This window comes from Maribacter sp. C-4077, assembly GCF_055378385.1.
On the sequence record NZ_AP038807.1, the window covers coordinates 749,299 to 806,969 of the forward strand.

General features: G+C 43.0%; 51 protein-coding genes and 2 riboswitches (2 of these 53 only partly in view). Of the genes, 10 read left to right on the top strand and 41 right to left on the bottom strand.

Annotation, left to right across the window (positions count from 1 at the left end):
• On the bottom strand, positions 1–744 hold the start of the coding sequence (gene dnaG, locus ACZ41C_RS03345) for a DNA primase (RefSeq protein WP_464564317.1). It extends 1,236 nt beyond the left edge of the window; only the first 744 of its 1,980 coding nucleotides appear in the window; it begins with the start codon at positions 742–744; its stop codon lies off the left edge, out of view.
• A 174-nt stretch (positions 745–918) separates the two neighbouring features.
• Here dnaG and ACZ41C_RS03350 point away from each other — a divergent pair, with 174 nt between their 5' ends.
• A complete protein-coding gene (locus ACZ41C_RS03350) occupies positions 919–1,524 on the top strand; it encodes an SIMPL domain-containing protein (RefSeq protein ID WP_138259327.1) in 606 nt (201 codons plus the stop codon).
• Positions 1,525–1,535: 11 nt separating this feature from the next.
• Positions 1,536–1,775 (top strand): zinc-ribbon domain-containing protein, encoded by a 240-nt coding sequence (locus ACZ41C_RS03355; protein ID WP_464564319.1) that lies wholly within the window; start codon positions 1,536–1,538, stop codon positions 1,773–1,775.
• 52 nt (positions 1,776–1,827) lie between these two features.
• Here the strand turns inward: ACZ41C_RS03355 and ACZ41C_RS03360 are convergent, their stop codons facing one another.
• The 10 genes from ACZ41C_RS03360 to rsgA all read right to left on the bottom strand — a co-directional run bounded on the left by ACZ41C_RS03360 (position 1,828) and on the right by rsgA (position 11,098).
• Positions 1,828–2,907, bottom strand: a complete 1,080-nt coding sequence (locus tag ACZ41C_RS03360) for a coiled-coil domain-containing protein (protein WP_138259325.1) — start codon at positions 2,905–2,907, stop codon at positions 1,828–1,830.
• 95 nt (positions 2,908–3,002) lie between these two features.
• Positions 3,003–3,758: a hypothetical protein gene (locus tag ACZ41C_RS03365; RefSeq protein WP_464564321.1), complete on the bottom strand. Its 756-nt coding sequence runs from the start codon at positions 3,756–3,758 to the stop codon at positions 3,003–3,005.
• The gene (locus ACZ41C_RS03370) at positions 3,745–4,308 is read right to left on the bottom strand and encodes an RNA polymerase sigma factor (RefSeq protein ID WP_138259323.1); all 564 of its coding nucleotides are present in this window, start codon (positions 4,306–4,308) and stop codon (positions 3,745–3,747) included. The genes ACZ41C_RS03365 and ACZ41C_RS03370 overlap by 14 nt, the downstream gene beginning before the upstream one ends.
• 338 nt (positions 4,309–4,646) lie before the next feature.
• Complete coding sequence (locus ACZ41C_RS03375) at positions 4,647–5,624, bottom strand: polyprenyl synthetase family protein (protein WP_154920603.1); 978 nt, start codon at positions 5,622–5,624, stop codon at positions 4,647–4,649.
• A 116-nt stretch (positions 5,625–5,740) separates the two neighbouring features.
• A complete protein-coding gene (gene rlmN, locus ACZ41C_RS03380; RefSeq protein WP_464564323.1) occupies positions 5,741–6,787 on the bottom strand; it encodes a dual-specificity RNA methyltransferase RlmN in 1,047 nt (348 codons plus the stop codon).
• Positions 6,788–6,880: 93 nt separating this feature from the next.
• Positions 6,881–7,933: a tRNA preQ1(34) S-adenosylmethionine ribosyltransferase-isomerase QueA gene (queA, locus tag ACZ41C_RS03385; RefSeq protein ID WP_138259320.1), complete on the bottom strand. Its 1,053-nt coding sequence runs from the start codon at positions 7,931–7,933 to the stop codon at positions 6,881–6,883.
• Between the two features lie 170 nt (positions 7,934–8,103).
• Complete coding sequence (locus tag ACZ41C_RS03390; RefSeq protein WP_464564325.1) at positions 8,104–9,333, bottom strand: 3-phosphoshikimate 1-carboxyvinyltransferase; 1,230 nt, start codon at positions 9,331–9,333, stop codon at positions 8,104–8,106.
• Between the two features lie 36 nt (positions 9,334–9,369).
• Positions 9,370–9,696, bottom strand: coding sequence for a nucleotide pyrophosphohydrolase (locus ACZ41C_RS03395; protein WP_464564327.1), 327 nt, complete (start codon positions 9,694–9,696; stop codon positions 9,370–9,372).
• Complete coding sequence (dtd, locus tag ACZ41C_RS03400; protein ID WP_464564329.1) at positions 9,696–10,148, bottom strand: D-aminoacyl-tRNA deacylase; 453 nt, start codon at positions 10,146–10,148, stop codon at positions 9,696–9,698. Before dtd ends, ACZ41C_RS03395 begins: the two co-directional genes overlap by 1 nt.
• On the bottom strand, positions 10,145–11,098 hold the full coding sequence (gene rsgA / locus ACZ41C_RS03405) for a ribosome small subunit-dependent GTPase A (protein ID WP_464564331.1): 954 nt from the start codon (positions 11,096–11,098) through the stop codon (positions 10,145–10,147). Before rsgA ends, dtd begins: the two co-directional genes overlap by 4 nt.
• A 162-nt stretch (positions 11,099–11,260) precedes the next feature.
• Between rsgA and ACZ41C_RS03410 the strand changes: the two genes are divergently transcribed.
• Entirely contained in the window at positions 11,261–11,707 is a 447-nt protein-coding gene (locus ACZ41C_RS03410; protein ID WP_464564333.1) for a hypothetical protein, read from the top strand.
• Positions 11,708–11,820: 113 nt separating this feature from the next.
• Here ACZ41C_RS03410 and ACZ41C_RS03415 read toward each other — a convergent pair whose 3' ends face one another.
• The 18 genes from ACZ41C_RS03415 to ACZ41C_RS03500 all read right to left on the bottom strand — a co-directional run bounded on the left by ACZ41C_RS03415 (position 11,821) and on the right by ACZ41C_RS03500 (position 31,891).
• Entirely contained in the window at positions 11,821–12,903 is a 1,083-nt protein-coding gene (locus ACZ41C_RS03415; RefSeq protein WP_138259314.1) for a bifunctional 3-deoxy-7-phosphoheptulonate synthase/chorismate mutase type II, read from the bottom strand.
• Entirely contained in the window at positions 12,903–13,763 is an 861-nt protein-coding gene (locus ACZ41C_RS03420; RefSeq protein WP_464564336.1) for a prephenate dehydrogenase, read from the bottom strand. Before ACZ41C_RS03420 ends, ACZ41C_RS03415 begins: the two co-directional genes overlap by 1 nt.
• Positions 13,764–13,838: 75 nt before the next feature.
• Positions 13,839–14,987, bottom strand: a complete 1,149-nt coding sequence (locus tag ACZ41C_RS03425; protein WP_464564338.1) for a pyridoxal phosphate-dependent aminotransferase — start codon at positions 14,985–14,987, stop codon at positions 13,839–13,841.
• The gene (locus tag ACZ41C_RS03430; RefSeq protein ID WP_464564340.1) at positions 14,984–15,811 is read right to left on the bottom strand and encodes a prephenate dehydratase; all 828 of its coding nucleotides are present in this window, start codon (positions 15,809–15,811) and stop codon (positions 14,984–14,986) included. The genes ACZ41C_RS03425 and ACZ41C_RS03430 overlap by 4 nt, the downstream gene beginning before the upstream one ends.
• A 239-nt stretch (positions 15,812–16,050) precedes the next feature.
• Complete coding sequence (locus ACZ41C_RS03435) at positions 16,051–16,515, bottom strand: hypothetical protein (RefSeq protein WP_464564343.1); 465 nt, start codon at positions 16,513–16,515, stop codon at positions 16,051–16,053.
• Positions 16,516–16,628: 113 nt separating this feature from the next.
• Positions 16,629–17,348, bottom strand: coding sequence for a head GIN domain-containing protein (locus ACZ41C_RS03440; RefSeq protein WP_464564345.1), 720 nt, complete (start codon positions 17,346–17,348; stop codon positions 16,629–16,631).
• A gap of 84 nt (positions 17,349–17,432) precedes the next feature.
• Positions 17,433–18,530 (bottom strand): acyloxyacyl hydrolase, encoded by a 1,098-nt coding sequence (locus ACZ41C_RS03445; RefSeq protein ID WP_138259308.1) that lies wholly within the window; start codon positions 18,528–18,530, stop codon positions 17,433–17,435.
• 163 nt (positions 18,531–18,693) lie between these two features.
• On the bottom strand, positions 18,694–19,647 hold the full coding sequence (metF, locus tag ACZ41C_RS03450; protein WP_464564347.1) for a methylenetetrahydrofolate reductase [NAD(P)H]: 954 nt from the start codon (positions 19,645–19,647) through the stop codon (positions 18,694–18,696).
• Positions 19,648–19,866: 219 nt separating this feature from the next.
• A complete protein-coding gene (gene metH / locus ACZ41C_RS03455) occupies positions 19,867–22,563 on the bottom strand; it encodes a methionine synthase (RefSeq protein WP_464564349.1) in 2,697 nt (898 codons plus the stop codon).
• Positions 22,564–22,565: 2 nt separating this feature from the next.
• Positions 22,566–23,570, bottom strand: a complete 1,005-nt coding sequence (locus tag ACZ41C_RS03460; protein ID WP_464564351.1) for a homocysteine S-methyltransferase family protein — start codon at positions 23,568–23,570, stop codon at positions 22,566–22,568.
• A gap of 93 nt (positions 23,571–23,663) precedes the next feature.
• A riboswitch (SAM riboswitch) is annotated at positions 23,664–23,789 on the bottom strand.
• A gap of 139 nt (positions 23,790–23,928) precedes the next feature.
• The gene (locus ACZ41C_RS03465) at positions 23,929–24,990 is read right to left on the bottom strand and encodes an NAD(P)/FAD-dependent oxidoreductase (RefSeq protein ID WP_464564353.1); all 1,062 of its coding nucleotides are present in this window, start codon (positions 24,988–24,990) and stop codon (positions 23,929–23,931) included.
• A gap of 59 nt (positions 24,991–25,049) precedes the next feature.
• On the bottom strand, positions 25,050–25,886 hold the full coding sequence (gene cobA / locus ACZ41C_RS03470; protein WP_464564355.1) for a uroporphyrinogen-III C-methyltransferase: 837 nt from the start codon (positions 25,884–25,886) through the stop codon (positions 25,050–25,052).
• 1 nt (position 25,887) lies between these two features.
• Positions 25,888–27,978, bottom strand: a complete 2,091-nt coding sequence (locus ACZ41C_RS03475) for a nitrite reductase (protein WP_464564357.1) — start codon at positions 27,976–27,978, stop codon at positions 25,888–25,890.
• Positions 27,979–28,087: 109 nt separating this feature from the next.
• On the bottom strand, positions 28,088–29,335 hold the full coding sequence (locus ACZ41C_RS03480; RefSeq protein WP_138259301.1) for a sulfate adenylyltransferase subunit 1: 1,248 nt from the start codon (positions 29,333–29,335) through the stop codon (positions 28,088–28,090).
• A 102-nt stretch (positions 29,336–29,437) separates the two neighbouring features.
• A complete protein-coding gene (gene cysD, locus ACZ41C_RS03485; protein WP_138259300.1) occupies positions 29,438–30,376 on the bottom strand; it encodes a sulfate adenylyltransferase subunit CysD in 939 nt (312 codons plus the stop codon).
• A 9-nt stretch (positions 30,377–30,385) separates the two neighbouring features.
• Entirely contained in the window at positions 30,386–31,009 is a 624-nt protein-coding gene (locus ACZ41C_RS03490; protein ID WP_138259299.1) for a phosphoadenosine phosphosulfate reductase domain-containing protein, read from the bottom strand.
• 7 nt (positions 31,010–31,016) lie between these two features.
• On the bottom strand, positions 31,017–31,280 hold the full coding sequence (locus ACZ41C_RS03495; RefSeq protein WP_094997718.1) for a DUF2061 domain-containing protein: 264 nt from the start codon (positions 31,278–31,280) through the stop codon (positions 31,017–31,019).
• Positions 31,281–31,459: 179 nt separating this feature from the next.
• Positions 31,460–31,891 (bottom strand): RrF2 family transcriptional regulator, encoded by a 432-nt coding sequence (locus ACZ41C_RS03500; RefSeq protein ID WP_138259298.1) that lies wholly within the window; start codon positions 31,889–31,891, stop codon positions 31,460–31,462.
• Positions 31,892–32,115: 224 nt separating this feature from the next.
• On the opposite strand from ACZ41C_RS03500, the gene ACZ41C_RS03505 reads away from it, so the two are divergent.
• The 5 genes from ACZ41C_RS03505 to ACZ41C_RS03525 all read left to right on the top strand — a co-directional run bounded on the left by ACZ41C_RS03505 (position 32,116) and on the right by ACZ41C_RS03525 (position 40,095).
• Entirely contained in the window at positions 32,116–32,583 is a 468-nt protein-coding gene (locus ACZ41C_RS03505; RefSeq protein WP_272637550.1) for a (2Fe-2S)-binding protein, read from the top strand.
• A 31-nt stretch (positions 32,584–32,614) separates the two neighbouring features.
• On the top strand, positions 32,615–34,846 hold the full coding sequence (locus ACZ41C_RS03510; RefSeq protein ID WP_464564360.1) for a xanthine dehydrogenase family protein molybdopterin-binding subunit: 2,232 nt from the start codon (positions 32,615–32,617) through the stop codon (positions 34,844–34,846).
• Positions 34,847–35,068: 222 nt separating this feature from the next.
• Positions 35,069–35,536, top strand: coding sequence for a (2Fe-2S)-binding protein (locus tag ACZ41C_RS03515; protein ID WP_464564362.1), 468 nt, complete (start codon positions 35,069–35,071; stop codon positions 35,534–35,536).
• A gap of 4 nt (positions 35,537–35,540) precedes the next feature.
• Positions 35,541–37,817 (top strand): xanthine dehydrogenase family protein molybdopterin-binding subunit, encoded by a 2,277-nt coding sequence (locus ACZ41C_RS03520; protein WP_464564364.1) that lies wholly within the window; start codon positions 35,541–35,543, stop codon positions 37,815–37,817.
• A gap of 31 nt (positions 37,818–37,848) precedes the next feature.
• Positions 37,849–40,095, top strand: a complete 2,247-nt coding sequence (locus tag ACZ41C_RS03525; protein ID WP_464564366.1) for a xanthine dehydrogenase family protein molybdopterin-binding subunit — start codon at positions 37,849–37,851, stop codon at positions 40,093–40,095.
• A 15-nt stretch (positions 40,096–40,110) separates the two neighbouring features.
• Here ACZ41C_RS03525 and ACZ41C_RS03530 read toward each other — a convergent pair whose 3' ends face one another.
• The 11 genes from ACZ41C_RS03530 to metK form a co-directional block, all read right to left on the bottom strand.
• The gene (locus tag ACZ41C_RS03530) at positions 40,111–40,617 is read right to left on the bottom strand and encodes a GNAT family N-acetyltransferase (RefSeq protein WP_464564368.1); all 507 of its coding nucleotides are present in this window, start codon (positions 40,615–40,617) and stop codon (positions 40,111–40,113) included.
• A gap of 5 nt (positions 40,618–40,622) precedes the next feature.
• A complete protein-coding gene (locus ACZ41C_RS03535; protein ID WP_464564370.1) occupies positions 40,623–41,891 on the bottom strand; it encodes an acetyl-CoA hydrolase/transferase family protein in 1,269 nt (422 codons plus the stop codon).
• A 107-nt stretch (positions 41,892–41,998) separates the two neighbouring features.
• Positions 41,999–42,478: an META domain-containing protein gene (locus ACZ41C_RS03540; protein ID WP_464564372.1), complete on the bottom strand. Its 480-nt coding sequence runs from the start codon at positions 42,476–42,478 to the stop codon at positions 41,999–42,001.
• Between the two features lie 91 nt (positions 42,479–42,569).
• Positions 42,570–42,986: a YybH family protein gene (locus ACZ41C_RS03545; RefSeq protein WP_464564374.1), complete on the bottom strand. Its 417-nt coding sequence runs from the start codon at positions 42,984–42,986 to the stop codon at positions 42,570–42,572.
• A gap of 217 nt (positions 42,987–43,203) precedes the next feature.
• Positions 43,204–43,890 carry a uracil-DNA glycosylase family protein gene (locus ACZ41C_RS03550; RefSeq protein WP_464564376.1) on the bottom strand — a complete coding sequence of 229 codons (687 nt, stop codon included), beginning with the start codon at positions 43,888–43,890 and terminating at the stop codon, positions 43,204–43,206.
• Between the two features lie 216 nt (positions 43,891–44,106).
• On the bottom strand, positions 44,107–44,640 hold the full coding sequence (locus tag ACZ41C_RS03555) for a YybH family protein (RefSeq protein ID WP_138259287.1): 534 nt from the start codon (positions 44,638–44,640) through the stop codon (positions 44,107–44,109).
• Between the two features lie 402 nt (positions 44,641–45,042).
• Positions 45,043–46,206, bottom strand: coding sequence for a trans-sulfuration enzyme family protein (locus ACZ41C_RS03560; RefSeq protein ID WP_464564378.1), 1,164 nt, complete (start codon positions 46,204–46,206; stop codon positions 45,043–45,045).
• Positions 46,207–46,472: 266 nt separating this feature from the next.
• A complete protein-coding gene (thrA, locus tag ACZ41C_RS03565; protein WP_464564380.1) occupies positions 46,473–49,859 on the bottom strand; it encodes a bifunctional aspartate kinase/homoserine dehydrogenase I in 3,387 nt (1,128 codons plus the stop codon).
• 61 nt (positions 49,860–49,920) lie between these two features.
• Entirely contained in the window at positions 49,921–51,201 is a 1,281-nt protein-coding gene (locus ACZ41C_RS03570; RefSeq protein ID WP_138259623.1) for an O-acetylhomoserine aminocarboxypropyltransferase/cysteine synthase family protein, read from the bottom strand.
• Positions 51,202–51,343: 142 nt separating this feature from the next.
• Positions 51,344–51,459: riboswitch (SAM riboswitch) on the bottom strand.
• Positions 51,460–51,834: 375 nt separating this feature from the next.
• A complete protein-coding gene (locus ACZ41C_RS03575; protein WP_464564382.1) occupies positions 51,835–53,775 on the bottom strand; it encodes a CocE/NonD family hydrolase in 1,941 nt (646 codons plus the stop codon).
• 103 nt (positions 53,776–53,878) lie between these two features.
• Complete coding sequence (gene metK / locus ACZ41C_RS03580) at positions 53,879–55,135, bottom strand: methionine adenosyltransferase (protein ID WP_138259620.1); 1,257 nt, start codon at positions 55,133–55,135, stop codon at positions 53,879–53,881.
• A 332-nt stretch (positions 55,136–55,467) separates the two neighbouring features.
• Here metK and ACZ41C_RS03585 point away from each other — a divergent pair, with 332 nt between their 5' ends.
• On the top strand, positions 55,468–56,082 hold the full coding sequence (locus ACZ41C_RS03585; protein WP_138259619.1) for a deoxynucleoside kinase: 615 nt from the start codon (positions 55,468–55,470) through the stop codon (positions 56,080–56,082).
• Between the two features lie 107 nt (positions 56,083–56,189).
• Here the strand turns inward: ACZ41C_RS03585 and ACZ41C_RS03590 are convergent, their stop codons facing one another.
• Positions 56,190–57,215: an App1 family protein gene (locus tag ACZ41C_RS03590; protein ID WP_464564384.1), complete on the bottom strand. Its 1,026-nt coding sequence runs from the start codon at positions 57,213–57,215 to the stop codon at positions 56,190–56,192.
• A 170-nt stretch (positions 57,216–57,385) separates the two neighbouring features.
• Between ACZ41C_RS03590 and ACZ41C_RS03595 the strand changes: the two genes are divergently transcribed.
• A protein-coding gene (locus ACZ41C_RS03595; RefSeq protein ID WP_464564386.1) for an energy transducer TonB crosses the window boundary here: on the top strand, positions 57,386–57,671 show its 5' portion. It continues 416 nt past the right edge of the window; only the first 286 of its 702 coding nucleotides appear in the window; it begins with the start codon at positions 57,386–57,388; the stop codon falls past the right edge of the window.

A 57,671-nucleotide genomic window follows, 5' to 3' on the forward strand; every position in this document is an offset into this window, starting at 1 on the left:
TTTGTGATAGATATCGCTCTCCGGCGAATTAAGATATTTGGCCGCTTTTTTGTCATTGGTCAGGATACGTCCGCCAAAACCCAAGACCCGGCCACTTAGGGAATGAATGGGAAACATGACCCTTCCTTTGAACCGATCGAACTTTTTGGGGTTGTTTGGGTTATTGGTATCCTCTTTGACTATGGTAAGTCCCGTTTTTTCCAGGTATTCCAATTTGTAACCTTGATCGAGTGCCGCCGTGGTAAATCCGTCCCATTGGTCCAGACAGTATCCCAAACCGAATTTTTTAATGGTTTCCTCCGTAAAGCCTCGCTCCTTGAAATAGCTAAGTCCTATGGCCTTTCCCAATTCCGACTCCCAAAGTATGTTCTGGAAGTAGGTACTTGCATATTCTGAAACCAAATACATACTCTCACGTTCATTCGCCTGCTCCTTCTCCTCGTTGGACTGTTCCGTCTCCTCAACCTCTATATTGTATTTTTTTGCCAGATATTTTATAGCTTCCGGATAGGTAAAATGTTCGTGTTCCATTAAAAAGGCCACCACGTTACCTCCCTTTCCGCTACTGAAATCCTTCCATATCTGTTTGACCGGGGAAACCATGAAACTCGGGGTACGTTCATCGGTAAATGGGCTGAGTCCCTTAAAATTGGAACCGGATTTTTTCAATTGCACAAAATCTCCGATCACTTCCTCCAAACGGGCCGTCTCATAAACTTGATCAATCGTGGTTTTGGAAATCATCTAGAATCAGTGTTTTTGCTCCTTGAGTTTAAATGGGAATATCAAATGTATCAAAATGAAGTGAATATTCTTCCCTTCGAGGGTAATGGGAACTACTACAATTTTAAAAATTACGCCTATTCCAAAAAATGGAAACTAGTAGTACCTTAGTACTATCTCTGAAAATAAAAAAACATGAAAAAATCATTTTTGCTTCTTCTGTCCTTTTGCTTTATTAACACAATTCTAGCACAGGAAACCCCAAACTCCATTAACGTCAATGGAGCCTTCGAATACGAAATTGAACCTACCTATACCAGTAGCATGATCGTAAGCCTCAATAACGTCTACTACGACACACAAACGGTTAGCCTTGAAGAGTTAATAAAAACTTATAAGGACAAACTGGGGCAGGCAGGTTTGGACGTGTCAAAACTGAAAAATGACCCTTTGTCCTACGCATTGATGGGATATGAAAAAGATGGAGTAATCTTGACCTTCACTACGGATTCTTTGGAAGAGATGCAGAATTTTCTTCAAGTTAGGGCCTTGGGCGTATCCCGTTCCGAAACGTCCATGAAAGCGACTTTGACCGATAGCCAAATGGCCGACTATGCACAGAGAGCCTATGAGAACGCAAAACAGAAAGCAGAGGCCATCGCCAAAAAGATAGGACGATCCATAGGAAAGGCTGTCTATATAAGCGACGGAAACAATCAGGAAATAAACGAATCGCTTTATTACGGCAACACGCTGAAGAAACGCACGTACTTTCTTCATGCCTCTTTTGAACTGCTTTAGATACCTTTGACATGATTCTTTTCTTTGGTACACGGCCCGGAAAAACAGAAATCAAAAACCTGGATAACCTAACCTGCCCTTATTGCAATCAAATAGGGACCTTAACCGCTTATATTTCAGGAAATTACTTTCATGTTTTTTGGATAAAACTTTTCAAGATTTCGGCATCGAAAATGGTGGAATGTAGCCATTGCAAACGAGTGTACTACCCAGATGAATTTTCAGAGGAAATGAAAAGGCTCACAAATTAAAAAAGGGCATACCGTACAGGTATGCCCTCACCAATTCAAATAATCATATAATTTAGAGATCGAAACGCAGACCCAAGGACACGTTTCTTTGTTCAATGGCCGCATTCTTGAAAATTGGATTAAGGTCATATTTGAGATATAGCAACACACCGTCAAAGCCCGCGTAGGCACTTATACCATAAATAAGGTTGTTGGTATTGTAATCCCTTTTCAATTTATCTTTCACACTGCTGCCATCTTGGTCGTATTTTAGTTTTTGCCTTGTACCGATGTTAAAACCTCCATAACCCCCTATTCCCAAACGAAACTGATTGCGAAGGGAATATCTTATGGTTTTCTCCGTTTGTTTTAATTTTGAGGGACCGAATTCAAAATGAACGGGAAATACAAGGTTGTCCATCCTAAATTTGGATTTGTCAAGATCAAACTGAAACGGTTGAAGCTCGGCAACACCTTGGTCGTTTAGAACAAGATACTGATTGTCCTTCATCTTAAGACCGTTGAACTGGAATGAAAACCCATAGTTCAACCTTAGAAAATTGGTATTGTCAAACACCCTGGTCCGCCACTGCCAACCCATTTCAAAAAACCGACTCCCTCCTAACTGATATGGAGAATCGTTCAGGGATTGACCGTCGATAATGGCATTGTTAAAGCCTGCTGCAAGAACAAAATCAGAATACGTACGTCTATCATATCTCAAATCCCGTTTCCAATAATTGGTGTTAAAAACGTAGCTTTCCGCAGGCTTTCCCCCAATATCAATACCTATTCGTATTTGACCCTCGGGTACGGAATCTACTTGGATATCGTTGAACAAAATCCCTTCATTACGTTGCAGTAAGGAAATCTGATTATCGATAATCGCGAGCCTGTTTTCTATATTCAAAGCACGCTTTTCTGCCGCTTCCTCTTTTAGTTTTTGGGCATCCTCCTCAGAAATTATTCCATCCTCAAGTCGCTTGTTTATTTCCGAAACCTCTACTTTCAAGGCCTCCTTTTCCTGTTCGGTTACTTTTTCTTTTTGACTCTTCAGGGCTTTGACCTTTTTTTCATAATCTTCCTGTGCGGAGATTGATTGAACCACAAACAAGGTGATACATAGCAAGACAAATGTTGTAATTGTTCTCATTTCTTTTTTCGATTTTGATTTTGATTGTTGATGAATAAAACTCCAGTCCCTGTAGTAAAATACAGAGCTCAATAAATAATAAATGATTAAATGATTTAGTCGTTCCTGTCGGCCACGGCCGTTCTAACCTTCAGAAAACCGGCCTTTAAGGTTTCAAATAGTTGATCTCGGAAGGATTGATCAAGTTCTTCCTCCACCTCGGTCAACAAGGCTATTGCATTGACCGTAGTATTGTTTTCAACTAATTTTTGTCTCAGGATTTCCTTTTGTGCGTTCATTAAAAGAGAATCTACTTCCGCATCTGTTATATTTCCATTTAGTTCCATGATGTTTACTTGAGCGATGACCTCAGCGATTTTTGCATCCAGAATTTCTACGGGGACCGTTGGAACAGTTTCATCCTCCAAAGGTGCCTTAGACGTATTTGAAACTAGCATCTCCATATCTTTAGCCGATTCCTGTTGGCTTTTAGACGTTGACCGTAGGATTTCATCCTGATTCCCTTTTGTTTCCTCATTTTTAGTTACTACAATGGCTTCGGGCGGTGTAACTTCAAAAACAGTGGAGTCCTTGAATTCCGAGTTTTGTTCAATGATTTTGGGCTGTTCTACATCGACCACTATATTCGGGGATATCCCTTCAATTTCTTCAGATCGGGTAAAGAAAAAAAGCGAGGCTCCTAAAAGTAGGATAAAACTTGCCGCTATTCCCATCCAGAAATAACCGTTTTTTGGTTGCTCCTTTGAGCTTTCCAATTGACCTGAAATCCTTTCCCAAGCCCCATCCGAAGGAGCGATTCTCCTTTCTTCCAACTTGCTTTTAATATACTTTTCAAATTTATCTGGTTCCATATCCAATGATATTTTGTTCCTGTAATTGCTCTTGGAGCATTTTCCGGGCCTTAAAAAGTTGGGATTTGGAGGTGCTTTCCGTAATATCCAACATTTTGGCAATCTCTTGATGTTTGTATCCTTCTATGGTATACAGTACAAAGACCATTTTATAGCCTTGTGGAAGGGCGTCTATAAGTCTTTGGATGTGTTCCGTATCCAAATCGGAAACGAGTTCGGACGAATTGGATTGATTCTCCACATACACTTCATCGTCATAAACTACGAATTGCTGTTTTCTAAGGAAGGAAATACTCTCCCGAATCATAATCCTCCGCACCCAACCTTCAAAGCTTCCCTCAAATTTAAAGGTGTCCAATTGTTTGAACATCTTTACAAAACCTTGAATCATCACATCCTCAGCAAAATGTATATCCTTTATATATTGTCTACAGACACTAAGCATCTTTGGGGCATGATGGGTATACAAAACCTTTTGGGCTTCCCTATTCCCATTAATGGCCTTTTGTATCAGTTGCCGTTCGTTTCTATAAAAGGGTATAATTTTCAAATCCTTTATGGTCTTCTATTTACATAGACGCTTACCAAGTCTATTTGGTTGCCCAGAAATCAAAAAAAAATTAAATAAATCGATAACTATCGTTTAAAATAAACCTTGATGGGCTATCACACCTTTGTTGTCTAAACCTGACAGGTTTTCATTCTCAATGGAGCATGCCAACCATTATAATTCTTATTAAGTAGTACTAAAATTAAAATAGGATCTCAACTACCTGTCCAAAAGAAAATTTGATTCATGTAGAGGTACGGTACTTTAATGGTTCATTAATTTGTACGGGAGTCTTGTTGTTAATGGATATCCAGATTACAAAGTAGCCAAAATAGAAATTACTTTTTACGCTCTACCACATAATTTACCATCAGTTCCAAGGAATCCCGGTAATCTGATTTTGGATATTGATGCAGCAAGGAAAGGGCTTCGTCTTTAAATTGGAGCATTTTGGCAACCGCATATTCCAAGCCGCCCACTTGTTTGACAAAGGCGATGACCTCCTTTACCCGCTTTTTGTTTTTATTGTGGTTCTTGACCGAATTTATCAACCAGCCCTTTTCCTTTTTAGAACAGTTGTTCAAGGCATAGATCAACGGAAGGGTCATTTTTTGCTCCTTGATATCGATTCCGGTCGGTTTCCCTATTTTCTCCTCCCCGTAGTCAAAAAGGTCATCTTTTATCTGAAAAGCCATACCACATAATTCTCCAAATTTCCTGAAAGTTTCCACATCGGGACTATCGGGTTTTACGGAACAAGCGCCAAGGCTGCAACAGGCTGCGATCAAAGTTGCGGTTTTTTGCCGTATGATATCGTAATATACATCTTCGGTAATATCCAATCTTCTGGCCTTTTCTATTTGTAGCAGTTCTCCTTCGCTCATTTCCCTTACGGCAACGGAAATAATTCTGAGTAGATCAAAATCACCGTTATCAATGGAAAGCAACAGTCCTTTAGACAAGAGGTAATCTCCCACCAAAACGGCAATTTTGTTTTTCCAAAGGGCATTGATAGAGAAAAAACCGCGACGCTTGTCGCTTTCGTCCACCACGTCATCGTGGACCAAAGTAGCCGTGTGTATCAATTCGATAACGGAAGCCCCTCTATACGTCCGCTCGTTTACCTCCCCTTGGTTCAATAATTTGGCCGTGAGAAAAACGAACATGGGTCGCATCTGTTTGCCTTTCCTGTTGACGATGTAATACGTAATTCTATTGAGGAGGGCAACCTTAGAGGTCATGGAATCCCGGAATTTGGTTTCAAAGAGATCCATTTCCCGGGTGATCGGTTCCTTTATTTGAGATACGATTTTCAAGCAGTCTGGCTTAGAATGTCAAAATTAGGGAAAAGAGGGGATTAAGCAGTAATTAGGGAATAGGAATTAGGGGTTAGCTGTTTGCAAAAAGACTTTTCATTTCTCACTTTTAACTTTTAACCTCCCGACTTATTGGCCAACTGTCCGCAGGCCGCATCAATATCCTTACCCCGGGACCTTCTAACCGTCACCGTGATTCCGTTTTTCTCCAAAGTTTCTACGTACATCTCAATGGCTTTATTGGAGGCCTGTTGAAAATCACCGTCATCAATGGGGTTATACTCGATCAGGTTGACTTTGGACGGGGCAAATCGGCAAAATTCGACTAGGGCATCCACATCCTTTCGCTGGTCGTTAATACCTTCCCAGACAACATATTCATAAGTAATCCTGCTTTTGGTCTTTTGGTACCAATATACCAGTGCCTCCCTTAGGTCGGCCAATGTAAACGTCGCATTAAAGGGCATTATGGACGTTCTGGTTTCGTCAATGGCGGAATGCAGAGAAACAGCCAATTTAAACTTCACGGCATCATCGGCCATTTTTTTGATGAGCTTTGGAACGCCTGAAGTAGAAACGGTAATCCGCTTTGGGGACATGCCCAATCCTTCTGGAGACGTTATTTTTTCAATGGCCTTCAATACATTGTTGTAGTTCATCAACGGCTCTCCCATTCCCATGAATACGATATTGCTCAAGGGCCTGTCAAAATACAATCGGCTTTCATTATCTATGGCAACTACCTGATCGTAGATTTCATCTGGATTCAGGTTTCGCATCCGTTTTAAACGGGCCGTAGCGCAAAATTTGCAGTCCAGACTGCAACCTACCTGACTGGATACACAGGCCGTAGTTCTTGTTTTGGTAGGAATCAAAACCGACTCCACCACCAAATCGTCATGCAACCGAACCGCGTTTTTTATAGTTCCGTCGGAACTGCGTTGCATTTGATCTACCTGAATATGGTTGATTACAAAATTCTCCTCCATCATATCCCTGGTCGCCTTGGACAAGTTGGTCATTAAATCAAAAGAATGCGCGGATTTTTGCCATAGCCATTCATACACTTGATTGCCCCGGAACGCTTTGTCTCCTTGGGATACAAAAAAATCCCGAAGCTGTTCCCTGGTCAATGCCCTTATGTCCCTTTTCTTGGTTTCCATATGAAAGTTGTAATGCCTATCGACAAAAATCCCGCTTTTCAACGGACTGATAAAGCGGGATTTACATCGTCGGTCTAAACTATTTAAGGCCTATTACCGTAAAATGAGCATGGCATCGCCATAGGAATAAAACCTATAGCTTTCCATAATCGCCTCTTTATAAGCCTTTTTCATTAAATCATGGCCCATAAAAGCCGATATCATCATCAGCAACGTAGATTTTGGCAAATGAAAATTGGTGATCATCGAATTGGCAATGCTGAACTCATACGGAGGAAAAATGAATTTATTGGTCCACCCTTCAAACGTATTCAAGGTGCGATTGGAAGAAACTGCACTTTCCAATCCTCGCATGGCAGTGGTTCCAACGGCACAGATTCGTTTTTTCTTGGCAATGGCATTATTGACTACTTCAGTGGCCTTTTCATCAATGATCAACTCCTCGCTATCCATTTTGTGTTTGGATAGATCTTCTACCTCAACCGGGTTAAATGTTCCAAGTCCAACATGTAAGGTTAGTTCGGCAAAATTTATGCCCTTGATTTCCAACCTTTTCAACAAGTGTTTTGAAAAATGAAGTCCCGCCGTTGGAGCGGCCACGGCACCTTCATGCTTGGCATAAATGGTCTGGTACCTTTCCTCGTCCTCAGGCTCCACGTTCCTTTTTATGTATTTGGGTAACGGGGTTTCGCCCAGTTCCCTAAGTTTTCTTCTAAAATCCAAATAAGCACCATCGTAAAGGAACCTCAATGTCCTACCTCGGGATGTGGTGTTGTCAATAACCTCGGCGACCAAGGTTTCATCATCTCCAAAATACAGTTTGTTTCCAATTCTGATTTTTCTGGCAGGATCTACCAAAACGTCCCAAAGGCGCTGCTCTTCGTTGAGCTCGCGCAAAAGAAATACCTCTATACGGGCCCCTGTTTTTTCTTTGTTACCGTACAATCTAGCCGGAAAAACTTTCGTATTGTTGAGTACCATTACATCGCCCTCATCAAAATAATCGATCATATCCTTGAACATTTTATGCTCAATTTTACCAGTTTTGGTATCTATGACCATTAATTTGGATTCATCCCTATTCTCGGACGGATGTTCTGCTAATAGCTCCTTGGGAAGCTCAAAATTAAAATTGGATAGTTTCATTCGTTTAATATTAGGTCAATAGCTTGATATTTAAACATTTCCTTTTGTAGAGGTATTTAACGTATCATAACAAATCCCTGGATGAGGGTTTCATTTAGCTATTTATTGTATAGCATTTTGCGGCTGCAAATATACGACCCATAACAGGGGGTTGTCAAGTAAAAGATAAATTATAATTCCCGCACCTTAAAATGCAGTTTTTGAAGATCGTTCCAAAAATCGGGATAGGACTTTGTAACCACCATGGCATCGTTGATGACCAATGAAGTTCTCAAGGCCAAGGGAGCAAAGGCCATGGCCATTCTATGGTCATTGTAAGTATCTATGGCAACGTCCCTGTTCATTAGGGTTGAAGTCCCTAACGTAAGCGTTTTGTCCGTTACTGAAATATCCGCTCCCAGTTTTGTAAGCTCGGTGTTCAGGGCTTCCAATCTATCGGTTTCCTTGATTTTTAGTGTGTGAAGTCCCGTCAGTTGGCAACCGATCCCCATTCCAAAACACGTAACAGCGATGGTCTGTGCGATATCCGGGGCATTTGCCAAGTCATATTCAATAAAGGAGGTTGGATTATTGGGAACTTTTTTTAATGTAATCCGGTTTTCTCCGAAGGAGGTCTCCACACCAAAAGCGGTATAAATCTCCTTAAGTATGCTATCGCCTTGGAGACTATTTTTTTTGTAGGCAGATAATGTAATTTCCGTCCCCACCTCCGATAATGCCACGATACTGTAAAAATAAGACGCTGAACTCCAGTCGGATTCCACTACCAAGGTAACAGGGTTGACCGATGCTTTGGGTTTGACCGAAATCGTATTCCCTTGAAAATTAGTTTCTATTTCAATTTCATTCAGTAAACCCAAGGTCATATTTATATAGGGTACAGAGGTTATTTTCCCAACAAGCTCCAGCTCAAGACCATTTTCCAAACTGGGTGCTATCAACAATAGTGAAGAAATATATTGGCTACTAATATTGGCCGGCAGACGTACCCGGTTTTTGGATAGCTTTTTCCCTTTGATGCGAAGAGGCGGATACCCTTCTTCCTTCTCATACGAAATGTTGGCCCCGAGTTCGTCCAAGGCATCGACCAAAATCTTAATAGGTCGTTCCGTCATTCTTTTAGAACCGGTCAGCACAACATCGCTCCCTTCAAGGGCCGCAAAATACCCTGTCAGAAAACGCATAGCGGTACCCGCATGGTGAATGTCCACAGTACCTTCTCGCTTAGTTAGCCCTGCTTCCATGACTTGGGCATCATCTGAATTTGAAAGGTTCTCTATTTTGATACCGGGATATAGTGCCGATAGTAAAAGTGAACGGTTGGATTCACTCTTTGAACCCGTTATTTTAATCGTATCCTTAAGTAAATTATTCTCTGGACCGGAAAGGTGAAGTTTCAAGATAAATGAAATTAAAAACGAAGGCCAAAGATACTATTATTTCAACTTTTTGTTGTTGTGATGGCGATCATGATCGCGCTTCGTTTTCAAATCTAACTTTTTATCAAAAGCCTGTTGTAAATCTACACCGGTCTGGTTCGCCAAACATAGTACTACAAAGAGGACATCCGCCAGTTCCTCACCCAAATCCTTGGATTTATCGGACTCCTTTTCGCTTTGCTCACCGTACCTACGGGCAATAATACGGGCTACTTCACCCACCTCTTCGGTCAATTGCGCCATATTGGTTAGTTCATTGAAGTAACGGACACCGTGTTGCCGTATCCATTCGTCGACCGCCTTCTGTGCATTTTTTATGTTCATTATTCCTTGTTTTTTGTATCGATGATAATTGTCACGGGGCCATCATTTAGAAGATCTACCTTCATGTCCGCACCAAAAATGCCCGTTCCTACTTTTTTACCAAATTCCAACTCCATTTTGTAAACGAATCTTTTATAAAGTGGGATGGCGTTTTCAGGTTTTGCTGCCTTAATGTAAGAAGGTCGATTGCCTTTTTTGGTCGATGCGTGCAAGGTAAACTGACTTACCACAATTATTTCGCCACCAATATCCAATATGGATTTGTTCATCACTCCAGAACCATCATTAAAAATCCGAAGATTTAGAACCTTTTTAACTAGCCAATCGATATCCTCATCGCTATCCTCGGCAACAATACCTAGTAATAAAAGAAGGCCTTCTCCAATGGATGAAATGACTTTTCCCTCAACGGTTACACGTGCCTTGGATACTCTCTGAATGACTGTTCTCATTTTCTCTCCCCGTACATGTCCATCCTATAAGTATCGTCCTCGCCATTGATCATTTGCAAATAGCTTTTATAGCGGCTCCAGGAAACCTTCCCCGCTTCCAATGCTCTCTTTACCGCACAATGGGGCTCATCCACATGAATACAATTGTTGAACTTGCAGTCCTGCTTTAGGTTAAATAGTTCCGGAAAGTAATCCCCTATTTCTTCCTTTTCCATATCCACGATTCCAAATCCTTTGATACCGGGCGTATCTATGATCTGGGCCCCAAAACTTAAATCGAACATTTCGGCAAAAGTGGTTGTATGCTGTCCCTGTAAGTGCTGTTGGGAAATCTCCGCGGTCTTTATTTCCAAATTGGGTTCTATGGCATTGATCAAGGTAGATTTTCCAACACCGGAATGTCCGGAAAACATGGAGGTTTTTCCTTTCATCATTTCCTTGATTTTGTCCACGTTCTTTCCGGTCTTCGCCGATATTCCTATACAGGTGTACCCAATTTCCCGATACAGGGACGCCAAAAACTTTATCTCATCGGTTTCTTCTTGGGAATAGGTATCGATCTTGTTAAAGACCAATACAACTGGAACATCATACGCTTCAGCGGTTACCAAAAACCGGTCAATGAATATCGTGTAGGTAATCGGGTTATTCAATGTAATCAACAAAAAGACCTGGTCAAGGTTGGCGGCGATGATATGGGTCTGTTTGGAGAGATTTACGGATTTACGGATGATATAGTTTTTCCGGTCTTCAATACTATGGATTACACCTACCTTTTCATCACCCTTGTCATCCAATTCAAAATGGACATGGTCACCAACTGCTATGGGGTTGGTACTTTTTATACCCTTAATCCTGAATTTGCCCTTTATTCGGCATTCATAAAAAGAACCGTCCGCACCTTTTACGGTATACCAACTTCCTGTTGATTTATAGACTTTTCCTTTCATTTTGTTCATGTTTCCAGCTACAAAGAAACGACAATACTTTTAGAATCCATTTGCATACATCTTTTAACCCCACTACTAATTTTATTATGCCACCTAAAAGTAGTTTACAGTAAATTTGGTATGTATGAAAACTAATTATTCATCCACTTAAAAACCAAAATCATGAGAAAATTACAATTTACCCTTTTTGTTACTTTTTTAGTGGTAACCGCCGTACAATCCCAGGAATATAAAATAATTACCACCGTAGAATCCATAGTACCCAGTGGATTGGGAAGATCTAGAATTATTGACGGAAATGCAGATAGGGATTACAAAGAATTTTCATCCATACAAACAGAAGAGGACAATTCTAGGAATAAAGCGGACCGCTCCGATATACGGGTAAAGGATTTTGAGGAAACCAAATTGCTGAATTTTTACAATATCGCCGGAATCAGGTTCCAAAACATTGCCGCAAACGATGCGCTCATTTCTTCCAAACTAACCGCCATGGCCGCCGAGGGTTGGGAACTGGTTTTTGTAACCAGTGGTGTAGAGGCCGATGCCGGTGATAAGGACGGACAGGGTATTTTTATAACCCGATATGTATTTAAAAAAGTAAACTAGCCCATGAGGTCTGTGCAGAAAACAAACTTTTAATTTCAAGGAATGCCTCTAGGTTTTATATCCTTTGGTGGTGACAATAAAAAAGCCCCGATGAAACGGGGCTTTTTTTAGTTCTATCCATTTACAATCTTTTCCTGATGGTTGATGGACTCTTGGTGAATCGCCTTGAACATTCTCAAAATAAACTCCTCACTAAGACCTTTACTTTCGCCTTCCAAAATCATGGCACCCAAGATTTGGTTCCAACGGTTGGATTGTAGCACGGCAACGTTACGCTCCTTTTTCAATGCCCCGATACTATCGGAAATCTTCATACGCTTTCCTAGGATATCTATCAATTGATTATCTATTACGTCAATTTGGGCGCGTAGATTGCTTAATTTAGAATTATACTCCGCCTCAACATCGGTCTCCTTTCTAATCTTCAGATCTTTCATAATCTGGATTAGCCTTTTTGGTGTTACCTGCTGGGCGGCATCGCTCCAAGCGTTATCGGGATCGTGGTGCGTTTCGATCATCAAACCATCAAAATTAAGATCTAGGGCGGTTTGGGATACATCAAAGATCATATCCCTTTTTCCTGTAATATGCGATGGATCGTTAATCAATGGTAAATCTGGAAACTTGTCCTGAAACTCGACCGCCATTTGCCACTCCGGGATATTCCTATATTTGCTTTTCTCGTACGTGGAAAAGCCACGGTGAATGGCGCCCAATTTTTTGACTCCAGCGGTATACAATCTTTCTATACCTCCCAACCAGAGGGCCAAATCCGGATTTACAGGATTTTTTACCAAAACGATTTTGTCGGTTCCCTCCAAGGCATCGGCCAATTCTTGCATGATAAATGGACTTACAGTGGAACGGGCCCCGATCCACAACAAATCCACATCATACTCCAGCGCCAATTCCACATGCGCCCTATTGGCAACTTCGGTGGCCGTTTTTAATCCGGTTTCCTCACGTACTTTCTGTAACCATTTAAGGCCCAGGGCACCTACTCCCTCAAAGTTCCCAGGACGTGTTCTTGGTTTCCAAATACCTGCACGGTAATAATTTACATCGGTATCCTTTAATTCATGTGCGATTTTTAAAACCTGCTCTTCTGTTTCAGCACTACACGGTCCTGCAATTACCAGCGGATGGCTCAAGTTCATATCATCCAACCAGGATCTCATTTCTTTCTTGTTCTCCATTACTTCTTATTTATCGGTATTCCTTTTAAAATTGATTTTATTTTGTTCGTATTGTTCATTTCATTGTAAATACCCTCAAAATCATCCTCTTTCAACAATTCCCTAAATTCCATCAGGTTTTGAATGTATTCGTCTAAGGTCTCTATGACGTTTTCCTTGTTCTGCTCAAAAATGGGCGTCCACATGGCAGGTGAACTTTTTGCCAAACGCACGGTGCTTTCAAATCCACTGCCTGCCATGTCAAAAATATCGCGTTCATTTTTCTCTTTTTCAATTACCGTCTTTCCTAACATAAAAGAGCTTATGTGTGACAAATGGGAGACATAGGCGATATGCTTGTCGTGGGCCTTTGGGTTCATATACCGAATCCTCATTCCCAACAGCTGAAAAATCTCCAAGGCCCTTTCCTGCAATTTAAAGGCGGTCTTTTCCACTTCACAGATAATATTGGTTTTGCCCTCGTACAAGCCCAGTACGGCTGCGGATGGCCCTGAAAACTCAGTACCCGCTATGGGATGACAGGCCAAAAAATTTCGTCTTTTGGGATGGTTGGCTAAGGCCTTGCAAATGAGTTCCTTGGTGGAACCAGCATCGCATACCACACAATCATCATCAACAACATCCAAGATTCTTGGCAATTCCTTCACCATTTCGTTCACAGGAATGCTTACCAGAACGAAATCCGCTTTGGGCAAATCCCCATAGTTGGCCTTATGCTCTATTAGCCCCAGAGACAGGGCCTCCTCCAAATGGTCCGGATTCGCATCTATACCAAATACCATAGCATCGGGCATTATTGCCTTAATATCCTTTACAAAGGAACCTCCAATTAGACCTATTCCAATTACAAAAACGTTCATAGGTCTCCCTTTGCCCCTCCCAAGGAGGGGAATTTTGATGTTATTATCATGTTTTCTAACCTGTACATCTACTATCTATTCAAATCTTGAAATAGCCTCCTGAATCTTCTCTTTTGATACGCAGAGGGAAAATCGGATATACCCTTCCCCGTTACTTCCAAAAATGGTTCCCGGTGTGATGAAGATATCCCTATCATATAAAATATTGTCTATAAATGCTTCTGCCGAGGTAATACTCATGGGCAATTTGGCCCAAACGAACATACCCACGGCATCTTCATCATAACTGCAGCCCAATTTTTTCGCCAATTGGAAAATAAGTTGCCTGCGCTCCCTGTAAAGCTCGTTGAGGTCACTATACCACGCATCCGTGCTTTCCAAAGCGGTTATGGCTCCTTTTTGAATACCATAAAACATTCCGGAATCCATGTTGCTCTTCACCTTTAGCACGGCCTCCAAAAATTCTGCATTTCCCAAAACGAAACCAACGCGCCATCCGGCCATATTGAATGTCTTGCTTAACGAATTCAGTTCCAAGCATACCTCTTTGGCTCCATCTATCGAGAGCATACTTTGCGGATTATCGTTCAGTACAAAACTGTAGGGGTTATCGTTCACCAAAAGAATATTGTTTCTTTTGGCAAAGGCGATCAATTTTGAAAATTGTTCCCTAGTCGCGGTTGCCCCGGTGGGCATGTGCGGATAGCTTACCCACATCAACTTTACTTTTGAAAGGTCTTGGGTCTCCAAAATGTCCAAATCCGGGAACCAACCGTTACCTTCCGTGAGATCGTAATTAACTGGCACCGCTTCCACCAAGTTCGTAACGGATGTATAGGTAGGATACCCCGGATTGGGCACCAACACTTCATCGCCCTTGTTCAAAAATGCCATGCTTATGTGCATGATTCCTTCCTTGGAACCCATTAAAGGTAGTATCTCGTTTCCAGCATCGACCGTTACCCCGAATTTCCTTTTGTAGAACGCGGCAATGGCATTTCTAAATTCGGGCAAGCCCTGATAGCTTTGGTATTGATGTGCGCCATCGTCTAGAATAGCCTTTTGAACGGTTTGTATAACTGCATCAGAAGGAGCCAGATCCGGACTTCCAATACCCATGTTAATAATGGGCCTACCTTTGGCCATAAGCCCTCTTACCTCCCTCAATTTCTTGGAGAAATAATATTCCTGAACCGATTCCAATCGTTTGGCAGTTCGTATCATAACATGGCGTTTTTATATTCTCCCAATATCTTTACCTCCTCCAACATGATATTCAAGAGTAATTTTGCTTTATCAAAATCCTCATATTTGTTAAATGTCACATCCACAAAAAAAGAATATTTCCAAGGTGTTTCGATTACGGGGAGGGACTGAATTTTGGTCAGGTTTAAATTACAGTCGCTCATCACGTTCAGCACTGTGGCCAAACTACCGCGTTTGTGGTCCGTTAAAAACCGTAATGACGCCTTGTTTATCTCTTCCTTGGATAGTTCCTTGTTTTTTGTTTTGACAATGATAAAACGGGTAGAATTATTTTTGATGGTCTGTATATCGTCCGCTACGATGTCCAAATCGTATAATTCTGCCGCGACCTTGGGAGCGATGGCCGCAATATGCCTTAATTTCTTATCGTGGATGCGCTTTGCCGTTTCTGCCGTATCCACATCCTCCACCAGTTTAATATTGGGATAATCCTTAAAGAACTCCTTGCACTGCAATAATGCCATGGGGTGGGAACTTACCTCCCTAATATCCTTGAATTTCTGACCTTTCAACACCATGAGATTATGATGGATATTCAGATAATATTCCCCTATGATATGAAGGTTGTTCTTATGCACCAAGGCATAGTTTGGAATGATGGACCCGGCGATGGAGTTTTCAATGGCCATGATACCCTTGTCCGCATTCTTTCTAAGTAATTCATCCACTACGGCATCAAACGAAAGACATTCTACCAAATCCACTTGCTCATCAAAATAATCCTTGGCTACTTGATGGTGGTTAGACCCTTTAATTCCTTGTATGGCTACTCTTATTGGCACGACTTTTTTCTAAAAAAAAAGTCCCGTTTTTCACGGGACCTTTCGTATTATTTTGTTTGCAACATACTACAACAGTCCCGTACCTCTCTTAAAAAAGAAGTAAAAATAAAAACCATTCCAGAAATATTGCTTTGTCATAATCTTTAAAACCGGGGCTAAAGTAATAATTATATTCAAATCTCCAAGTGAAGTCCCCAGACTTTTTTAAAAAATTAGATAAAACATTGAAAAATTGATGCCTAAAACTTCAACGCCAACCCAACGCCTCTATCCGAGGGCACCAACCTATAAGTCGTTTTTCCCAGACTGTCGTTGAATTCCAATATGGCATCTTTCTTATTCTTTTTGGCAAGGCAATAGAAGATGGATCCCACGACCGCCGTACCTGCAAAGCCAATTATTGGCGCTGTGGTATCATTGTCATTGTTCTCATTGACCAAGTACCAAATCCCAAAACCTAGGTTGGCGGTCGCTGCCGCGAAGGTAACGCCGAATTGCTTTTTGGCCTTGGACCAATATACTTCTGAAGCGGGATTTGAATCCATGGCCATACCAAATTCTTTCCAGGTCATTTTATCCTTGTCCTGATAAAACTGATCTCCCCACATTCCTTGAAAAACGGTTATCTCTTGGGCAACAGAATTTTGCAGTGCGAACGTGAGCGTCACTAAAGTTACAAACTGAAATATTTTTGATGAAATCATAGTATTTTTTGTTTAAAGATAAATAAGAAATATTGGACAAGAATAAGTCGTGTATCCTTTAACATGTTTTTAATATGCAGATAGCGTACATCGGTTGGAAACGGGTTCCAAAACTAGTCCCTAAAGACCAACCTTCCGTTGAAGATTACGGATACGTCCACGGTGTTCGGTCGGTTATAGGAAATAACATCCCCGTACCCTCTTATGACCCCGGAAATGGATTCCTGCGGATTGACCAAGATATCATTACTTCCCCTATGATTTATGGAAACGTTTTGGGAGACCAATGCTTGCGCTTCCACCCTGGAATCCCCTGCAGCTATGTTCACATTCAAATTTTGGGTGTTTCCCCTTAATTTAAAATAGGCTATCCCGTTTACGACAATGCTGAGGTCTCCCGTATTTAGGTCTAGGTAGAATTCGCCGTCCGTGGTTTCCGCTTCAGGAACCAAAAAACTTTCAGAAAGCAACGTAAGGCTTGGATAGGAGAGCACACCATCGCTCGTTATGGCCAATCCCGTGCTACTTCTGATTTCACTGATATTGGGCGAAGTTACATATACGGTGGTCAGCCCGTACTCCCTAAAAAAATTACACCCATTTTCATTTCTAAGTATGAGTCGGTCACCCTCAACCGCAACAGATAATTCTTCCCACAAATTCTCCCCTGTCGCTACCTCCACCTTCTGGGAATCTCCTTGTTTCAAAACCAAGGCAATTTTTTCAAAAACGGTTATCTTATCGAATTCAGGCACTTCAACTTCCTCGCGTATGATTTCACCTGAAGTTTGTAAGCAATCGGGTGCATTTTCGTTACTACAAGACGTAGGCACTAAACAAATAATGAAAATCACAAAGCAATGATGCAACCATTGCTTACATTTATTTTTTTGATGATTTTTGTTCCTAAACATTTTCTATAATCGTATTCCCATTCCAAATTCGACGGCTTCGGCAGCGGCACCATGCGATTTCAATGTAATGGCACCAAACCATTGCTTTCCAAAATAGCGTTTTAAACCAACTCTATTATACACACGTCCTTCAAAATCAAAGGGATAATACACATAATAGCCCAGCTGCGTGATAACAGACACTTTATTGATGAACAGTTCATGACCCAAGAAAACGCCAATTCGTTTGTAATCATCATCGGGCTGGACATCCATTTCGGGAAATGACGTGGCCTGAAACCGAATCAGTTCCTTCAAAAAATTCGAAAAAAACACATCGGCCCCTACCTGAATGGCACTTTTCCTTCCCAATCTTTTATCGGCATATCCAGAAAAAATAAAAAACCCATATTGTCCGGAACCTATTACATCGCTTTCGTTGAGTCCCCCGCGCAATATCAGATTATAACGGACCGGTTCCGTCACTTTTTCACGGTCGGGAGTCCTTATATAGGCCAATTCCTCACCACCGTCCAAATCATAGGTCAGCCCCAAATTGAGCGCAAAGGTATTGGTGGACGTATTGGGTGCCCTAAAATTTCCATTGGAATAATGGATGACAGAAACCCCAGTCTTCAAACCCAATCCAGAAATAATATTCTCCTTGTGATAATTGAGCATCAAGAAGGTGGAACTCAGAAAATCCGACCCATATGCGTTGTTCCTAAAGTTTTCCTCCCTGTCGTACGGTTTGGTGGTATACGCAATCCCTTGCCCGATCCTAAATTGGATGTTCCTTTTTAAGAAATAGAAATTGTAATGCGCGTATAGCCCGTAGTTCTGTCCCAAGGTTGGATTGTTCATGTCCTGATATATGAAGGAAGCCCCATAATCCGGATAATTATAGAGTTCCTCCCATTCTTTGGAACCGTATGTTTTTCGGTTATAACCTAAGATAAATCCCCCAGGGTGATTGGTAATTAAATGGGAAATGTCGGTGTTATGAAGCATAACCGAGCCATAGAACTGACTTAGGTCCAAGGTATGCTTTTTGACCTCCGCATCTTGGGAAAAACATAAAGTTCCCAAAAGGGATAAAAACAAAAAACATTTCCAATTCATGAATGGCAAAGGTAATGAAGTTGTGGACAGTTTATAGTTATGTGTTCTTAGTTGAAAGTTTGTAACGAATATATCAAAGACCGTTTCCTCTTCTTTAATTTAAAAAAAAGAAGTCGGTGCCAACTGCTAACTGCTAACTGCTAACTGCTAACTGCTAACAAACTTAAAAAACCTCTTTCGCTATGGCCTTGATATTGTCCGATTTTCCCATGGAATAATAGTGCAAAACGGGTACACCGGCCGACTTCAATTCCTTGGATTGCTGAATGGCCCATTCTATACCTACTTGTCGTACATCTTTGTTGTTTTGACAAGCTTCCACCGAATCTATTAAATCCTGAGGAATATCGATCCGAAACACCTGCGGCAACAATTGCAGATGTCTTTTTACCGCAATTGGTTTTATTCCAGGGATAATGGGGACATTGATACCTATGCTTTTAGCGGCCTCCACGAACTCAAAGAACTTTTGATTATCAAAAAACATCTGTGTCACCACGTAGTCCGCCCCGGCATCCACTTTTTCCTTTAATCGTTTTAAATCGGTTTGCAAAGAAGGAGCTTCCAAATGCTTTTCGGGATATCCGGCCACGCCTATACAGAAATCAGCATTATCATCAGAGTCAATGGTTTCATGCAAATATTCCCCACGACTCAGATTCCGTATTTGGGAAACCAATTCCTTGGCATAGCAATGGCCCCCTTCCGTAGGCACAAAATATCGTTCCTCTTTCATGGAATCCCCCCGGAGCGCCATTACATTATCAATACCCAGATAATGACAATCCACCAACACATATTCCGTTTCCTCCTTGGTAAAACCGCCGCACAACAGATGCGGAACCGTATCCACATGATATTTGTGCTGGATGGAGGAACAAATCCCCACCGTACCGGGCCGCATTCGGGTCACCTTTTTCTCCAAAAGTCCGCCTTTGTCTATATATACATATTCCTCCCTGGAGGTGGTCACATCGATAAATGGCGGTTTGAACTCCATCAGCGGATCTATATTATCATACAGTTCCTGAATGCTTTTGCCCTTCACGGGCGGTATCAGCTCGAATGAGAACAAGGTTTTACCCTTGGCTTTTTTTATATGTTCCGTTACTTTCATGGGCCTCTCCCCCGCCCTCTCCCAAGGAGAGGGAGCTTAATCGGGGACTCTATTTATTATTTTAAAATTTCAACCTTCCACAATTAATATGACCGATACTTTTATTCCCTCTTTGGGGGCTAGGTGGCCTTTCATTTTTTGGGCGTTCGGGCGGGCTTTCAGCTATATATTTATAAATCTACAATTTATAAAAGATGCCGCTTCAATCCCTAACGCATATCAATCATCGGCAATATTTGGCGCGAGCCATTTTTTGGCCTTTTCCAAACTGATTCCTTTTCTTTGGGCAAAATCTGCTACTTGGTCTTCCTTAATTTTTCCCAGTCCAAAATATTTCGCTTCCGCATTGGCAAAATAATACCCTGAAACCGATGCTGCCGGCCACATGGCCAGACTGTCCGTTAGCTTTACCCCTATTCTTTCCTCTACTTGAAGTAATTCCCAAATGGTCAGTTTTTCCAAATGATCAGGACATGCTGGGTATCCCGGGGCCGGGCGTATTCCTTTGTACGATTCCTTGATCAATTCCTCATTACTTAAATTTTCATCCTTGGCATAGCCCCAATAGTTGATTCTCACCTCCTTATGCAAATATTCCGCAAAGGCCTCGGCCAAACGGTCCGCCAATGCCTTGACCATAATTGAACTGTAATCATCCAAATTCTTTTCAAATTCCGCAGCCAATTCAGCGGTACCAAAACCTGTGGAAACACAGAAAGTCCCAATATAATCCTGGACACCGCTTTCCTTTGGTGCAATAAAATCGGCCAGGGCATAATCTGCAACGCCTTCCCTGCGCTGTAACTGTTGTCTTAGTGTCCTAAACTCATAGGTATTTCCATCATCAGGATTCCTGACCTCGATATCATCAGCATTTACGGTATTTGCCGGAAACAATCCAAATACAGCTTTTGCTTTTAGCTGTTTCTTGTCTAATATATCCTTGAGCATTTTTTTCGCATCAGAAAATAAATCTCTTGCTTGTTCCCCAACCACTTCGTCGGTCAATATATCGGGATATTTCCCATGTAATTCCCAACTTCTAAAGAAAGGGGTCCAATCAATATAGGAGACTAATTTATCCAGCTCTTGATTTTCTATCACCTGTATCCCCATCATATGAGGTTCCTTTATTTTAGCGTTGCCCCAGTCGATTTGAAACTTATTCTCACGGGCCTGCACTATGGTTTTATATTCCTTCTTTACGGAACGCTTTAAAAATTTGTCCCTAAAGTCATCATAGTCTTCCTTAATTCTGATTTTGTAAGCCGCCGAAGTTTCTTTCTGTAGAAGATCGCCAACGACGGTTACGGCCCTGGAAGCATCGTTTACATGGACCACGGCCTCCGTATATTGGGGATCAATTTTGACTGCGGTATGGGCCTTGCTCGTCGTTGCCCCTCCAATCAGTAATGGGATATTAAAATTGTTTCGTTGCATCTCCTTCGCAAGATGTACCATTTCATCCAAGGAAGGGGTGATCAATCCGCTCAGGCCTATGATATCCACATTATGGTTTATGGCTTCCTGTATTATTTTTTCCGGAGGTACCATTACCCCCAAATCAATAATCTCATAATTGTTACACGCCAGCACCACACTGACAATATTTTTTCCAATATCGTGGACATCCCCCTTCACGGTCGCCATCAATATTTTTCCATTACCTTCGGAGTCCCCTTCCTGCGGATTGGCCAATTTCTCCTCTTCAATATAGGGCAACAAATAGGCAACGGCTTTTTTCATGACCCGCGCCGATTTCACTACTTGGGGCAGGAACATTTTACCGCTCCCGAATAAATCCCCTACCACGTTCATCCCGGTCATCAAATGTCCTTCAATGACTTCAATAGGTTTGTCAGATGCCTGTCTGGCTTCTTCCACATCCACTTCAATATACTGATCGATTCCTTTGACCAATGCCCTTGTAATTCGTTCCTGCAAGGGTTCCTCTCTCCAAGAATTATCCACCTTGCTTTCCTTGCCCTTACCTACAACGGATTCCGAAAATTCCAGGAGCCGCTCCGTTGCATCTTCTCGACGGTTTAACATTACGTCCTCTACGTGCTCCAGAAGGTCCTTGGGAATATCGTCATATACCTCCAACATCGTTGGGTTTACGATACCCATGTTCATTCCGGCCTTTATCGCATGATACAAAAACACCGAATGCATGGCCTCCCGAACTGGATTATTACCACGAAATGAAAAAGAAACATTACTTACGCCACCACTAACACTGCAATAGGGTAAGTTTTCCCTAACCCATTTCGTAGCTTTTATGAAGTCGAGCGCATTCAATTTGTGTTCGTCCATCCCCGTAGCTACTGGAAATATATTCAGGTCAAAAATGATGTCCTCTGGAGGAAAGCCCACTTGGTTAACCAGAATATCGTAAGAACGTCGGGCGATTTCAATACGTCTTTCGTAATTGTCCGCCTGGCCAACTTCATCAAAAGCCATAACGATGACCGCAGCCCCATATCGCTTAATCAATTTGGCGTGATGTATGAATTCCGCTTCGCCCTCTTTTAGACTAATGGAATTAACAACACATTTACCTTGAACCACTTGCAGACCTGCTTCGATAATCTCCCATTTGGAACTATCGATCATGATGGGGACACGCGCAATATCTGGTTCGGCAATGACCAAATTCAAAAACTTGACCATGGCTGCTTTACCATCGATCAGTCCATCGTCCATGTTGATATCGATTATCTGGGCTCCTCCTTCTACCTGTTCCCTAGCAACATCCAATGCTTCTTCAAATTTTTCCTCTTTTATCAGTCGCAGAAATCTTTTGGAACCAGCTACGTTGGTCCTTTCTCCTACGTTAATAAAATTACTTTCTGGTGTAACCACTAAAGGTTCCAGACCGCTTAGTTTAAGGTATTTTTTTTGTTTGCTTTCCATATCTATACCTGCTCTACCATTAATGGCCTTGGCTTGTAATCCTTAACCAAATCAGCAATTGCTTTAATATGGGCGGGCGTAGTTCCACAACAACCCCCAATAATATTAATCAACCCTTTATCCAAATACTCCTTAATTTGACTCGCCATTTGTTCCGGATTTTGGTCGTATTCCCCAAAAGCATTGGGCAGTCCGGCATTGGGATGGGCCGAGATTCCGAACTCACTCTTCTTGGAAAGGACCTCTAAATGGGGCACTAAGTCCTTAGCTCCCAAGGCACAGTTGAATCCTACAGTTAACAAAGGAATATGGGATACGCTAATAAGAAATGCCTCCGCGGTTTGACCCGTTAACGTTCTGCCAGATGCATCCGTAATGGTCCCGCTTATCATGATTGGAACGTCTATATTTCGTTCCTCCTTTACTTCTTCTATTGCAAATAAAGCGGCCTTACAATTTAAGGTGTCCGTTATGGTTTCTATCAACAAAACATCCACACCACCATCCAAAAGGGCTTTTACTTGTTGTTTATACGCTATGCGTAATTCCTCAAAAGTAATGGCCCTGTAACCTGAATCATTTACATCTGGGGACATACTGGCTGTTTTATTCGTAGGTCCCATACTACCCGCAACGAAACGTGGTTTTTCAGGTGTTTTCAACGTGTACTCTTCGGCAACTTTTTTAGCAATGACGGCCGATTCATAATTAAAATCATAGACAAAATCCTCCATCTCATAATCTGCCATGGCTATGGTGGTACTGGAAAAAGTATTGGTCTCAATGATATCCGCCCCAGCCTCTAAATACTTACGATGCACTTCGGCCAAGGCTTCAGGTTGTGTCAACGCCAACATATCGTTATTGCCTTTAACATCAATATGCCAATCCTTAAATCGTTCACCACGAAAATCCGCCTCTGTAAACTTATATCGCTGCAACATGGTGCCCATCGCACCATCCAATACCAAAATCCTTTTTTGAATTTCCTCTTTTATATTGCTCATTTCTGTTTCATATTGGACGTAATAACCTCCTATTTTAAATCATTTAAATGTAATGTAAGGAATCAAGAATAGGAATTTGGGCTAAGCCTTTTGGGGTTATCTTTCCCGATGGCATTCGGGATAGAACGTAGCACCTACTTACCTACTGACCAAATCAGACTAGACCAAGGGTTGCCAAGGCTTCAATGGGTCTATTCCCTCCACCTTTCTTGATAACAATACAGTTTTTAAAAGAACTGGGGCAAAGTAACGGCTCTACCCGTTCAAAACCAAATAATCATTTTTGTAAAGACTTTTCCATAACAAAAAACCCTTCAATTAGTATTCTTGAAGGGTTCCTTAGTCGTTTTAAAGATTACTATGATATACTTTGAACCACTTCTTTTTTAGCCTCTTTTTTGGAGCCATCAAATCCTTCTACCCCACCCACCGTAGTATATTTCATCACATATCGTTTGCCAGGATTGATGATTTGATAAGCATACTGACACATTACCGCCGCTTCATGAAAACCGGAAAGAATCAATTTCAACTTCCCCTCATAGGTATTGACATCTCCAATGGCAAAAACTCCCGGTATATTTGTCTGATAGTCCTTGGCATTGTTCACCTTTATAGCATTCTTCTCAATTTCCAATCCCCAATTTCCGATAGGACCCAATTTCGGTGAAAGTCCAAAAAGCGGAATAAAATTATCCACTTCTAGGTAGGTTTCACCCTTTTCGGCGTCGTTATGTTTGATGACAACGGCTTCCAACTTCTCATCGCCATATAATTTTTTAACCTCGGCTTCCGTGAATAATTTTATTTTACCCAATTTGGCCAATTCCGATGCTCTCTCAACAGAGTCCAAGGCTCCTCGAAATTCATTTCTACGGTGAACCAAGGATACTTCCGAAGCGACATCGGCCAAGAAAATGGCCCAGTCTAGGGCAGAATCTCCTCCACCGGCAATAACCACCTTTTTACCACGATAGACCTCCGGGTCCTTAACCATATAGGCCACGCCTTTATCCTCAAAATCCACAATATTGGAAATGGGAGGCTTTCTTGGCTCGAAAGAGCCCAAACCGCCTGCAATCACCACAACGGGTGCATGGTGCTGTGTACCTTTGTTCGTGGTAACTATATAGGAGCCATCTTCTTGTTTGTCCAAGGTTTCCGCCCGTTCTCCCAAGGTAAATCCGGCTTCAAATGGCTTTATCTGTTCCATAAGATTATCCACTAATGTACCCGCCAATATTTCCGGAAAAGCTGGAATATCATAAATCGGTTTTTTGGGATAAATCTCCGAGCACTGACCACCAGGCTGTGGCAATGCATCGATAAGATGGCATTTTAATTTTAGCAGTCCTGCTTCAAATACGGTAAATAATCCTGTTGGGCCTGCACCTATGATTACAATATCTGTTTTTATCATACTTCTTAATTAGGATTTAGTGGTTAGGAGTTAGCTGTTTAGGTAAAAAAATCTTTTATCTATTCACTTAGAACTTTTAACTCTTTACTATTTACATATCGTTTTTTTATTTCGACAAGCTTTTGCCGATGTCCAACCACTTCACCAATAATAATAATGGCAGGATTGGACAACCTATTCTTCTTTACTTCGTCTTCTATATTGGAAATAGTCCCTACCGCTATTTTCTCGTCTTTCCAAGTACCATTTTGGATAATGGCAATAGCTGTTTCGTCCTTCCCTTCCTTTTTAAAAAAAGAAACAATTTCGGGTAATTTGGACATTCCCATGAGAATGACAACCGTAGCATTACTTTTAGCTGCCAAGGCTAAGTCTCCTGATAATTTATGCTGTTTTGTAGTTCCCGTAATGACCCAAAAACTCTCCGAAGCCCCTCTTTTGGTAACTGGGATATTTTGGTAGGCCGGCACACTTAAACTGGACGAAATTCCAGGAACCATTGCCGTTTCCAGACCGTGGGAAGCTGCAAATTCCATTTCCTCCGCACCACGGCCGAAAACAAAGGGATCACCCCCTTTTAACCGGACTACGTGTCCGTGGGATTTTGCTCTGGAAACAATCAACTCATTTATTTGGTCCTGTTGATAGGTGTAACAACCTTTTCTTTTTCCAACGAATATCATTTCTGCCTTTGGGGCATATTGTAAAAGCTCTTCGTTAACAAGAGCATCATACAAAACTACATCGGCGCTTTGAAGGGCATTTATTGCCTTAACGGTAATCAATTCAGGGTCACCTGGTCCTGCTCCCACAACAGTTAACCTCCCCCCCGTTTGGAAGGGAGTGTTTACTGCCGCTGCGATTGTTTTTTGATTGGTTTGTTTATTAAACTGCATTTTAAACCTGCGCTAATTCTCGTTCCCTATACTTTTCAACGGTTTCTAAAAACAATCTTGCATTTTTCAAATAGGAAGTCGCAAATTCTTTCGTGGGCTCATTTTTGTTGATTTGCAAAACCATGTTCTCAAAACCACCCGAAACCTCGATTCTACCATTGGCAACAAACTTCTCATCGAAATCCTTGATAATACTGGCGTGGGTGTTCACTTTGGTATTTTCTGACGTCAATAAGGCCTTGGCCGAATTAACCATAGAGGAATAAGCATAATAAATACTGGCCGCCCATTTTTCCTCCTCAAATTTCTCCTGGGCATTCTGAATCTTTTCCTTACTTTCAAAAAGCAATGTCGCAATCAAATCGATGACTACCCCGGCACATTCTCCCACACCGATAGCTTTCTCATATCTTTCGGTATTTCCCCAATCAACAAAATCATCGGCAGTTAGATCATCGACATTGGATAAATGGGTCAAGAAATCGTAGAAATACATTTGTCCTTTTTCGGCATAATAATCGGGAAAGGATTTTCCATTGCCGTTAGCATCAAAATCGTCCAATATCAATCGTAAGGCTTCAGGTCCTCGCTTACTAGGCACCTTAACTACTTTATCCGCAAACCGTCCATTTCCATTTCCATCGTTTCCACCTCCCAATAATACCTGTAAGGCAGGGGCCACCAATTTATCCTTAGTTCTAACGGACATTCCTTGGAAACCAATATTGGCCATATTGTGCTGTCCACAGGCGTTCATGCATCCGCTTATTTTAATGACCACATCTGGATTTTCAATATATTGTGGATATTCTGCTTTTATTACCCGTTCCAACTCCTCCGCTATTCCCGTACTACTCGCAATACCCAGATTGCAGGTATCCGTTCCGGGACAGGCGGTAATATCCAAGGCCTTATTATAACCGGCTTCAGCAAAGCCTAGTTTTTTTAGTTCCGCGAAGAAAAATGGAATGGCATCCTCTCTTACATAGGGAATCAATATATTTTGGCGCAAAGTCAACCGGAATTCACCCGCAGCATAGTTCTGTACCAAATCCGCTAACAATCTGGCCTTTTCCGTATAAAAGTCTCCCAAAAGAACCTTAATTCCTATCGCCACAAAACCATCTTGTTTCTGTGGTAGGATGTTGGTAGACTTCCATTTTTCAAATTCCTTGATATCGTCAATTTCTACTTTTGGAGCTTCGAGCTCGGAAACTTTTATTTTAGGGTATTCCAAGGCATCAATGGGATAGGTTTTAAAGGGAATTGCCTTGCATTCTTCATCGATCAGTTTTCTAAAACCATCCAAGCCTACATCTTTTAATAAGAACTTCATTCTGGCTTTTGCCCTGCTTTTTCGTTCTCCAAAGCGGTCAAAAACACGGACCACTACTTCCATCAGAGGAATTATTTTATCCGAAGGCAAAAACTCATATAAAACATCTGCATGCCTCGGTTGTGACCCCAATCCCCCACCAAGCATCACTTTAAAACCTTTAATACCTTCTTTGATTTTGGCAATAAAACCAAGGTCGTGCATGTAGGAAAGTCCGGTATCTTCATCCGAAGCGGAAAAGGAAACCTTAAACTTTCGTCCCATTTCCTGACTCACGGGATTTCTCAAAAAATATTGAAAAAGGGCGTGGGCATAGGGCGATACATCAAAAGGCTCGTTTATATCGATGCCTGCGGTTTCACTGGCCGTTACATTGCGTACCGTATTACCACAGGCTTCCCTGAGGGTAATATCATCCTTTTCCAACTCCGCCCAGAGTTCAGGAGTCCTGTTCAAATCCACATAATGAATTTGGATATCCTGTCTGGTCGTAATATGGAGCCTACCTCTGGAATACTCGTCCGAAACCTCACAAATACGATGCAATTGTTTAGATGTTACCTTTCCGTAAGGCAACTTAATCCTGATCATTTGAACCCCTGGTTGACGCTGTCCATAAACTCCCCTGGCCAAACGAAGACTTCGAAATTTCTCCTCATCCAACTTACCGCCGTGGAACTCATGAATCTTTCGTTCCAACTCTAGGATGTCCTTTTCAACAATCGGATTTTCTATTTCTGTTCTAAAACTTTGCATTGCTATTTTTTATATGATCTTGTCCTGCTGCTTTAATAATAATATAAATCCTATCGGATTAATATGTTTTAATTTAAAATTATATTCAACATTTAATTCAGGATTACGACTAACTTATAAACCCGGCTCCTACCGTATTATTTGATTGTGTATCGATGAGAATAAAAGAACCATTGGTCCTATGATTTTTGAACTTATCGTAAAAAATAGGTTTGTTTAACCTAAAACTCACCTCCGCAATATCGTTCATACCCAACGACTGGGCTTCGGCATCCACTCCGGAATAATCCGGTGCAATTTTATGATGCACCTGATCAACCTTGGCCAATACCTTATTGACCCCATGCTGAACCACATATTTGTTCCCTGCCGCCAACGGCTTGGAATCCATCCAGGAAATGGTAGCTGTAAATTGCTTTTCTATTGTTGGGAGGTCATTGGCCTTGACCAACATATCACCCCGGCTCAGATTAATTTCGTCTTCCAACGTAATGGTTACAGATGACCTTCTGGAAGCCGTTTTATATTTTTTATCGTAAACATAAATGTCCTTGATTTTAGACCTTGTCTGTGAAGGTAGGGCAACTACCTCATCACCCACACTCAACTCACCTCCGTAGACCTTACCTGCAAAGCCCCTAAAATCATGATGCTCCTCTGTTTTTGGACGGATAACATACTGCACGGGAAAACGAGGCGTGCCCACATTGGAAACCGCTGCAAGATCCAAAGCTTCCAAATGCTCCAATAAAGTTTCCCCCTTATACCAAGATGTATTTTCGGATTTATTTACGACATTATCACCCTTAAGGGCACTGACCGGAACAAACGTGATTTTTTGATCGGCATAATCCCGTTTCTCCATCAGTTTTTCAAAATCGGCCTTAATTTCATTGTATCGTTCCTCCGAAAAATCGACCAGATCCATTTTATTGATGGCCACCACTACTTCCTTTATACGTAGAAGATTATTGATGAAAAAATGCCTGTTGGTTTGCTCAATGACCCCTTTGCGGGCATCAATCAAAATGATGGCCGCCTGAGAGGTAGAGGCACCCGTTACCATGTTTCGGGTATATTCAACATGTCCTGGGGTATCGGCAATAATGTAGCTTTTCTTAGCCGTGGAAAAATAGATATGGGCTACATCTATGGTAATTCCCTGTTCTCTTTCAGCCACTAAACCATCCGTAGCCAAGGAAAAATCCAAATAATCGTATCCTTTTTGCTTACTGGTCCTTTCTATGGCTTCGAGTTTATCCGAAGTCAAGGATTTGGTATCGTAAAGTATCCTTCCAATCAAGGTACTTTTACCATCATCCACACTACCTGCCGTTGCTATTTTTAGTACTTCCATTTTTATGCGGTTAGCCATTAGGTTTTAGCTGCTGGCCATTAATTATTATTTGATTTATATCCGATAGCTATTAGCCAACGGCAGAATTTTCAAAAGAAAATTCTAAAAATATCCTTGTTGTTTTCTTTTTTCCATGGCCGCTTCGGAACGTTTGTCGTCTATACGGGCACCTCGTTCTGAAATGGAAGAATCCCTAATTTCGGCTACCACCTTATCTATACTAATGGCATCCGAAAGAACGGCCGCCGTACAGGACATATCACCTACCGTTCTAAAACGAACCATCCGTTCTTCCACAACCTCATCCTCGTCCCTGAATACAATTCCATCTTCGGCCGACCATATCATACCGTCCCTAAGAAAGGTCTTGCGCTTATGTGCAAAATAGATGGAAGGAATCTCTATTCCTTCATCCTTTATATAGGACCAAACATCCAGCTCTGTCCAATTGGAAATAGGGAACACGCGTACGTTCTGACCCAACTCGATCTGACCGTTCAACATATCGAACAATTCCGGTCTTTGGTTTCTTTCGTCCCATTGTCCAAAATCGTCACGAACAGAAAATATCCTTTCCTTGGCCCTTGCTTTTTCCTCATCCCTACGGGCACCTCCAATACAAGCATCGAACTTAAACTCTTCAATAGCATCCAACAGCGTCGTTGTCTGCAAACTGTTTCTACTGGAATATCTTCCAGACTCTTCCTTGACCTTTCCTTGGTCAATGGAGTCCTGGACATTTCTAACAATAAGTTCCAATCCCAGTTCCTTAACCAAACGATCTCTAAATTCTATGGTCTCGGGAAAATTATGTCCGGTATCAATATGCATCAAGGGAAAAGGAATTTTAGCGGGCCAGAAGGCCTTTTGGGCCAACCTTACCAAAGTAATCGAGTCCTTTCCTCCCGAAAACAATAAAACCGGTTTTTCAAATTGTGCCGCTACCTCCCTCAAAATATAAATGGCCTCATTTTCTAGGGCATTGATATGGGCGGTATTCTCACCGATTTCAACTGGCACTTCCAATTCTTTTACTTCCATAGGTATTCTTTATGTATGTAATCCGCACTCCCTATTGGCCAAAACCTTGGTGGGATCAAAATAGTTATGTTCATTGGGAAGATCGAACTTCCTTAAATAGGTGTCTAATTGGGTGTCATTATAATGATAGAAAGGACTCACTTTTAGCACCCCGTCCTTGCTCAAACTTAATATATCCAAACTATCACGCAAAGCTGTCTGACCTTTGCGCAAGTTCGTAAACCAAACATCTGGTTTAAAGTCGGCCATGGCCCTGGCGAAAGGTTCCAATTTCACTTGCTTGGTAAATTCCTCATGTCGTGGATCATCTATTTGTGGAATTCCCATTATGGCATCCCTATGGGCAGAGGTCTGTCTGGGAACATATAATTTGATGTTCAATTGTAACCTTTCAATTAGCTCCTCCGCGTGTTTGTAAGTCTTTGGGGTATTGTACCCCGTATCACACCAAATCACGGGAATGTCCTGACTTACTTGGGATACCGCATGTAAAATAGCGACTTCATAAGGCCGAAAATTGGTAGTAACCACCGGGGTATTACCGTGTTTCACGGCCCAAGAGATTATTTCCTCTGGTGGTATACCCTTGAATTGGGCGTTCAATTGTTGAATTTGAGATGTTGATAATGCCATACCTTTTTTATTTGCCCCATTTTATTAAGTTCCACAACCTTTCATGAAAAAAATAGAGAATCATTTTCGTGACAAAATCTATTGACGCTATGGATGCCGCAATTGAAATCTTACCTGTAAGAATGTACGAAATAACAAGTGTGTCCAGAGTTCCTATGATACGCCAGCTAAATGCCTTGGCAATACTTCGTATAGGCTTTTCGGATTTTTTATCCTCCGCGTAGGTCGTTTTTGTGGTTTTCTTATCTAAAACAAGTTGATCTGCAATCATCTTAAATTGTAAATTTTATTACCCTACTTAATTAGTAGAGTTTTCAAAAATAGAATTTAATTTTTACCTATCACCAATGAAATCCTTAAAATTTATAATTACCCTATAGAATTAGTAGATTATTAACAAAACAGGGGTTAAATTGAGATATTTCCAACAAGAGGTTTAAATGGGCAAGCTTATTTCTCGTCTTTGGGTTGATTGCAAAGAATATCCTGTAAGGTATTGTTTCGGTATACCGCCAAGGCACTGTCCCTAACTTGGAGCATCAATTTGTGGACGGAGCATGTCCTTTCGTCCGGGCAATCGTCACAGCTTTCGTAAAAATTAAGGCTTACACAAGGTACCATGGCAATAGGCCCTTCCAGTACCCGCATAACATCGGTCATATATATTTGGTCTGGGTCCTTCAAGAGGTAATATCCACCACCCTTACCTTTTTTGGAACTCAAAAATCCAGATTTACGTAGGCTTAGGAGAATACTTTCCAAAAACTTTTGGGATATATTCTCATGCTCCGCTATTTCGGAAATCTGGACGGGTTTTCGATTTTTTTGGTTTCCCAAATATGCAAGGGCCTTTAATCCGTATTTTGTCTTCTTGGAAAGCATATTTCAAAGATAATTAAAATTAAGGTTGAGAAATTTGGTGTAGCGATTTAGTCGATAGAAACGTAAACTGAAATAACACTGATAGCCAGTTACGTGTGAGTTCAGTTAACAGACTCTTTCTATGGCCAATATCAAAATAAAAAAATGTTAATCTAAGACAATACTTGTTCCATTACATATAAATATTTAGTAACTTGAAGCATCCGATTCAAAACAAACTCACTATGTCAAAATTCAGCTTAAAGATAAATGGAAAGACCCTAGAGGTCGATGTAGACGATAGCACACCCATGTTATGGGTGCTCAGGGACCATCTTAAATTGGTGGGAACAAAATATGGTTGCGGCATTGCCCAGTGTGGTGCCTGCACTGTTCACTTGGGAGATAACGCGATTCGTTCGTGCCAATTACCTGTTTCCTCTGTTGGCGACCAAGAAATTACAACCATAGAAGGACTTTCTGAAAACGGCGATCATCCAGTACAAAAAGCATGGCTAGAGATAGATGTTCCACAATGTGGCTACTGTCAAGCCGGTCAAATCATGAGTGCAACGGCCCTACTAAAGCGAAATCCTTCCCCCAGCGATGAAGAAATAGAAACGGCTATGAACGGAAACATTTGTAGATGTGGAACTTATGTACGCATCAAGAAAGCCATAAAAATGGCAGTCTCAGAGACTCAGAATGCATGACTCGTACAAAGCACCAAAAAAATCAAAAAAAATGACACTCGTAAAAACAAAAATAGGAAGACGATCTTTTATAAGAACTTCGGCACTTGCCGGTGGTGGTATGATGGTGGGTTTTAGTTGGCTCGCCTCTTGTAAAATGACCCCCGAAGAAGTGAACAGCCTTCCAAAAGAATGGTTTGACATCAATGGTTTTCTAAAAATTGGTGATAATGGATTGGTAACAATCATGTCTCCCAATCCAGAAATCGGACAGAACGTAAAAACGGCCATGCCTATGATTGTGGCCGATGAATTGGACGTAGATTGGAAAAACGTCATTGTGGAACAGGCGCCGCTAAATTTGGATGTTTTCCAGAGACAGTTGGCCGGCGGAAGCCAATCCATCCGAGCAGGATGGGAAGGGTTGCGTATGGCTGGTGCTACAGCGAGAAAAATGTTGAGACAGGCTGCTGCCAAAGCTTGGGAGGTCCCCTTGGAAGAGGTGACCACATCCAACGGAACGCTCTACCACAAAGCTAGCAACAAATCGGCCGGTTATGGTGAAATGGCATCTGCAGCGGTGGGTGTAGCTTCTCCCAATGACCCACCAGAAAATATTGAAGTTCCGGAAGAAGTTGAGTTAAAGGACATAAATGATTTTACGATAATAGGTACGGACAGATTAAATGTTGACGGACCAAAAATAGTTACTGGAAAACCATTGTTCGGAATCGATGTCCAAGAGGAAGGTATGCTTACAGCCATGATAGTGCATCCTGAGGCTTTTGGGCAAACCTTTAAATCAATGGATGCCGAATCAATCAAATCCATGCCGGGAATTATAGATGTTTTCCCTGTTGATGTATATCCAGAAGGGGTTGAAAAACAGTGGTCCGATGGAGGTGGAATACCACAACTAGTTGCAATTGTGGGTGAAAGTACGTGGCAGTGCATGCAGGCCAAAAAAGCTTTAAAAGTGGAATGGGAAAGCCCATCTAACTTGGAAAGTACCGAAAGCTATGAGGACGATCTAGCAAAATTGTTGGATGCTCCCGCAAAAGAACCAGCTCGTAGCGATGGGGATTTTAACAAGGCCATTAAAGGTGCGGCCAAAGTCATCGAGCGAACCTATAGTGCTCCATTTTTGGCCCACAATACAATGGAGCCCATGAACTTTTTTGCTAACGTAACTGCGGATAAGGCCGAAGTCAAAGGTCCTATACAGACTCCTGAGTTTTTGGAAAAGACCTTATCCTCTGTGTTAGGATTGCCCATTGATAAAATAGATGTTGGCATGACTCGTATGGGTGGTGGATTTGGACGTAGGCTCTACGGACACTTTGGTGTAGAGGCAGCCGTTATTTCCAAAAAAGTACAGGCTCCGATCAAATTGGTGTATACCCGAGAGGACGACATGACCCAAGGAACCTACCGCCCTGCCTACAAAGTGAGGTTCAAGGCAGGATTGGACAAGGATAACAATCTAATAGCTTGGTCTGTGAAGGGAGTTGGAACTAATGATGATTTAGTTTTTGAAAATAGATTCCCTGCGGGAGCGGTAGATAATTATTTAGCTGAAAAGACAAGCCTACAGACCAAAATTACGACAGGGGCATGGAGAGCACCTAGGTCTAACTTTATGGCCGGTGCAGAGCAGTCCTTTATGGACGAGGTAGCCGAATTGGCCGGTAAAGACCCTATCGAATTCCGTTTGGAATTGTTCGACAAGGCGATAAAAGACCCCGTTGGACCACCTGAGAAAAATGATTACGACCCCGAACGCTATGCCGGTGTTTTAAAATTAGTTAAGGAAAAAGCCAATTGGGACGGTTTGGATAATGGTAAAGCCAGGGGAGTATCCGCCTATTACTGCCACAATTCCTATGTAGCCCAAGTATTGGATCTTACCATGGACGGTAACAAACCTATGGTAGAAAAGGTTGTTTGTGCCGTGGATTGTGGAATCGTAATCAATCCAATCAGTGCCAAAAATCAGATTGAAGGGGGTATCATAGACGGTATTGGACATGCTACTTATTCTCAAATGACCTTTGAGAACGGGGTTCCGCAGCAGCAGAACTTCGACTCCTATCATTTAATTAGAAATAGCGAGGCGCCCAAACAGATAGAGTCCTATTTTGTTGATAACGGTATAGACCCTACCGGACTTGGAGAACCTTCGTTGCCACCTGTTATCGGGGCATTGGCGAATGCCATGTATAAGGCAACCGGAAAACGCGTCTACAATCAACCCTTTATTCTTGAAAAGGAAATAGTGGGATAGTATATTGCTTAGCCTATAATTGCTAGGTATTACCGTTACGACCCCACGGCCGTAAATTTGAAAAGTGTTATCGAAGTTTTTTTCGGTAACACTTTTTTAATTCCACGCCAACCAAAGCTAAAAGTCATATAACCTTCTTTATTTTGAACTTCCCTACCTTAGTTTTCCCTTTGTATATCAATATTTTGTAATTTCAACAAGAACAACAACTTATCAAAAATTATGGCAGCATTCTCATTAAAAATCAACGGTACGTCTCAGCAAGTAGATGTAGACCCATCAACACCCATGCTTTGGGTCCTTCGCGATCATTTGCAAATGGTAGGAACCAAATACGGCTGTGGTATTGCCCAATGTGGGGCCTGTACCATTCACCTAGGCGACAACGCGGTAAGGTCATGCCAATTACCCATATCCTCTGTTGGTGACCAAGAAATCACCACCATAGAAGGGCTCTCAGAAAATGGAGACCATCCGGTACAGGAAGCTTGGTTGGAAGTGGATGTTCCCCAATGTGGGTATTGTCAGGCAGGTCAGATTATGACAGCTTCTGCCTTGCTCAAGAGAAATCCTAACCCTTCGGACGTAGAAATTGAAAATGCCATGAACGGAAACATCTGCCGCTGCGGCACGTATACACGAATTAAGAAAGCCGTTAAAATGGCTGCCAATAGCACTCAAACTTCATAGGACCATGACACACATAAAAACAACATTGGGAAGACGCGGATTTATTAGGAATACCAGCGTCGCTGGAGGCGGCCTTATCCTTGGATTCAGTTGGTTGAATTCCTGTAAACCAAAAGGAGCTGAGGCCGTGGCCATGGCCATCGAACCTGAAATGCCAAAGGAATGGTATGAAATCAATGGCTACTTAAAAATTGGGGACAACGGGGTAGTTACCATCATGTCTCCCAATCCCGAAATTGGACAAAACGTTCGGACCTCGATGCCCATGATCGTTGCGGACGAACTGGAGGTTGACTGGAAAAATGTGGTCGTTGAGCAAGCACCCTTAAATACAAATCTGTATAGTTGGCAGGTGGCCGGCGGCAGTAGATCGATAAGCAGTTCTTGGCAAAACCTACGTATGGCGGGAGCCACCGCCAGACAGATGCTTAAAAATGCAGCGGCACAGGCGTGGCAGGTGCCCGCTGGAGAAATTACCGCTATTGCAGGTGTTCTTTCACACGAAGCAAGCGGCAATTCCGCCGGATATGGCGAAATGGCTTCAGCTGCGGCGAGCTTGGAAGTGCCCGAAGAAATAGAATTAAAGGAGATTGCAGATTTTTCCATTATCGGAACATCACGTAAAAATGTGGATGGCAAAAAAATAGTAACGGGCCAACCCCTATTTGGATTGGACGTACAGCGGGAAGGTATGTTGATCGCCTCATTGGTTCATCCGCCTGCCTTTGGCATGAAACTAAAATCCTTTGATGCGGAGTCTGCCAAGCAGATGCCAGGAATTCATGATATTTTTTCCATCAAACTATACGATGAAGATTACAAAAAAAATACCTTTCACTTTACGGCCTTCAATGAGTTGATCGCTGTGGTAGGGGAAAGCACTTGGCAGGTATTTCAGGCCAAGAAAGCTTTGAATATCGAATGGGAAAACGCTTCCGATATTACAGAAACCGTAACCATGTTCGGCAATGATATGGAAGTTAACTTTCCCGCCGGTATGGAAGATTCGGAGACCCTTACCACCAAATTAAAGGAATTGGTGACTTCCAAAGGAAAGGTAACACGCAAAGATGGCGATCCTGAAACCGCCTTTAAAAATGCCGCCAAAATTATTGAGCGGAGTTATAGTTGTCCGTTTTTGGCACACAATACCATGGAACCCATGAATTTCTTTGCACATGTAAAGGAAGACCATGCGGAGTTATTAGGTCCTACACAAACCCCAGAATGGATGGAACCCGCCGTTTCCGAAGTTTTAGGATTACCCTTGGAAAGCATTGATATTCAAATGACGCGACAAGGAGGTGGTTTTGGTAGGAGGCTTTATGGCCATTTTATGGTGGAGACCGCCTTGATATCCAAAAAAATGAAAGCTCCCGTGAAATTGGTCTATAGTCGGGAAGATGATATGACGCAAGGGATTTATCGCCCAGCGTATTATGCCACCTATCGTGCGGCCTTGGACGCAGATAATAAATTGATAGCCTTTCATGTAAAGGGAGGTGGAATTCCGGAAAGCCCAGTATTCGCCAATCGATTCCCTGCCGGAGCCATTGACAATTATTTAGCTGAAGACTTTACCCTTAATTCCAACATTACCACCGGTGCATTTAGAGCGCCACGCTCCAATTTTATCGCCGGGGCGGAACAGTCCTTTTTGGATGAACTGGCCGAGGAAATGGGCAAGGATCCCATCGATTTCAGATTGGAACTACTAAAACGAGCCCAAGAGAACCCGGTCGGGGAAAAGGAATCCAACGATTATGACGCGGCCCGATATGCAGGGGTGCTGGAATTGGTAAAAGAAAAAGCGAATTGGGGCCAATCCGAAGCGGGAGTTCACAGAGGGGTTTCAGCCTATTTCTGCCACGACAGTTACGTTGCCCAGGTATTGGATATGGTCATGGAAAATAACAAACCCGTCGTTCAAAAAGTTACGGCTGCCATCGATTGTGGTATTGTGGTAAACCCCGATGCGGCATCGAACCTATCCGAAGGGGGAGCTATTGACGGAATTGGCCATGCTATGTACAGTGGCCTTACCTTTAAGGACGGTACTCCAGAACAGAACAACTTTGACCGTTATCGATTGATTCGACATAGCGAAGCACCAAAATCCATTGAAACGCACTTTGTGAAAAATGACATAGACCCAACAGGCATGGGCGAACCGCCATTTCCTCCCATTATGGGGGCCTTGGCGAATGCATTGTATAAGGCTACGGGCAGAAGACATTATCATCAACCCTTTATAACGGACAAACCGCCATTAGTAGGATAATGCTCAAAACGAATCTAAAATATCTGAATAAGTGACCATCGTTAAAACCAAAATTGGACGTCGATCATTTATAAAAAGTAGTGCCTTGGCCGGTGGTGGAATGGTACTGGGCTTTAGCTGGTTAGCATCCTGCAAAATGTCAGCGGAAGAAGTGAACCAACTACCAAAGGAATGGTTTAAAATCAACGGATATTTAAGAATAGCGGACAATGGTCAGGTGACCATTCTATCACCTAATCCGGAGGGAGGTCAAAATGTAAAGACCTCCATGCCCATGATTGTTGCGGATGAGCTGGGCGTGGATTGGAAGGATGTAATCGTGGAGCAGGCACCCTTGGATACGGCGGCTTTTACACTTCAATTTTTGGGTGGAAGCCAATCCATTCGCAGGGGTTGGGAAGGGCTGCGTATGGCCGGTGCCTCCGCTAAGGCCATGTTGATTGCTGCGGCGGCCCAAGATTGGCAAGTACCATCAGAAGAAATCAGTGCACGTAATGGCATTTTAACACATACCGAAAGTGACAAAAGTGCTTCCTATGGCGAAATGGCATCCGCTGCGGCAACTATGAATGTGCCCGAAGAAGTGCAATTAAAGGAAATCAAGGATTTCACCATTATTGGTACATCCCAAAAAAATGTGGACGGCCACAAAATCGTTACGGGTAAACCTTTATTTGGAGTAGACACCTATAAAGAGGGCATGCTGACCGCCATGATCGTAACGCCAACGGCATTTGGGCTCAAACTAAAATCCATTGATGACAGCGAGGCAAAAAACATGCCCGGTATCAAATCCATCTTTACCATCAAGGTATTTAATGACGACTATGAGAAAGCCTTCTTCGATACGCGAACGTTCAACGAGGTAGCGGTTGTTGTTGGAAACTCTACTTGGGAGGTGATGCAGGCCAAAAAAGCACTGAAAATTGAATGTGAACCCATTGAAGGTATTACGGAGACCCGAAACCGGTTTGGCAGAAAATGGGAGGAATACACCCCGGGCGGACTGGAAAGCACAGCCAAACACTATGCTGAGATGGAAGCCATCGCTTCCAAAAAAGCGACGGTGAAACGTAGGGACGGAAATCCCGAAAATGCCTTTAAGAATGCAGCCAAGGTTATCGAAGCAACCTATACGGCCCCTTTCTTGGCGCACAATTGCATGGAGCCCATGAACTTTTTTGCAGATGTTTCCGATAATAAAGCCTTGCTCATTGGTCCGTTGCAAAAACCTGAACTAACGGAACAGACCCTTTCGGCCCGATTGGGCATGCCCATTGAAAATATAGAGATACAGATGACCCGTTTGGGCGGTGGGTATGGCCGAAGGTCCTATGCACATTGGCTCGTGGAAGCGGCCCTTATTTCCCAGAAAATGAAGGCCCCTGTAAAATTGGTGTATTCCCGCGAGGACGATATGACCAATGGTATTTACCGACCCTCCTACAGGGCTACCTTTCGGGCGGCACTGGATGCCGATAACAACCTCATTGGCTTTCACGTAAAAACGGGTGGAATTCCTCAGAGTCCCCTGCATGAAAACCGTTTTCCCGCAGGAGCCGTTGAAAATTACCTGGCGGAAGATTGGACCATTGACACCAACCTGACCGTAGGTTCCTTTAGGGCACCCAGCTCCAATTTTATCGCCTGTGCAGAACAGTCCTTCCTGGATGAAGTGGCCGAAGCCGCTGGTAAGGACCCCATAGACTTTAGGTTGGAACTATTGGAACGCGCCCAGCACAATCCCGTTGGGGAAAATAATGATTATGAGGCCCACCGCTATGCCGGCGTATTGAAACTCGTAAAGGAAAAGTCCAATTGGTCCAATAGGGACGGCGTGGCCCGAGGCGTGGCCGCCTATTTCTGCCATAATTCCTATGCGGCCCAGGTATTGGACCTGACGTGGGAAAACAATGAACCGGTCGTTCAAAAGGTAACCTGCGCAATCGATTGTGGAATCGTGGTCAACCCGGATGCCGCAACGAATCTGGCCGAGGGCGGTATCGTGGACGGAATAGGCAATGCCCTCTACGGGGAAATTTCCTTTAAGGACGGTGTGCCGGACCAACGGAACTTTGATACCTATCGCATAATCCGCATGCGCGAGGCGCCCAAGGAAATCGATGTGCACTTTGTGGAAAGTGACATCCATCCTACGGGATTGGGGGAACCTTCCTTCCCTCCTATTTTTGCCGCCTTGGCGAATGCCATGTACAAGGCGACCGGAAAACGCTCGTACAAACAACCCTTTTTAAAGCAACGGGAACTGCTGGGGTAATTAGCGGATTACCTCCTAGGGATTGGAATACAATCGAAAAGGCGTTTCTTTGTTCGAAGGCTGCACGGTGCCGATCTCCGAAAAACCCAGTTTTGACAGCAGTTTTTGGGAGCGTACATTATTGGATGTTGTCACCGCCAGCACTTTTGGGAAGTTCAGTGCCGATACACCATAGTCCATGACGGAGCGGCACGCTTCCAACATATAGCCAAAGCCTTCAAATTGGGGTAATTGGGCAAATCCGATATCGGGTGCATCGAGATAATCCCTTTTTAAAAATCCGCAGATACCCAAAGGCACATTGGTATCCTTTACAGAAACCTTCCAAAGTCCGAAGCCATAATCCCGATAGGATGCCAACAAGCTATTTTGAATATACGCCTCCGCATCGGCAGAAGTCCGTATCCCCCGATTGCCAATGTGTTCCAACCACGTTGGACTGTTCAAAAGTTCATAAATGAAATCGGCATCGGCTAGGGTTGCCTCTTGGATATGGAGTCTTTGGGTTTCGATGGGTATCATGTACATCAACTTCTAAAACGCTCATAAGCCGCGCGTTCCAGTTCCTCCCTATGGTCCGGATGTGCAATTGCTATGAGCGACTTTGCCCTTTCCTTCAGGTTTTTCCCGAAGAGATTGGTGGTACCATATTCCGTCACTACATAATGCACGTGGGCGCGGGTGGTGGTAACGCCGGCCCCTTGCTTCAAATACGGGGTGATTTTGGAAATTCCCTTGGCCGTCACGGAGGGCATCGCAAAAATGGGTTTCCCTCCTTTGGAAAGGGAAGCGCCCCTAATGAAATCCATTTGTCCCCCTACCCCGGAAAATTGTCGGTTTCCTATGGTATCGGCGCAAATCTGTCCGGTCAAATCGATTTCGATAGCACTATTGATGGCCGTTACTTTTGGGTTTTTTCGGATGATCGCCGTATCGTTGGTATACGCCGCTTCCTTAAAATGTACCAATGGATTGTCGTCCACAAAATCATACAGTTTTTGTGAGCCTACGGCAAAACAGGTGACGATCTTGCCCGTTTTTACCTTCTTTTTTTCGCCTGTAATTACACCCTTTTCGATTAGGGGCAAAATACCGTCCGTAAACATTTCCGTATGGATGCCCAGATGTATGTGGTTCCCCAAATTGTTGAGAACCGCATTGGGAATACTCCCGATGCCCATTTGCAGGGTAGCCCCATCCTCGATGAGTGCGGCCACATGTTTTCCTATTTCTGCCTCCACGGGGGAAACCTCGGTGAGCCTATGAATATGTATGGGACTTTCCACGGCAATGGCACAATCGATGTCCTTGATATGGATAATACCGTCGCCATGCGTCCTGGGTACAAAAGGGTTTATCTGGGCGATTACCTTTTTGGCCGTTTCAATGGCCGAGAGGGCCACATCGACCGAAACACCAAGAGAGCAATAACCATGTACATCTGGAGGGGAGACCTGCACGATGGCCACATCCAAGGGCAAAATTCCTTGACGGAACAGCAGATGGATTTCGCTCAAAAAAATAGGGATATAATCGCCCAAGCTACTGTTTACGGCGCTTCGCACATTCCGCCCCACAAAACAACTGTTCATCTTAAAACTTTGGCTGTAGGGTTCCACGGTATATTTGGCATCCCCTTCCGTATGGATGGAAATAATCTCTACATCTTTAAGTTCCAAATACCTGTCGCACAGGGCATCGATGAGGGTAATGGGTGTCATGGCGGCACCCTGTATAAAGACTCGGTCCCCAGATTTTATGATTCCAACGGCTTCTTCCTTACTTACTATGTTCATGGATTCTGTTTTAAGGGCACAAAGATGGCCCTGATACAGCATTTAAAACATGAGAAAAATCATGCATTGAGAATTTATCGGTCTGGGTTCGGACCTAAAATAAAGCTTTAGTTTCGATCAAAGACAATTGCATTTAATCTGTCATTGTAATAAATAAAAAGCTTACCGTTTTTAATTTCAAACTCTTGTGCTGCACCTATGTTGTACAAGGATGTCCATTCAGGTTCATTGGCAAGCGTGGAAGCAATGAAACCAATGGTCAGTTCCCCATTACTTTTCGCCGTATAACTTCCAGTATAGGAGTTGCTTACTGAGGTCCCCGATAATGTTCCCTTTGCTTTGCCATCAGGCTCACCGAATGTTGCAGTGATTTCTCCATCGTTAACTTCTGGCCAAGTGGGATTATCATCCTTGGTAATTTTAAGGTCGCCGTCAGTAATAAAGTACGCAACCGTCCAACTGCCTACCGGTGCATCGGAACTGTTGTCATCGTCTTTGGAACAACCTAAGAAAAATATAAATGAAAGAAAAATAAGGATGTGGTTCTTTAAAAAATAGCGGATTGGCATCTTAATGATTCTTTTCAATTTAGATGTACTTTTCTTTAAATGGTTGCGTCAGAGTTCTATGGAAACAAAGATTCTTTATGCAATTGTCCCATCTATATTTTTTTCCAATTTAAAGCTCCAGGACAGCAGTAAGGTCTGAAGAACGTACCGGGGCCGAAATATGTTGGTGGACTACCTTCCAACCACCATTTTCCTTGGTAAAACCGACCGAAATCCTATTGATCATTTCCCGCAAAACCCTTCCATCCGGTGCAATAGCCTTGAAGGAAATATACCCACTGGCAAAGCCAAGGGCATCCGACTCATGATGCCTGATACGATCAAAATCCACTTGAACCCTTTCCTCGCCCAGGGAACCCAACCATTGCTCCATTTCTGGAATCCACTCCTTCAATGAACCATAAAAACCTTGGTCCCACATATCAAAGGCCACCATTTCTGGGCTATATAGGTTTATCAATGCCTTGGCGTCCTTCTTCCAAACGGCATCCTTATAAGTGGTGAAAAAGTTCTTGGTTTCGGTCATAATTTTCAACGGATTGAATTTCGCATTCTAAGATAAAGATACGTCTTCCAAAGAAGATAAACATGCAGTGACCACCACTATAAATGAATAAAATACGTAAGCACAAAGGTTACACCAGTTATGGTTTGAAAACAGGCCAAAATTAGCGTCGTTGCCATCTTCTGCGCCGAAGCTGTTGAAATAAAAATTAAAACAATTAATAGTAAAAAACAAGGAACTAGTCCCCTAATCCCCTCAAATACTGCTCAATATACGCCTCCTTTTGTTTGAGTTTATACTGAACAATGTACCTTGGATGGTCAAAGACCACAAAAGAATCGAACAGCTTGGCCTCATCATTGATCTTCTTGAAAAATTTGGCATTCTTCTTTCCCAGAATGTAACAGACCGAGGTATCGATACCAAAGGCAATCTGTTCCTTTAGGGTGGTGATGATAAAATCTTTGGTGGCTTCAAACAGTTCCGGGTAATCGTAATAATTGCAATTGACCCAATTCCCTTTTTTGTTCTTTTCAATGAATCCCAACGGGCAGATGGAATTGATGTAATAGTGGCTATAAAATTTTTCACTACCGCCATAGGCCCTGATCATATCGTAGACAAAGACCGAAGACGGCTCATGCGTCTGGATGGCTTCCGCTTCTATGCCACAATCCTCCGCCAGGCGTTTGGTGTCCGTAAAGGGAATGCCCGTGGCCCCGGCTCCCAGCCTACCCGGGTTGATTCCCAAGACGATACGTCGAGACAGAGTATCCCTAAAAAATTGGGTATAGAATTGCTCCAATATGTGGAGCACCGCTTCATTTTCCGAAAAGGGGTTCATCACCTGGATGTTTTCCCCCAGGGGCGCGTCAAAGCATAGATATTTATGAAAGGAGATTACTTTCTCCGCAAACGTGGTCATGTTAGGATGATTTTAGCCGACAAACTACAAAACGATCCGCAGTTCCCCAAAGCAACTCGGAATTTGAGATTTTAGTCTGCCTAAAAAAATTGAAAATACCCGTGGAACAATTATTTCCATAATTCAAAACCATGGCCTACGAACCAGTAGTTACCTTGTTTCTTTATTAATGGTCTCTTTTAAGACCATACGATTGGAATCGTGAGGGAGCGAGAGCTATTGGCTGGGGATAGAATCCGTTGCCTGCATAAGCATGGGTACGGAACTTACCGGGGCATCCCACAGAACCTTCCAATCATCATCGATTTTTTCCCAAAGCACCACATAATTCCCCATGTCCTCCATGGCCGGAATGGGAGAATTCTCGTTAGGACTAAAGGTCAGGGAATAGGAGCCGTATTCCGTAGCTAAATCACCACTGGCTTTTACCTTTTCGGTGTTCAGGTCAAATTCCCAAGTACCGAATTGCATGTTCTGCTTCCAAGCCGCTTTATAATTTTCATTTCCAATGATAGCCGGTTGGTTGGGCGGTAACTGGATACAATCCTCGGCAAAATGGGTCGCTGCCGAGTCGATCATTCCCTCCGCATACAACTTTTCTATTTCGGCGTTCTTCGCCATGATGATTTCCTTGATTTCCTCCGAATATTCTTTTCCAGATTGCATTTCCATTTCTTGGGATTCCTTACAACTCCAGCATTGGGAAATTGCACATAGAACGACGATTGCGTGCACGAATTGCTTTTTCATGGTTACATGTATTTAGTTTAGTATTGGTTACTTCTTTACGTTAAAACCTTTGGAATAGGATTAACCATCAGACCATGACAAGTATACAGATTTGTCAATGCTTTTTGAATCCAAAGTTTAAAACAGGGGGAATCCTTAAATATAGTTTTTTTACCAAAAAAAAGTAACCATTTATCCTGAAAAAAAGGAAAATTATAGGCTGTGGTTCAAGCCTCTGGTGTTCTCCAAACGCACTTCCTTCACCACCCCAGAACCCTCAAAATGAATGGCAAGACACTTTTATCACTACGAGTGAAATCGCATTGTAATTTTGTATCGAGAAGGACACGTTTAAATCAAAATGTTCTCGATACTATTTTCTAGTGAAAATCACTCGAACTGACAATTTTGAAGAATTTGTAATTACCCCAACGCCTGGGAAATATCGGCAATTATATCATCAATATGCTCCAGACCTACAGAAATACGGACCATACCTTCGGTAATACCACTGGCGGCACGCTCGGCCACGGACAGCTTGCTGTGGGTAGTCGAGGCCGGATGGGTCACGATACTACGGGAATCCCCCAAATTGGCGGAGAGGGACAACAGTTTTATGGAATCGAAGAATTTTCGGCCAGCTTCCAGTCCGCCCTTTACCTCAAAGGCGACCACACAGCCACCGGCCTTCATCTGCTTTTTTGCGACATCGTATTTTGGGTGCGACTTTAAGAAGGGATATTTTACCCAGTTTACCCGGTCGTGCGTTTCCAAAAATTCGGCCAATTTAAGGGCATTGGCACAATGCCGATCTACCCTTACTGCCAGGGTCTCCAAGCTCTTGCTCAATACCCAGGCGTTAAACGGGGAAAGGGCAGGACCCGTAATACGGGAGAAGCGGTAGACCTTGTCCATCAGTTCCGCCTTACCCACGGTAATACCTGCCAAGACGCGTCCCTGACCATCCATTAGTTTGGTACCGGAATGAATGACCAAATCCGCGCCAAACTTAATAGGTTGCTGCAAATAGGGCGAGGCAAAACAGTTATCGATCACCAACAAAACGTTATGTTTTTTCGAAATCTGGCCCAACACTTCCAAATCCAGCACATCCACACCTGGATTGGTAGGAGTTTCGGCATAGATCAATTTGGTATTCGGTTGAATGAGTCCTTCTATGGAATCCAAATCATGTACATCAAAATAACTGTGGGAAATATTCCACTTTGGAAAAAAGTTGTTGAACAGGGAATGGGTAGACCCAAAAATACTGGCTGCCGAAACCACATGGTCGCCACTCTCCAACAAGGCCGCCAATGTCGAGAATACGGCCGCCATACCCGAGGCAAAGGCAAAGCCCTGCTCCGCCCCTTCCATTTGGCAAACCTTATCCACAAACTCATTGGTATTGGGATTGGAATAGCGGGAATAGATGTTACGCTCCTTCTCCTCGGCAAACGAGGCGCGCATGTCCTCTGCATCCTCAAAGACAAAACTGGACGTTAAGTACATAGGTACGGAATGCTCCAGGTTTTCCGTGCGTTTCAACTGATTCCGTATGGCGTTTGTTTCGAATTTTTTGTTCATTGGTTGTTGGCTTTTAGCGATTAGCAATTAGCGATTAGCGATTAGCGATTAGCGATTAGCGATTAGCGATTAGCGATTAGCGATTAGCGATTAGCGATTAGCGATTAGCGATTAGCAATTAGCAATTAGCAATTAGCAATTAGCAAAAAAACACTTTTCATTTTTCAATTTCCATTTTTCTCTTCTCTCTTCTCTCTTCTCTCTTCTCTCTTCTCTCTTCTCTCTTTTCTCTTTTCTCCTCTCTCTTTTCCTTTTCTCCTTAAAAGTCAGCTTTTCTCCGCAATCCGTAAAATATCTCCAAAAACCCCACGGGCGGTCACCGCGGCACCTGCACCGGCACCTTGGATGACCAAGGGGTTTTCACCGTAAGACTCGGTATAAATTTCGATGATGGAGTCAGACCCTTTTACCTGCCCCAAGGCACTTTCCTTGGGTACGGAAACGAGTTTCACATCCAAGATACCTTTTTCCTTTTGCAAATCCCCATGCAGGTCGCCCACATAGCGCAATACATGGTTCGGTTTTTGGTTCCTTTTGATTTCGTTGAAGGTATCGTCCAACACCTCCATATGCTCCATAAAGAAATTCACATCTCCTTTTTCCAAGGTCGACGGAATCAGGTTTTCAATGTTGATATCAGTAAATTCGTTGCTCAGATCCAATTCCCTTGCCAGAATTAACAGCTTTCGGCCCACATCGTTCCCGGAAAGGTCTTCCCGAGGGTCAGGTTCCGTAAAGCCTTTTAGTTTGGCATCCTTTATAATGGAGGAAAATGGGGCATCCACCTCAGAAAAGGTATTGAAAATATAACTCAAAGACCCTGAAAATACGCCTTTGATACGGGTGATATTTTCGCCCGACAAATGCAATAATTTTATGGTATCAATCAGCGGCAAGCCAGCACCTACATTGGTCTCGTACAGGTATTGCTTTTGGTGTTTGTCCAATTCTTCACGCAATAATTGATAGTAATCGAATCCAAGGGTATTGGCAATTTTATTGGAGGAAACAACATCGAAGCCGTTCTCCACAAAATCGAAATAATGGGCCACAAAATCCCGACTAGCGGTGTTGTCGATGACGATCAGGTTTTCCAGATGATTGCTTTTGGCAAACTCGATGACATCCTTGACCTCATAGGATTTTCCCTTGCTTTGGATGTTGGTCTTCCATCGACCTGTTACCCCGTTAGCGTCCAACAATACCTTTCTTGAATTGGCAATGGCGAAGACTCTCAAATCGATACCTTTTCGGGCCTCGATATTTTTGGCCGATTTCAAGATCTGGTCGATCAGTGTTCCTCCAACGTTTCCGTGACCGAAAACCGCCAGATTTACCTTTTTGCTCACCCCGAAAATCTGCCCATGCATCACGTTTACTGCCTTGGTCAAGTCCGATTTCCGCACCACCAAACTCACGTTTTTACCCGATACCGTATTGTTGAACAACAGCGGTACGATCTGGTTTTTGATAAGGGCATTGAAAGGTTTGTGGAAGGTGCTCAAATCCTGACCTACCACGGAAATGACCGATACGTCGGCTACCACCTTGATCATATTGATGTCCTGACTCTGGAAATCGCTCGAAAACTCGTTCTCCAAGGCTCGCTTGGCGCGTTCCGCCTTGTCGCGCTTCACCACCAAACCGATTCCCCGCTCCGAAGAACCCTGGGAAATAATGCTTACACTGATGTTGATGGCCTCCAAAGTCTTGAAGATACGGGCATCAATACCCACTTTCCCCAACAAACCGCGCCCTTCCAGGTTGATCAAGGCCACATCCTCAATGACCGAAATGGAGCGGATACCTTCCTTGCTGACCTTGGCACTGATCAAAGTGCCTTCGTTATCGTCGTTATAGGTATTTAGGATCCGCAACGGAATGTTCTTTTCAATCAACGGAATAATCGTCTTGGCATGCAAAATCGTGGCTCCAAAGTTGGCCATCTCGTTCGCCTCTGCATAACTCAAGTTGCTGATTCGCTTGGCCTCCTTCACATAATCCGGATTGGCAGTAAAAATTCCATCGACATGGGTGTAATTCTGCAGTTCCTCCGCATCCAGGAAATTGGCCAAAAGGGCCGCGCTGTAATTACTGCCGTTCCTTCCCAGCGTAGTGGTTTCCCCGTCCTCGGTAGCGGCAATAAAACCCGTAATGATGGGAACGGCATCGTGGGGCAATTCCGCAAACTTCAACAACACCTTTTCCTTGGAAACATGCTCCAGCACCTTGGCATCCCCAAAAGTGGCATCGGTGGTAATGAGTTCCCGTGAATCCAAAAATCGGGCATTGATGCCTTTACCGATCAACAGTTTGGTCACCAATTTAGCCGAAATCAACTCCCCATGCGCCAAAATCTCATCCTTAATCTTGGCGCTGTAATCGCCCAATAAGGAAACCCCTTCGAACAACTTGGCCAAGCTCATGAATTCCTTAGAAAGGTTTACATTGCCGTACGTATGTTGCTGGTAGTTTTCCAGTGCCTCGAAATCTTCCTTGTACGGTTTTCCTTTGGCGGCCTTATCCAACAGACTTTCCAATTGATCTGTCGCCTTTTCACGTGCGGATAACACCACGGCAATATTCTCGCCGGAATTCACCTTGGAAACGATGACGTCCAACACGCGTTCCAATCCCTCTCCGTTGCTCAAGGACTTCCCCCCGAATTTCAAGACTTTTACCTTTCCCGATTTTCCATTTGTATTGAAAATGGAACTCAGCAGTTTTTCCATTTGCTCGAACTCGATCAGAAAGGCATCATGACCATGGAGCGATTGTACCTCGCCATAGGTTACGTTACTATTGGCCTGGGCCAACTGTTTAAAGGTATCCTTGTTCTCCTTCGCCGTAAAAAACAGGTCGGAATCCACCCCAATGATATGGATATTGGTAGCACTATTTTGAAGTTTGATGAAGTTCTCTTCGCCGTTTCGGGTCACATCGATGGTCTTCAACAATTGGTTCATCAGTTTATAGGCCGATAATTGAAAGCGTTCCTGTAACTTTTCCCCGTGGTGCATCAGCCAGCTTTCCACATTGAACACCTGAAGCTCCTCGTTCGTACTGCGTTTAAACCGCTCCTTGAAGGACTCGGGGGTACGATAGCACAACATGGCGTGCATACGGGCGTCGTGTACGGGCTGTTTGGAATTCACCAGAAACTGTTCCTGGATCTGACAATTGGCGATGAGCCAATCGGTCGATTTCCAGTCAGACGCCACTGGAACCAGATGCTCCGTCAAATTGGGATTGATGGCCGCCATTTCCCAAGCAATACCCCCTCCCAAAGAACCCCCGATGATGGCAAAAAGCTTTTTAATGTTCAGTTTTTCCAACCCCAACAAGAAAATGCGGGCTATATCCCCGGCCACAAAATCCTTATAATTTTCAATGACAAACTTATCGTATCCGTTTCCGGGGATGTTAAAACAAAGGATGGTATACTTTTTCGTATCGATGCATTTTCCATCGCCGATTAAGGCAGACCACCAACCGTTTTCTCCCGTAACGTTGGAATTCCCTGTGAGGGCATGGTTCACCAAAATTATGGGAGCCGTATGGAGCTTGGCCCCAAACAGTTCATAGGACAGTTCTATATCCTGGGTTACTCCAGAAAGCGTGGTATATTCCCTTATATGTAAATGATGTAGCATAGGATGCCAAAATTATCTATTTATCAGCGTTTTGCCGTGTATTGACTCGTTTCTTTTACCGCTAGATATTGGCTGCGGCAAAGGCCTGTTCCAAATCGGCCTTTAAATCTTCTATATCCTCTAGGCCAACGGAAAGTCGGATCAAATCCTGAGAAACGCCCGCACCCAGTTGCTGTTCTTGCGTCAACTGCTGATGTGTGGTACTCGCCGGATGGATAATGAGGGATTTTGTATCGCCAATATTTGCCAAAAGCGAGAATATTTTGGTGGCATCGGTCACGCTTTTGGCCGCTTCAAATCCTCCTTTAACCCCAAAGGTAACCAAGCCGCTTTGGCCTTTGGGCAGGTATTCCTGGGCCAAATCATAATAATCGTCGCCCTTTAATCCGGGATATTTTACCCAAGCGACCTCGTCCCTGCTTTGCAGCCATTCTGCAAGCTCCAAGGCATTCGCACTATGTTGCTTAATACGCACGGGTAAGGTTTCCAATCCCTGTATAATTTGAAAGGCATTGAACGGACTCAAAGCACCGCCAAAATCCCTAAGACCTTCCAAAATCAGTTTAAAGGTAAAGGCTGCAGCTCCCAGGGCTTCATGATATACTAAACCGTGATACCCTGCGGAAGGTTCCGTAAATTCCGGGAATTTTCCATTGGCCCAGTCGAAAGTACCCGCATCTATAATGGCACCGCCCAAAGATGTACCCTGACCCCCAATGTATTTTGTCAAAGAATGGATGACCAAATTGGCGCCATGTTCAATGGGGTTTAATAATGCCGGAGTGGCTACCGTATTATCCACGATGAACGGAACGCCCGCTGCTTTGGCTTCCTTGGATATAGCCTTTAAATCGAGAACGTCCAGTTTTGGATTTCCCAAAGATTCCACAAAGATAGCCCTGGTATTTTCCTTTACGGCCTTCCCAAAATTTTCGGGTTTTGAGGCATCTACAAAGGTCGTATGGATTCCCAAACGTGGGAGCGTCACATTCAACAGGTTGAACGTACCCCCATATAAACTGCTGGAGGCTACAATATGGTCCCCGGCCTTTAAAAGCGTCAACAACCCCGTAGAAATGGCAGCCGTTCCCGAGGAGAATACCACCGCACCGATACCACCTTCCACAGCGGCCAAACGGTCCTGAAGAATCTGGTTGGTAGGGTTGTTCAAGCGGGTATAAATAAAGCCCAATTCCGCCAAGGAAAATAGATTGGCCGCATGTTGGGTGTTATTGAATACGTACGACGATGTCTGATAGATAGGTACGGCCCTAGTACCTGCGGATTGTGTAGTGTCATGCCCGGCATGAAGTGCGTTCGTTGCTAATTTTTGATTGCTCATGATTTTTGTTTTTTAATGGTTAAGTCCTTGATTGATCGCGGACATCATAAATTGATTAAAAAAGCCAAACCCGAACCTGCCGACGATGCGGTTCGATAAAATCAAAAAGTTATAAGAAAGTGAATCGAAGAAATTTCGATGACTGTTATCCTTCCCCAAACGGGGTAGAATGTAGCACCTTCTTGTTTCCGATAATCGGGTGAACAAGGGTTGCTAAGGCTTCAAAGGGTCCAATCCCTCCACCTTTCTTGATAACTATTCAATACGTGTTTGAACTTAACGGGGCAAATATAAGGGCAGGAACTTTTAAAATCCTAATCAAATCCAAAAATTTAACAAAACCCTAGTGAAACGATAGGTTTAAACCTCTTTCCCTTTACGGCAAACCTTAAAAAGCTCCTCCCTTTAAAAAAGGGAGGTGGCGCGATACGGAGTATCGGGTCGGAGGGATTGTAAAAAATTAATTAAAATCCCAATCTCCCCGACTCGGCATGGCCGAATCACCCCTCTTTGCAAAAGAGGGGAGCAAATTTTATAGCAAACAAGTGAAAATTTAAGTTCCAAAAAAAGCTCCTCCCTTTGGAAAAGGGAGGTGACGCGATACGAAGTATCGGGTCGGAGGGATTGAAATACTTACGGTAATACCGTAAACTCAATCTTGGAATCCGTGAAAACCGTATGGGTCTGGGTCTTAAAGTCGGTTTCATCCGCCTTAAAAATATTTTCCACATACGTTTGGGGGTTCAAATCTATTAAAGGAAACCAGGTGCTCTGCACCTGAATCTGTAATTTGTGTCCCTTTTTGATTGTATGGAATACATCCTGAAGCTTAATATTTACAGCCGTTTTTTCATAGGGCACAAAGGGTTCCGGGTCTGAGAAACTGTTCCGAAACCTTCCCCTTAATACCTCACTACGCACCATCAAATGGTAGTTGCTCATTTTAAGATGGTCCTGCATCTCCTCATGATTTTCGGCATCGGCAGGGTGCACATCGATTACTTTTACGATCCAATCCGCAGCCGTTCCCGTGGTGGCAACATTCAAATTCGCCATAATATCGCCTGCCAAGGTAAGGTCCTCTGTCAAAACATCGGTCTCAAAAACCAATACGTCCGACCTTCTTGCGGCGAATCGTTGATCGTCCGTCATATATTTTCTAGGGGTGAAAACCGATTTAATATCCTCCGAATACGGTACCGGTTTTTTAATATCACTAACGAACTGTATTCCTGTTTCGCCCCGCTTCTCCGTGGTCAATTCCTGATTTTCGCTCAGATACATATCCTGCTTCTCGACCCCGGCAGGTGGCCAGGTATCGTATTGTTTCCACTCCTTCCTACCGGAATCAAAGACATAGGCTTCGGGGAGTCCACTATTCATGCTTCCATCGCCTTTGAGAAAATGATGGAAAAACTTCGTCTCAATGTTTTCCTGAAAAAATTCGGAAATACCATCCCCAAAATAATAATTCCCTACGATGTTCTTTCCCCTGCTTCTGGCCCATCCGCCATGGTCCCAAGGACCAAATACCATGGTGTTGTAGTTGTCCTTATTATATTTTTCAATGTTTTTGTAGGTTTCCAAGGGACCGTACAAATCTTCGGCATCGAACCAACCCCCAACAATCATGGTAGCTACATGGCTTTTTACATCCTTCAAGTGTTGGATAAGTCCCCGGCTTTGCCAAAGCTCATCGTAATTGGGATGTTCCTTTAACTCGTTCCAAAAGAAATCGTCCGTCTGGCCGTCCATGGCCATCCTTGGGGTATCCCCGGTTTCGTACTCAAAAAATCGATCTAAATTTTTTAAGGGCCCTGCATCCAGAAAAAACTGATACTGGTCTTCCGTTCCTAGGTCCGGAAGGTCATACCATGCCGTATCAATGGGCTGATCCCCATTGGGCCTAGGCGTCCCGAAAACGCTCGTCGCCCTAAAATAACTCAACAAATAGGCGCCGTTGTGGTGGAAATCGTCAAAAAAGAAATCGCCGATACACGCCTGGGGCGAAGCCGCCTTTAAAGCCGGGTGCGCATCCACCGTGGCATAGGTGGAATAAAACCCGGGATAGGAAATGCCCCAAATTCCTACCCTGCCATTGTTGTTTTCCACATTGTTCACCAACCATTCTATAGTATCGTAGGTGTCTGAACTTTCATCGATGTCTTGATCCGATTTCTTATTGGGAATAAAGGCCCGCATATTTTCATAGTGGCCCTCGCTCAACCACCTGCCCCGCACGTCTTGATATACCACGATATACCCCTCCTTCATCATATGCTTATTGGGTGCGATAGCTTCCTTGAACTGACCTTCACCATAGGGTCTGGAACTATAGGGGGTGCGTTGCATAATGATGGGATATTCTACGGAAGTATCCTTAGGGGAATAAATGGTGGTGTGTAGCTTAATACCGTCACGCATTTCAATATCCACCTCCTTTTTGGTGTAATTGTCGGCTACATAGGTATCCGAAACCTCAATGGTCTCCGTAGTTTGGTTCGTTCTTTTGCAGGAATACGCAAAGGAAGTAATAATGAACAATGTCAGTAGATACTTTAAGGTAGATTTCATTATGGTTGAATTAATTGTCCTTAAAGCTAGGAAAGAATGGTTATTCCTGAAAATAAAAAAGAGCCATATATGGCTCCTTTATGTAAATAGTATTGAAAATTTGTTATAGCCCAAAGGCGACTTTTACCTCCTGCACCATATCCAATTTCTCCCAGGTAAACAATTCTACTTCCATTTCAACCCGACCGTTATACGGGGATTCGAAAACTTTGATCACTTTTTTGGATTCCTTACCCATGTGACCATAGGCAGCGGTTTCCAAATAAATGGGGTTTCTAAGCTTTAGGCGTTCCTCGACCGCAAAAGGTCTTAAATCGAACAATTGCCTTACTTTTCTGGCAATTTCACCGTCGCTCAAATTGACATTGGACGTTCCATACGTTTCCACAAAAATGGACGTAGGTTCCACTACCCCAATGGCATAACTTACCTGAACCAAAATTTCATCGGCGACGCCGGCAGCAACCAAATTTTTGGCTATATGACGCGCCGCGTAGGCCGCGCTACGGTCTACCTTGCTGGGATCCTTACCACTAAAGGCTCCTCCACCATGGGCTCCCTTGCCTCCATAGGTATCCACGATAATCTTTCTTCCGGTCAAACCGGTGTCCCCATGAGGCCCACCGATGACGAATTTTCCCGTGGGATTGATATGATAGGTAATCTGGTCATCGAACAATTGCTGAATTTCCTCAGGCAATTGGGATTTCACCTTAGGGATAAGGATGGATATGATGTCCGATTTAATCTTTGACAGCATAGCCTCATCGTTGGAATCAAAGGCATCGTGCTGGGTGGACACCACAATGGTATCGATACGTTGCGGTACATTTTCATCCGAGTACTCGATGGTTACCTGTGCCTTGGCATCCGGTCTTAAGTATTTTATTTCCTTCCCTTCCCTACGAAGTTCCGCCAAGGTGTGCAATATTTTATGGGAAATGTCCAAGGCCAAAGGCATGTAATTCTCCGTTTCCTTTGTGGCATAACCGAACATCATCCCCTGATCCCCGGCTCCCTGTTCCTCTTTGGAACCCCTGTCCACACCTTGATTGATGTCTTGGGATTGTTCATGAATCAAGGAAATCACGCCACAGGAATCGCCACTAAATTGGTACTCGCCTTTGGTATATCCTATTTTATTGATGACCTCCCTTGCAATATTCTGAACGTCCAAATAGGTATGGCTTTTCACTTCTCCAGCCAATACTACCTGACCCGTAGTGACCAAGGTTTCACAGGCCACTTTACTTTCTGGGTCAAAAGCCAAAAAATGATCCAACAGGGCATCGCTGATTTGATCTGCCACTTTATCCGGATGTCCTTCACTAACGGATTCCGATGTAAATAAATACGCCATTTCTTTTTCTTTTAAAAAGGATTTGGAAGTTGCGCGACTAAAGGAGGTATTGTTTCTCAGGAGAGCGCCGGAAACGATCCCGACACAAAACTGCTTTAGCATTTTTAACGAGGTTGCAATCAGTCAAATCCTTCCTCTTTGTTTTGGGCAAAAGTATAAAAATAGTTTCTTTTTAAAATGATTTAAATACTTTTTATGATTCCAATTCCTGGCATGGAAAACTCCAAAAATATTGTAGGCATTTCAACCACTATTTTTTCTGAAAGTTAATATACTTCGTATATTGTACGCTACAACTTTTTCAGAACAACTAACCGTTAAATAACACCAAAATGCACATTGCCGTAGCAGGAAACATTGGAGCAGGTAAAACTACATTGACAAGATTACTGGCCAAACATTATAAGTGGGAAGCGCATTTTGAGGACGTTGTGGACAACCCCTACCTCGATGATTTTTACACCCAAATGGAACGTTGGAGCTTTAACCTCCAAATCTATTTCCTAAACAGCAGGTACAGACAAATTGTCCAGATCCGGGAAACCGGTAAGGACGTCATACAGGACCGTACCATTTATGAGGATGCCCATATTTTTGCACCCAACCTTCATGCCATGGGCCTTATGACCAATAGGGACTTTAAAAATTATTCCAGTCTGTTTGAATTGATGGAATCTTTGGTGGAACCCCCTGAACTTCTTATCTATCTTAGAAGTTCCATACCCAATTTGGTAAAACAGATACACAAACGTGGCAGGGATTATGAAAACAGTATTTCGATTGATTATTTGAGCCGGTTGAACGAACGCTATGAAGCGTGGGTCCACGGTTATGATAAGGGTAAATTGTTGATCATTGATGTGGACGAAATTGACTTTGTGGACAAACCCGAGGATCTTGGTAAAGTAATTAACAAAATAGATGCGGAAATAAACGGGTTATTTTAATTCTTCTCAAGTAAACTACCTAGGGGCTAGGCCACAAGGCATTCGAAGTAAGCGACCTTCTAATTTCGGGTCAAGCCTCGGGAAATAAAACCCTTTGGCGGTGCCAATTAAATAAAACCTTGTTCCTTGGCGTGGGCAATGGCTTCTTCCGTTTTATTTACCATTAAAAAGGGAATGTTTTTGTGGGCCGAGAACAAATTGGATACCCTGGCCATTCTTCGGCCGTCCGATACACTCCTCAAGTAAATGGCCTTTACCCGGTTAGGAAACAATTTTGCAATTTCAATGTAAATATCCGCGTCCTTTTCGCCACTATCACCAATTAGAATGAAGGAAAGCTGCGGATAAGTATTTAAGATTCCCGTGATTTCCTTTTGCTTTTGGGGTTTCTCACTTCGTTTTCTTCGGGTAAAACTGGACATACTTCGCAGTAAAATGGGACCTTTTGGGAATTTGTTGATCGTAAGAAAAAGTTCCAAATATCGGTATAGGTTCCAAGGACTATGGCTTACATAGAAAATAGGGTTCGCCTCTTCCTCAGCTTTGCCTTGATGAAGTAGATGATAAAATTCCGCCGCCCCTTCCAAGGGCCTTCTGCTTGTCGCCCTTTTAAACATGGTATTGATAATCACTTTCCACTTTAAGGAAGAGACCACGCCCGTATGCAAGATGGTATCATCAATATCACTAATGACCCCAAATTTTGCCTTAGCACTGGGAATCAACATTTCCCCGGGAAAGCGGTTTTGGTTTATTATTTCCCTTTTTAGTTTGGTGTCCTGAAAGGAGATTTCAAATTTCACCCACCCTTCCTCGTTCACATATTCAGAAAGGTTCTCCACTTGCTCGTTCACCAAATAATATCCTTCATGGTCCGTCTTTCCTTGAAGGATGATGGTATCGCCAATGGCAATTCGTATTGGGGTGTTTTTAATCTCATCGGTCTCGAACCGTTTCCAAGTATTAATCAATAACTTAAAAGCGCCTTTATGCCCCAGGTCGATATTCTCATCTTCCAGCGCCCTACCACGGACATAGAATCTATGAGAAGTCCCATATCCATTAAATGCGATAATCTGAAGTTTATCCTTTTTAAGAAATCCCATATGCTCAAAAATACATTCATTTTCCATTGGGCATGAAAAATTTTACCGTAAAAATACCGCTAGTAGATTTTCACTCATTCAAACAGACCCTTCACTCATTGGCCATTTTAAGACCGAGTCCTTTAGTATAGCTTTAGTTCATAACAAAACGATTGTATAATCAGGCTTGCACCATGGAAGCCACAATTTTTTAAAAGATGAAACCAAAAAAGAACCCGAAAAAAGACCTCAACAAAAAAAGTGGCCTTTTCTTTGTTTTAGGACTCATGCTAGTACTAGGGCTGGCATTTGTTGCCTTGGAATGGAAAACGTATGAACCTAACTCCATCTATGACGTTAGCATGAATGTTGCTCCAATTGAAATAGATGAAGAACCCGTAGAAAAATTTAAAATTGAACAACCCAAAATTAAACAAGTGCTTCCCCCTGAAATAAAAGTGGAAGACAACGATGTTGAAATTGATGAAACTGAAATATTATCTA

What these genes read in the sequence shown, in the direction of transcription:
- ACZ41C_RS03350 (WP_138259327.1), top strand. Translation starts at nt 919, where the DNA reads ATGAAAAAATCATTTTTGCTTCTTCTGTCCTTTTGCTTTATTAACACA.
- ACZ41C_RS03355 (WP_464564319.1), top strand. Translation starts at nt 1,536, where the DNA reads ATGATTCTTTTCTTTGGTACACGGCCCGGAAAAACAGAAATCAAAAAC.
- ACZ41C_RS03360 (WP_138259325.1), bottom strand. Translation starts at nt 2,907, where the DNA reads ATGAGAACAATTACAACATTTGTCTTGCTATGTATCACCTTGTTTGTG.
- ACZ41C_RS03365 (WP_464564321.1), bottom strand. Translation starts at nt 3,758, where the DNA reads ATGGAACCAGATAAATTTGAAAAGTATATTAAAAGCAAGTTGGAAGAA.
- rlmN (WP_464564323.1), bottom strand. Translation starts at nt 6,787, where the DNA reads ATGGAAACCAAGAAAAGGGACATAAGGGCATTGACCAGGGAACAGCTT.
- queA (WP_138259320.1), bottom strand. Translation starts at nt 7,933, where the DNA reads ATGAAACTATCCAATTTTAATTTTGAGCTTCCCAAGGAGCTATTAGCA.
- ACZ41C_RS03395 (WP_464564327.1), bottom strand. Translation starts at nt 9,696, where the DNA reads ATGAACATAAAAAATGCACAGAAGGCGGTCGACGAATGGATACGGCAA.
- dtd (WP_464564329.1), bottom strand. Translation starts at nt 10,148, where the DNA reads ATGAGAACAGTCATTCAGAGAGTATCCAAGGCACGTGTAACCGTTGAG.
- rsgA (WP_464564331.1), bottom strand. Translation starts at nt 11,098, where the DNA reads ATGAAAGGAAAAGTCTATAAATCAACAGGAAGTTGGTATACCGTAAAA.
- ACZ41C_RS03410 (WP_464564333.1), top strand. Translation starts at nt 11,261, where the DNA reads ATGAGAAAATTACAATTTACCCTTTTTGTTACTTTTTTAGTGGTAACC.
- ACZ41C_RS03415 (WP_138259314.1), bottom strand. Translation starts at nt 12,903, where the DNA reads ATGGAGAACAAGAAAGAAATGAGATCCTGGTTGGATGATATGAACTTG.
- ACZ41C_RS03420 (WP_464564336.1), bottom strand. Translation starts at nt 13,763, where the DNA reads ATGAACGTTTTTGTAATTGGAATAGGTCTAATTGGAGGTTCCTTTGTA.
- ACZ41C_RS03425 (WP_464564338.1), bottom strand. Translation starts at nt 14,987, where the DNA reads ATGATACGAACTGCCAAACGATTGGAATCGGTTCAGGAATATTATTTC.
- ACZ41C_RS03435 (WP_464564343.1), bottom strand. Translation starts at nt 16,515, where the DNA reads ATGATTTCATCAAAAATATTTCAGTTTGTAACTTTAGTGACGCTCACG.
- ACZ41C_RS03445 (WP_138259308.1), bottom strand. Translation starts at nt 18,530, where the DNA reads ATGAATTGGAAATGTTTTTTGTTTTTATCCCTTTTGGGAACTTTATGT.
- metF (WP_464564347.1), bottom strand. Translation starts at nt 19,647, where the DNA reads ATGAAAGTAACGGAACATATAAAAAAAGCCAAGGGTAAAACCTTGTTC.
- metH (WP_464564349.1), bottom strand. Translation starts at nt 22,563, where the DNA reads ATGGAAAGCAAACAAAAAAAATACCTTAAACTAAGCGGTCTGGAACCT.
- ACZ41C_RS03460 (WP_464564351.1), bottom strand. Translation starts at nt 23,570, where the DNA reads ATGAGCAATATAAAAGAGGAAATTCAAAAAAGGATTTTGGTATTGGAT.
- ACZ41C_RS03465 (WP_464564353.1), bottom strand. Translation starts at nt 24,990, where the DNA reads ATGATAAAAACAGATATTGTAATCATAGGTGCAGGCCCAACAGGATTA.
- cobA (WP_464564355.1), bottom strand. Translation starts at nt 25,886, where the DNA reads ATGCAGTTTAATAAACAAACCAATCAAAAAACAATCGCAGCGGCAGTA.
- ACZ41C_RS03475 (WP_464564357.1), bottom strand. Translation starts at nt 27,978, where the DNA reads ATGCAAAGTTTTAGAACAGAAATAGAAAATCCGATTGTTGAAAAGGAC.
- ACZ41C_RS03480 (WP_138259301.1), bottom strand. Translation starts at nt 29,335, where the DNA reads ATGGAAGTACTAAAAATAGCAACGGCAGGTAGTGTGGATGATGGTAAA.
- cysD (WP_138259300.1), bottom strand. Translation starts at nt 30,376, where the DNA reads ATGGAAGTAAAAGAATTGGAAGTGCCAGTTGAAATCGGTGAGAATACC.
- ACZ41C_RS03490 (WP_138259299.1), bottom strand. Translation starts at nt 31,009, where the DNA reads ATGGCATTATCAACATCTCAAATTCAACAATTGAACGCCCAATTCAAG.
- ACZ41C_RS03495 (WP_094997718.1), bottom strand. Translation starts at nt 31,280, where the DNA reads ATGATTGCAGATCAACTTGTTTTAGATAAGAAAACCACAAAAACGACC.
- ACZ41C_RS03500 (WP_138259298.1), bottom strand. Translation starts at nt 31,891, where the DNA reads ATGCTTTCCAAGAAGACAAAATACGGATTAAAGGCCCTTGCATATTTG.
- ACZ41C_RS03505 (WP_272637550.1), top strand. Translation starts at nt 32,116, where the DNA reads ATGTCAAAATTCAGCTTAAAGATAAATGGAAAGACCCTAGAGGTCGAT.
- ACZ41C_RS03510 (WP_464564360.1), top strand. Translation starts at nt 32,615, where the DNA reads ATGACACTCGTAAAAACAAAAATAGGAAGACGATCTTTTATAAGAACT.
- ACZ41C_RS03515 (WP_464564362.1), top strand. Translation starts at nt 35,069, where the DNA reads ATGGCAGCATTCTCATTAAAAATCAACGGTACGTCTCAGCAAGTAGAT.
- ACZ41C_RS03520 (WP_464564364.1), top strand. Translation starts at nt 35,541, where the DNA reads ATGACACACATAAAAACAACATTGGGAAGACGCGGATTTATTAGGAAT.
- ACZ41C_RS03530 (WP_464564368.1), bottom strand. Translation starts at nt 40,617, where the DNA reads ATGATACCCATCGAAACCCAAAGACTCCATATCCAAGAGGCAACCCTA.
- ACZ41C_RS03535 (WP_464564370.1), bottom strand. Translation starts at nt 41,891, where the DNA reads ATGAACATAGTAAGTAAGGAAGAAGCCGTTGGAATCATAAAATCTGGG.
- ACZ41C_RS03545 (WP_464564374.1), bottom strand. Translation starts at nt 42,986, where the DNA reads ATGACCGAAACCAAGAACTTTTTCACCACTTATAAGGATGCCGTTTGG.
- ACZ41C_RS03550 (WP_464564376.1), bottom strand. Translation starts at nt 43,890, where the DNA reads ATGACCACGTTTGCGGAGAAAGTAATCTCCTTTCATAAATATCTATGC.
- ACZ41C_RS03555 (WP_138259287.1), bottom strand. Translation starts at nt 44,640, where the DNA reads ATGAAAAAGCAATTCGTGCACGCAATCGTCGTTCTATGTGCAATTTCC.
- ACZ41C_RS03560 (WP_464564378.1), bottom strand. Translation starts at nt 46,206, where the DNA reads ATGAACAAAAAATTCGAAACAAACGCCATACGGAATCAGTTGAAACGC.
- thrA (WP_464564380.1), bottom strand. Translation starts at nt 49,859, where the DNA reads ATGCTACATCATTTACATATAAGGGAATATACCACGCTTTCTGGAGTA.
- ACZ41C_RS03570 (WP_138259623.1), bottom strand. Translation starts at nt 51,201, where the DNA reads ATGAGCAATCAAAAATTAGCAACGAACGCACTTCATGCCGGGCATGAC.
- ACZ41C_RS03575 (WP_464564382.1), bottom strand. Translation starts at nt 53,775, where the DNA reads ATGAAATCTACCTTAAAGTATCTACTGACATTGTTCATTATTACTTCC.
- metK (WP_138259620.1), bottom strand. Translation starts at nt 55,135, where the DNA reads ATGGCGTATTTATTTACATCGGAATCCGTTAGTGAAGGACATCCGGAT.
- ACZ41C_RS03585 (WP_138259619.1), top strand. Translation starts at nt 55,468, where the DNA reads ATGCACATTGCCGTAGCAGGAAACATTGGAGCAGGTAAAACTACATTG.
- ACZ41C_RS03590 (WP_464564384.1), bottom strand. Translation starts at nt 57,215, where the DNA reads ATGGAAAATGAATGTATTTTTGAGCATATGGGATTTCTTAAAAAGGAT.